Source organism: Massilia agri (assembly GCF_024753255.1).
GTDB lineage: Bacteria > Pseudomonadota > Gammaproteobacteria > Burkholderiales > Burkholderiaceae_D > Telluria > Telluria agri.
The window spans coordinates 1-56412 of sequence record NZ_JANUHA010000008.1 but is presented as its reverse complement, the minus strand read 5'-3'; the positions used below and the strand labels follow the sequence as shown (position 1 = coordinate 56412).

51 protein-coding genes and 1 tRNA gene (1 of these 52 only partly in view) are annotated in these 56412 nt (G+C 65.8%); 21 read left to right on the top strand and 31 right to left on the bottom strand.

Translation table 11 applies throughout. The annotated features are described in order from the left end of the window. The 9 genes from rng to NX780_RS12895 all read right to left on the bottom strand — a co-directional run. Window positions 1-779, bottom strand: the 5' portion of a protein-coding gene (gene rng / locus NX780_RS12935; RefSeq protein WP_258828280.1) for a ribonuclease G. It extends 685 nt beyond the left edge of the window; only the first 779 of its 1464 coding nucleotides appear in the window; its start codon is at window positions 777-779; its stop codon lies off the left edge, out of view. A 182-nt stretch (window positions 780-961) separates the two neighbouring features. Beyond that, complete coding sequence (locus NX780_RS12930) at window positions 962-1582, bottom strand: Maf family protein (protein WP_258828279.1); 621 nt, start codon at window positions 1580-1582, stop codon at window positions 962-964. A 17-nt stretch (window positions 1583-1599) separates the two neighbouring features. Then, window positions 1600-2070 carry a 23S rRNA (pseudouridine(1915)-N(3))-methyltransferase RlmH gene (gene rlmH / locus NX780_RS12925; RefSeq protein ID WP_258828278.1) on the bottom strand — a complete coding sequence of 157 codons (471 nt, stop codon included), beginning with the start codon at window positions 2068-2070 and terminating at the stop codon, window positions 1600-1602. A 19-nt stretch (window positions 2071-2089) separates the two neighbouring features. Then, window positions 2090-2761, bottom strand: a complete 672-nt coding sequence (gene rsfS, locus NX780_RS12920) for a ribosome silencing factor (protein ID WP_258828277.1) — start codon at window positions 2759-2761, stop codon at window positions 2090-2092. Beyond that, window positions 2761-3432, bottom strand: a complete 672-nt coding sequence (locus tag NX780_RS12915) for a nicotinate-nucleotide adenylyltransferase (protein WP_258828276.1) — start codon at window positions 3430-3432, stop codon at window positions 2761-2763. The genes rsfS and NX780_RS12915 overlap by 1 nt, the downstream gene beginning before the upstream one ends. Next, the gene (hemF, locus tag NX780_RS12910) at window positions 3429-4340 is read right to left on the bottom strand and encodes an oxygen-dependent coproporphyrinogen oxidase (protein WP_258828275.1); all 912 of its coding nucleotides are present in this window, start codon (window positions 4338-4340) and stop codon (window positions 3429-3431) included. Before hemF ends, NX780_RS12915 begins: the two co-directional genes overlap by 4 nt. An 8-nt stretch (window positions 4341-4348) precedes the next feature. Further along, window positions 4349-5614: a phosphoribosylamine--glycine ligase gene (gene purD, locus NX780_RS12905; RefSeq protein WP_258828274.1), complete on the bottom strand. Its 1266-nt coding sequence runs from the start codon at window positions 5612-5614 to the stop codon at window positions 4349-4351. A gap of 17 nt (window positions 5615-5631) precedes the next feature. Further along, window positions 5632-6357 carry a YebC/PmpR family DNA-binding transcriptional regulator gene (locus NX780_RS12900; RefSeq protein ID WP_258828273.1) on the bottom strand — a complete coding sequence of 242 codons (726 nt, stop codon included), beginning with the start codon at window positions 6355-6357 and terminating at the stop codon, window positions 5632-5634. Between the two features lie 89 nt (window positions 6358-6446). After that, the gene (locus tag NX780_RS12895) at window positions 6447-7229 is read right to left on the bottom strand and encodes a DUF2182 domain-containing protein (RefSeq protein WP_258828272.1); all 783 of its coding nucleotides are present in this window, start codon (window positions 7227-7229) and stop codon (window positions 6447-6449) included. A 118-nt stretch (window positions 7230-7347) separates the two neighbouring features. On the opposite strand from NX780_RS12895, the gene NX780_RS12890 reads away from it, so the two are divergent. The 7 genes from NX780_RS12890 to NX780_RS12860 are packed head-to-tail and all read left to right on the top strand — an operon-like array spanning window position 7348 to window position 11969. Beyond that, the gene (locus NX780_RS12890; protein WP_258828271.1) at window positions 7348-8268 is read left to right on the top strand and encodes a DMT family transporter; all 921 of its coding nucleotides are present in this window, start codon (window positions 7348-7350) and stop codon (window positions 8266-8268) included. Beyond that, on the top strand, window positions 8265-8660 hold the full coding sequence (locus NX780_RS12885; RefSeq protein ID WP_258828270.1) for a methylglyoxal synthase: 396 nt from the start codon (window positions 8265-8267) through the stop codon (window positions 8658-8660). The genes NX780_RS12890 and NX780_RS12885 overlap by 4 nt, the downstream gene beginning before the upstream one ends. Before the next feature lie 24 nt (window positions 8661-8684). Further along, window positions 8685-9659: a quinone oxidoreductase family protein gene (locus NX780_RS12880; RefSeq protein WP_258828269.1), complete on the top strand. Its 975-nt coding sequence runs from the start codon at window positions 8685-8687 to the stop codon at window positions 9657-9659. Continuing rightward, window positions 9656-9796, top strand: coding sequence for a hypothetical protein (locus NX780_RS12875; protein ID WP_258828268.1), 141 nt, complete (start codon window positions 9656-9658; stop codon window positions 9794-9796). Before NX780_RS12880 ends, NX780_RS12875 begins: the two co-directional genes overlap by 4 nt. A gap of 7 nt (window positions 9797-9803) precedes the next feature. Beyond that, window positions 9804-10082: a nucleotidyltransferase domain-containing protein gene (locus NX780_RS12870; protein ID WP_370663609.1), complete on the top strand. Its 279-nt coding sequence runs from the start codon at window positions 9804-9806 to the stop codon at window positions 10080-10082. 27 nt (window positions 10083-10109) lie between these two features. After that, window positions 10110-11495, top strand: coding sequence for an RNA-guided endonuclease InsQ/TnpB family protein (locus NX780_RS12865; protein WP_258828267.1), 1386 nt, complete (start codon window positions 10110-10112; stop codon window positions 11493-11495). A 45-nt stretch (window positions 11496-11540) separates the two neighbouring features. Beyond that, complete coding sequence (locus tag NX780_RS12860; protein WP_258828266.1) at window positions 11541-11969, top strand: aminoglycoside adenylyltransferase domain-containing protein; 429 nt, start codon at window positions 11541-11543, stop codon at window positions 11967-11969. Between the two features lie 23 nt (window positions 11970-11992). On the opposite strand, the gene NX780_RS12855 is transcribed toward NX780_RS12860, so the two are convergent. Then, window positions 11993-12640 carry a TetR/AcrR family transcriptional regulator gene (locus NX780_RS12855; RefSeq protein ID WP_258828265.1) on the bottom strand — a complete coding sequence of 216 codons (648 nt, stop codon included), beginning with the start codon at window positions 12638-12640 and terminating at the stop codon, window positions 11993-11995. Window positions 12641-12750: 110 nt separating this feature from the next. Here NX780_RS12855 and NX780_RS12850 point away from each other — a divergent pair, with 110 nt between their 5' ends. Further along, entirely contained in the window at window positions 12751-13164 is a 414-nt protein-coding gene (locus tag NX780_RS12850; RefSeq protein WP_258828264.1) for a VOC family protein, read from the top strand. 75 nt (window positions 13165-13239) lie between these two features. Here the strand turns inward: NX780_RS12850 and NX780_RS12845 are convergent, their stop codons facing one another. Beyond that, window positions 13240-13893: a DUF4136 domain-containing protein gene (locus NX780_RS12845; RefSeq protein ID WP_258828263.1), complete on the bottom strand. Its 654-nt coding sequence runs from the start codon at window positions 13891-13893 to the stop codon at window positions 13240-13242. 193 nt (window positions 13894-14086) lie between these two features. On the opposite strand from NX780_RS12845, the gene pepN reads away from it, so the two are divergent. The 3 genes from pepN (at window position 14087) to NX780_RS12830 (ending at window position 18029) form a co-directional block, all read left to right on the top strand. Next, window positions 14087-16732, top strand: coding sequence for an aminopeptidase N (pepN, locus tag NX780_RS12840; RefSeq protein ID WP_258828262.1), 2646 nt, complete (start codon window positions 14087-14089; stop codon window positions 16730-16732). A gap of 120 nt (window positions 16733-16852) precedes the next feature. Further along, window positions 16853-17854 carry a class 1 fructose-bisphosphatase gene (locus tag NX780_RS12835; protein ID WP_258828261.1) on the top strand — a complete coding sequence of 334 codons (1002 nt, stop codon included), beginning with the start codon at window positions 16853-16855 and terminating at the stop codon, window positions 17852-17854. A 99-nt stretch (window positions 17855-17953) separates the two neighbouring features. Then, a tRNA-Thr gene (locus NX780_RS12830) sits at window positions 17954-18029 on the top strand. 63 nt (window positions 18030-18092) lie between these two features. On the opposite strand, the gene NX780_RS12825 is transcribed toward NX780_RS12830, so the two are convergent. Beyond that, entirely contained in the window at window positions 18093-19262 is a 1170-nt protein-coding gene (locus NX780_RS12825; protein WP_258828260.1) for a DUF2325 domain-containing protein, read from the bottom strand. Window positions 19263-19720: 458 nt separating this feature from the next. Here NX780_RS12825 and NX780_RS12820 point away from each other — a divergent pair, with 458 nt between their 5' ends. Continuing rightward, window positions 19721-20587: a hypothetical protein gene (locus NX780_RS12820; RefSeq protein WP_258828259.1), complete on the top strand. Its 867-nt coding sequence runs from the start codon at window positions 19721-19723 to the stop codon at window positions 20585-20587. 185 nt (window positions 20588-20772) lie between these two features. Here the strand turns inward: NX780_RS12820 and NX780_RS12815 are convergent, their stop codons facing one another. The 15 genes from NX780_RS12815 to NX780_RS12745 all read right to left on the bottom strand — a co-directional run bounded on the left by NX780_RS12815 (window position 20773) and on the right by NX780_RS12745 (window position 38890). Further along, window positions 20773-23889 (bottom strand): efflux RND transporter permease subunit, encoded by a 3117-nt coding sequence (locus NX780_RS12815; RefSeq protein WP_258828258.1) that lies wholly within the window; start codon window positions 23887-23889, stop codon window positions 20773-20775. A 13-nt stretch (window positions 23890-23902) separates the two neighbouring features. Then, window positions 23903-25057: an efflux RND transporter periplasmic adaptor subunit gene (locus NX780_RS12810; protein ID WP_258828257.1), complete on the bottom strand. Its 1155-nt coding sequence runs from the start codon at window positions 25055-25057 to the stop codon at window positions 23903-23905. A gap of 481 nt (window positions 25058-25538) precedes the next feature. Next, window positions 25539-26276: a 2OG-Fe dioxygenase family protein gene (locus tag NX780_RS12805; RefSeq protein ID WP_258828256.1), complete on the bottom strand. Its 738-nt coding sequence runs from the start codon at window positions 26274-26276 to the stop codon at window positions 25539-25541. Between the two features lie 50 nt (window positions 26277-26326). After that, window positions 26327-28384 carry a TonB-dependent receptor gene (locus NX780_RS12800; RefSeq protein WP_258828255.1) on the bottom strand — a complete coding sequence of 686 codons (2058 nt, stop codon included), beginning with the start codon at window positions 28382-28384 and terminating at the stop codon, window positions 26327-26329. Continuing rightward, window positions 28381-28917 (bottom strand): DUF6702 family protein, encoded by a 537-nt coding sequence (locus NX780_RS12795; protein ID WP_258828254.1) that lies wholly within the window; start codon window positions 28915-28917, stop codon window positions 28381-28383. Before NX780_RS12795 ends, NX780_RS12800 begins: the two co-directional genes overlap by 4 nt. After that, window positions 28914-31292 (bottom strand): M1 family metallopeptidase, encoded by a 2379-nt coding sequence (locus NX780_RS12790; protein WP_258828253.1) that lies wholly within the window; start codon window positions 31290-31292, stop codon window positions 28914-28916. The genes NX780_RS12795 and NX780_RS12790 overlap by 4 nt, the downstream gene beginning before the upstream one ends. A gap of 71 nt (window positions 31293-31363) precedes the next feature. Then, window positions 31364-33739 carry a M1 family metallopeptidase gene (locus NX780_RS12785; RefSeq protein ID WP_258828252.1) on the bottom strand — a complete coding sequence of 792 codons (2376 nt, stop codon included), beginning with the start codon at window positions 33737-33739 and terminating at the stop codon, window positions 31364-31366. A gap of 140 nt (window positions 33740-33879) precedes the next feature. Further along, window positions 33880-34404, bottom strand: coding sequence for a helix-turn-helix transcriptional regulator (locus NX780_RS12780; protein WP_258828251.1), 525 nt, complete (start codon window positions 34402-34404; stop codon window positions 33880-33882). Between the two features lie 2 nt (window positions 34405-34406). Further along, a complete protein-coding gene (locus tag NX780_RS12775) occupies window positions 34407-35687 on the bottom strand; it encodes a type II toxin-antitoxin system HipA family toxin (RefSeq protein ID WP_258828250.1) in 1281 nt (426 codons plus the stop codon). 114 nt (window positions 35688-35801) lie between these two features. Next, window positions 35802-36035, bottom strand: coding sequence for a phytanoyl-CoA dioxygenase family protein (locus tag NX780_RS12770; protein ID WP_258828249.1), 234 nt, complete (start codon window positions 36033-36035; stop codon window positions 35802-35804). Window positions 36036-36231: 196 nt separating this feature from the next. Beyond that, window positions 36232-36414 (bottom strand): hypothetical protein, encoded by a 183-nt coding sequence (locus tag NX780_RS12765; protein ID WP_258828248.1) that lies wholly within the window; start codon window positions 36412-36414, stop codon window positions 36232-36234. Beyond that, on the bottom strand, window positions 36411-36836 hold the full coding sequence (locus NX780_RS12760) for a hypothetical protein (protein ID WP_258828247.1): 426 nt from the start codon (window positions 36834-36836) through the stop codon (window positions 36411-36413). The genes NX780_RS12765 and NX780_RS12760 overlap by 4 nt, the downstream gene beginning before the upstream one ends. An 11-nt stretch (window positions 36837-36847) precedes the next feature. Continuing rightward, complete coding sequence (locus tag NX780_RS12755) at window positions 36848-37339, bottom strand: Hcp family type VI secretion system effector (RefSeq protein ID WP_258828246.1); 492 nt, start codon at window positions 37337-37339, stop codon at window positions 36848-36850. 278 nt (window positions 37340-37617) lie between these two features. Then, window positions 37618-38457 carry a phytanoyl-CoA dioxygenase family protein gene (locus tag NX780_RS12750; protein ID WP_258828245.1) on the bottom strand — a complete coding sequence of 280 codons (840 nt, stop codon included), beginning with the start codon at window positions 38455-38457 and terminating at the stop codon, window positions 37618-37620. A gap of 37 nt (window positions 38458-38494) precedes the next feature. Continuing rightward, window positions 38495-38890: a hypothetical protein gene (locus NX780_RS12745; protein ID WP_258828244.1), complete on the bottom strand. Its 396-nt coding sequence runs from the start codon at window positions 38888-38890 to the stop codon at window positions 38495-38497. An 81-nt stretch (window positions 38891-38971) separates the two neighbouring features. Between NX780_RS12745 and NX780_RS12740 the strand changes: the two genes are divergently transcribed. Then, on the top strand, window positions 38972-39352 hold the full coding sequence (locus NX780_RS12740; protein WP_258828243.1) for a MerR family transcriptional regulator: 381 nt from the start codon (window positions 38972-38974) through the stop codon (window positions 39350-39352). Here NX780_RS12740 and NX780_RS12735 read toward each other — a convergent pair. The 3 genes from NX780_RS12735 to NX780_RS12725 form a co-directional block, all read right to left on the bottom strand. Then, entirely contained in the window at window positions 39336-40766 is a 1431-nt protein-coding gene (locus tag NX780_RS12735; RefSeq protein WP_258828242.1) for a serine hydrolase, read from the bottom strand. The genes NX780_RS12740 and NX780_RS12735 overlap by 17 nt on opposite strands. Window positions 40767-40838: 72 nt before the next feature. Then, entirely contained in the window at window positions 40839-42023 is a 1185-nt protein-coding gene (locus tag NX780_RS12730) for a GAF domain-containing sensor histidine kinase (protein WP_258828241.1), read from the bottom strand. A 71-nt stretch (window positions 42024-42094) separates the two neighbouring features. Next, on the bottom strand, window positions 42095-43159 hold the full coding sequence (locus NX780_RS12725) for a hypothetical protein (protein ID WP_258828240.1): 1065 nt from the start codon (window positions 43157-43159) through the stop codon (window positions 42095-42097). A 214-nt stretch (window positions 43160-43373) separates the two neighbouring features. On the opposite strand from NX780_RS12725, the gene NX780_RS12720 reads away from it, so the two are divergent. From NX780_RS12720 to NX780_RS12695, 6 genes are all read left to right on the top strand, one after another. Then, window positions 43374-44867: a hypothetical protein gene (locus tag NX780_RS12720; RefSeq protein WP_258828239.1), complete on the top strand. Its 1494-nt coding sequence runs from the start codon at window positions 43374-43376 to the stop codon at window positions 44865-44867. Then, entirely contained in the window at window positions 44867-46354 is a 1488-nt protein-coding gene (locus tag NX780_RS12715; protein WP_258828238.1) for a hypothetical protein, read from the top strand. Before NX780_RS12720 ends, NX780_RS12715 begins: the two co-directional genes overlap by 1 nt. A gap of 26 nt (window positions 46355-46380) precedes the next feature. Beyond that, entirely contained in the window at window positions 46381-46842 is a 462-nt protein-coding gene (locus NX780_RS12710) for a hypothetical protein (RefSeq protein ID WP_258828237.1), read from the top strand. 19 nt (window positions 46843-46861) lie between these two features. After that, window positions 46862-50527 carry a tubulin-like doman-containing protein gene (locus NX780_RS12705; protein ID WP_258828236.1) on the top strand — a complete coding sequence of 1222 codons (3666 nt, stop codon included), beginning with the start codon at window positions 46862-46864 and terminating at the stop codon, window positions 50525-50527. 8 nt (window positions 50528-50535) lie between these two features. Then, complete coding sequence (locus NX780_RS12700; RefSeq protein WP_258828235.1) at window positions 50536-51327, top strand: hypothetical protein; 792 nt, start codon at window positions 50536-50538, stop codon at window positions 51325-51327. Window positions 51328-51401: 74 nt separating this feature from the next. Continuing rightward, the gene (locus NX780_RS12695; RefSeq protein ID WP_258828234.1) at window positions 51402-51698 is read left to right on the top strand and encodes a hypothetical protein; all 297 of its coding nucleotides are present in this window, start codon (window positions 51402-51404) and stop codon (window positions 51696-51698) included. A gap of 17 nt (window positions 51699-51715) precedes the next feature. On the opposite strand, the gene NX780_RS12690 is transcribed toward NX780_RS12695, so the two are convergent. Beyond that, on the bottom strand, window positions 51716-53743 hold the full coding sequence (locus NX780_RS12690; protein ID WP_258828233.1) for a tetratricopeptide repeat-containing diguanylate cyclase: 2028 nt from the start codon (window positions 53741-53743) through the stop codon (window positions 51716-51718). 237 nt (window positions 53744-53980) lie between these two features. Between NX780_RS12690 and NX780_RS12685 the strand changes: the two genes are divergently transcribed. After that, entirely contained in the window at window positions 53981-54850 is an 870-nt protein-coding gene (locus NX780_RS12685; protein ID WP_258828232.1) for an ABC transporter ATP-binding protein, read from the top strand. Continuing rightward, window positions 54847-56412 (top strand): hypothetical protein (locus NX780_RS12680; RefSeq protein ID WP_258828231.1); only part of this gene is annotated, 1566 nt, incomplete at its 3' end. The genes NX780_RS12685 and NX780_RS12680, both read left to right, overlap by 4 nt.

The window sequence follows — 56412 nt, the reverse complement described above, 5'->3', positions numbered from 1 at the left end:
CCCGTGTAGTGGACCAGGCGCGAGAGCACGCTCGGGGTGTAGACCTGCGCGAACTCGACCAGCATATTGAAGTTCTCGCGCGAGTCGACCTGGATGGTGGCAGTCTCGTCGTGCACGAAGTCGCGCAGCACGCGCTGGGCCAGGTTCAGGTCCTGGTAGAGCAGGGAAGTGGGCGGGCGGGTGCGGGCGCCCTGGACGATGGCGCCCCAGGTCTTGCGCAGGTAGTCGACGTCCGCGGACAGGTCGGCGTCCGAGGCTTCCTCGGCCTGGGTGCGCACGATGTAGCCGCCCTTGCTGTCCTTCGGCAGCAGGTTCTGCAGGCGGGTGCGCAGCAGTTCGCGGTCGGCTTCCTTCTCGATCTTCTGCGAGATGCCGATGTGCTGGTCCTGCGGCAGGTAGACCAGCATGCGTCCGGCGATCGAGATCTGGGTCGACAGGCGCGCGCCCTTGGTGCCGATCGGATCCTTGATGACCTGCACCGTCAGCACCTGGCCGTCGAACAGCAGCTTTTCGATCGGGGTGGGCGGCGTGTTCGCGCCTTCGTGGCTGCGCGCTTCCCAGATGTCGGCAACGTGCAGGAAAGCCGCGCGCTCCAGGCCGATGTCGATGAAGGCCGACTGCATGCCGGGCAGGACGCGCACGACCTTGCCGAGGTAGACGTTGCCCGCCAACCCGCGCGTCAGGGTGCGCTCGATGTGCAGCTCCTGGACCGCGCCCTGCAGGACCAGCGCGACGCGCGTTTCCTGCGGGGTGATGTTGATGAGGATGTCTTCGTTCATGGCCGGCCGTGCAGTATTGTTCAGAGCGACATCATACACGGTCGGAATCGGTTTTTCGTAGGGTGGTCGGCTATGCCGACCGCGCGTTCAAATCCCCTATGAAAACCACTTCGCGTCCATGCCCGGGCTGCTTGAACGCGCGGTCGGGGAACCGTGATCTGGTCCACTGGACCAGATCACCCCTACACGGGATAACCGGCTTTGCGCAGGAGCTGGGCCGTCTCGAAGAGGGGCAGGCCCATGATGCCCGAATGGCTGCCCTCGATGTGCTCGACGAACAGCGCCGCCAGGCCCTGGATGCCGTAGCCGCCCGCCTTGTCGTAGGGCTCGGTCGTGGCGCAATAGGCCCTGATCTGCGCCGGTGACAAGGCGGCGAAGCGCACATTCGACACCTGGGTGATCTGCTCGGCCACGCGCTCGGCGTGGATCGCGACCGAGGTCAGCACCTGGTGGGTGCGGCCCGACAGGCGCTCGAGCATGGCGATCGCCTCCTGGTTGTCGGCCGGTTTGCCGAGGATTTCGCCGTCGATGGTGACGGTGGTGTCGGCGGTCAGGATCGGGCGCAGCGGCTGGCGGCGCTGCTGCAGGATGTTCCAGGCGAAGGCGCCTTTTTCCCTGGCTACCCGGGCGACGTAGACGTGCGGGTCTTCACCCGGCAGCACGTCTTCGCTGACGTCGACGGCGCCGCGCGCCGGGTCGCTGCGCAGCATCAGCAGTTCGAATTCCACGCCGACCTGGCGCAGCAGTTCGCGCCTGCGCGGGCTCTTGGAGGCGAGATAGATTTTCTTATCGGTATGTCTCATTGGTCGGGAGCGGCGATTCAGACGCGGTGGTACGGGTGGTTCTGGGTGATGGACCAGGCACGGTACAACTGTTCCGCAAGCATGACGCGCACGATACCGTGCGGCAGCGTCATGCTCGAGATGCGGATCATGCCCTCGGCCCTGGCTTTCAGCGCCGGGTCGAGGCCGTCGGCGCCGCCGATCAGGAAGGCGGTGTCGCGCCCGTCCTGCTGCCAGGATTCGAGCATCTGCGACAGGCCGACGCTGGTCAGGTCCTTGCCGCGCTCGTCCAGCGCGATGATGCGCACGCCTTTCGGCAGCACGGCTTCGATGCGCTCGCGCTCGAGCGCCATGGCGGTGGCGGCGGTCTTGCTGCCGGAGCGCTCGACTGGCTTGATTTCCTTGAGCACGATGCGCAGCTCGGGCGGCATGCGCTTGGTGTACTCGCCGAAGCCGGACTCGATCCAGGCCGGCATCTTGTGCCCGACTGCGGCAATGATCAGCTGCATAATGTGAGGAAGATGCGGATTACTCTGCTGCCTTCTTCACGCGGCGGATCACCTTCTTCACCGGCTCGGCGTCGGCTGGAACGGCTTTTGGCGCGCGTTTCGGCGGCTTGGCCTTGGTCGCCTCGACGGCGGCCACTTCGCTCTTGCTCGGCGCGACCTTCACGGTCTTGCCGGTCGGGACCTTTTTCGCGGCCGGCTTCTTGGCGGCGGCGGTTGCAGCCGCTTTCTTGGCAGCCGGCTTGCGCTCCTTGACCGGCTGGGCTTCCGGCTCGTCCTTGTTGGCGGCCAGGTGCTTCGACTTGACCTTCGACTCGGCCGCTTCCGCCGCTTCCGGCGTCGACTTGCGCTTTGCCGCGCCCAGCTTGACCGGCTTGTCGCCCCAGATCTCTTCCAGGCGGTAGTACTGGCGGATGGCCGGCTGCATGATGTGGACGATCATGTCGCCCAGGTCGACCAGCACCCATTCGCCCGTATCTTCGCCTTCCATGCCGACCACGTCGCCGCCTGCCGCCTTGACCTTGTCGCGCACCGATGCGGCCAGCGCCTTGGTCTGGCGGTTCGAGGTGCCCGAGACGACCGCGATGCGGTCGAACAGGCTGGTCAGGTGCGTCGTGTCGAACAGGACGATTTCCTGGCCCTTGACGTCTTCGAGGGCGTCAACGACGAGGGTCTGCAGTTTCTTGATATCCATTAGCTTTTATATAAGTTATGTTGTTGAATATAGTCTAGCACTCCGCGTGGAACGAGCGCGCCAGGGTCCGGGCCCTGGTCCGCGCCGGTAGCCGGTTCCTTGCCGAGGCTATTTCTAATTTGGGTGGCGGAAATGTCTACCGCCAGTGTATGTGCCAAGCATACCTTGCCCTGCGGGCTGGCGCGCACTTCCGCGGGCGCCGCCAGCCGCCGCGAGAGCTCCCTGGCAACGGCGAGCGGCAGCTTGTCCTGCTCCAGGGCATAGCCGGGCCGCGCCGCCACGCCGAGGTTGCACAAGGCGAACAGATCCTGCCAGTCGCGCCAGGTGTCGAGCTTTTGCAGCTGGTCGGCTCCCATCAGGAAGACGATCGAGACTGCTTCGCCCAGTTCTTCGCGCAAGCCGCGCAGGGTCTCGACCGTATAGGTCGGGGTGCCGCGGTCGATCTCCCTGGTGTCGATCCGGACCTCGAAAGGCTGGCCGGCGAAGGCCAGTTCCAGCATGCGGATGCGATCGTCATTGCTGGCCTGCAGGCCCGCCTTCTGCCAGGGCAGGGCCGGCAGGATGCGCAGCTCGTCCGGATGCAGGAGATCGGCGAACAGCGCGGCCAGCGCGACGTGGCCGTGGTGTACCGGGTCGAAGCTCCCACCCAGCAGGGCAACGCAGCGGGTCACGAGGCGAGCCAGTCCCGGTGCGGGAGGAAGTCGGTGTACAACGCCGCCTCAATGCTGCCCGGCTCAGGGTGCCAGTCGTAGCGCCATTTCACGATCGGCGGCATCGACATCAGGATCGCCTCGGTCCGTCCACCCGACTGCAGGCCGAACAGGGTGCCGCGGTCCCACACCAGGTTGAACTCGACGTAGCGGCCGCGCCGGTAGGCCTGGAAGTCGCGTTCGCGCTCGCCGTAGGGCTGGTCCTTGCGCGCCTTCACGATCGGCAGGTAGGCGTCGAGGAAGCCGTTGCCGACCTGCCGCACCATGGCGAAGGACGCATCGAAGCCGAGCTCGTTGAAGTCGTCGAAGAAGATGCCGCCCACGCCGCGTGCTTCCTTGCGGTGCTTCAGGTAGAAGTACTCGTCGCACCACTTCTTGAAGCGCGGGTGCAGGTCTTCGCCGTAGGGCGCCAGGGCGTCGTGGCAGGTCTGGTGGAAGTGACGGGCATCGTCCTTGTTGCCGTAATAGGGCGTCAGGTCCATGCCGCCGCCGAACCACCAGACCGGCTCTTTTCCATCAAGCGTGGCCTCGAAGAAGCGCACGTTCATGTGCACGGTCGGCGCGTAAGGGTTACGCGGGTGCAGCACCAGCGACACACCCATCGCTTCCCAGGCACGGCCCGCCAGTTCCGGGCGCGCAGCCATCGCCGACGGCGGCAGGCTGGAACCCGTCACGTGCGAGAAGTTCACGCCGCCGCGCTCGAACACATTGCCTTCCTCGATCAGCCGCGAGATCCCGCCACCACCTTCCGGACGTTCCCAGGTGTCACGCAGGAAGGGCTTGCCGTCGACTTCCTCGAGGGCCTGCACGATGCGCGACTGGAGGTCCAGCAGCCAGGCCTTGATGGCGATAGGGTCGGGAGTGGACATGCGAATGCTTACTTCAGGCCGCGCCAGCCGATGTCGCGGCGGTACTGCGCGCCGTTGAAATGGATCTTCTCGACGGTCTCGTAGGCCTGCTTCTGCGCCATCTTGACGCTGTCGCCCAGGCCGACCACGCACAGCACGCGTCCGCCGCTGGTCTGCAGCGAGCCGGCCACCTGCTGGGTGCCGGCGTGGAAGGTCACGCATTCCGGAGTCTCGGCGGGGATGCCGTCGATGACGTCGCCCTTGCGCGGGCTGTCCGGATAGCCATGGGCGGCCATCACGACGCCGACCGCGGTGCGGCGGTCCCATTCCAGTTCGACGGCATCCAGGGTGCCGTTGCAGGCGTGGTCCAGCACCATGAGGAAGTCGCTCTTCAGGCGCGCCATGATCGGCTGGGTTTCCGGGTCGCCCATGCGGCAGTTGAATTCCAGGGTGCGCGGGTTGCCTTCGCTGTCGATCATCAGGCCGGCGTACAGGAAGCCGGTGAACACGATGCCGTCCTTGGCCATGCCCTGGATGGTCGGGTTGATGATTTCGCGCATCACGCGGGCGTGCATCGACGGGGTCACGATCGGGGCGGGCGAGTAGGCGCCCATGCCGCCGGTGTTCGGGCCTTCGTCGTTGTCCTTCAGGCGCTTGTGGTCCTGGCTGGTCGCCAGCGGCAGCACGTTCTTGCCGTCGCACATGACGATGAAGCTGGCCTCTTCGCCGGCCAGGAATTCCTCGATCACGATGCGCGCGCCGGCATCGCCGAAGGCGTTATCGGACAGCATGTGGTCGACGGCGGCGTGTGCTTCCTCGAGCGACATGGCGACGACCACGCCCTTGCCGGCCGCCAGGCCGTCGGCCTTGATGACGATCGGTGCGCCATTGGCGTCCACGTAGGCGTGGGCCTGCGCGGCATCGGAGAAGCTCTGGTACTTGGCGGTCGGGATGCCATGGCGCTGCATGAAGGCCTTGGCGAAGTCCTTCGAGCTTTCCAGCTGCGCCGCTTCCCTGGTCGGCCCGAAGATCTTCAGGCCGCGCGAGCGGAACAGGTTGACGATGCCGGCGGCCAGCGGCGCTTCCGGACCCACCAGGGTCAGGGCGACGCCTTCGGCCACCACGAAGTCGGCCAGGGCCGCCGGCTCTAGGATCTCGATGTTCACCAACCGTGGGTCCAACGCGGTGCCGCCGTTGCCCGGAGCGACGAAAACGGCCTGGACCCGTTCCGATTGGGCGAGTTTCCAGGACAGGGCATGTTCACGGCCGCCGGAGCCGACTACGAGGATTTTCATACAGGGTTTTCCGAGAATTACTCTTCAATGATGGCGTTGGTGTAGACGTCCTGGACGTCGTCCAGGTTTTCCAGCGCATCGAGGATCTTCTGCATCTTGACGGCGTCTTCGCCGGTGAGCACGGTTTCATTGTCCGGCTTCATGATGACTTCCGAGACCTCGGCCTTGAAGCCGGCCTTTTCCAGCGCTTCCTTCACGCCGGCGTAGGCGAACGGGTCGCACAGCACTTCGAAGCCGCCTTCCTCGTCCTGCACCACGTCGTCGGCGCCGGCTTCCAGGGCCGCTTCCATCAGCTTGTCTTCTTCCACGCCCGGCGCGAACTGGAACTGGCCGACGTGCTTGAACATGAAGGCCACCGAACCCTCGGTGCCCATATTGCCGCCGTACTTGTTGAAGGCGTGGCGCACTTCGGCCACGGTACGCACGCGGTTGTCGGTCAGGCAGTCGACGATGATCGCCGCGCCGCCGATGCCGTAGCCTTCGTAGCGGATCTCTTCGTAGTTCACGCCTTCGAGTTCGCCGGCGCCGCGCTGGATCGCGCGGGTGACGTTATCCTTCGGCATGTTCGCGTCCGCCGCCTTTTCGACTGCGAGGCGCAGGCGCGGATTCGAGTTGACGTCGCTGCCGCCCATGCGAGCGGCCACGGTGATCTCCTTGATCAGGCGCGTCCAGATCTTGCCGCGCTTGGCGTCGGTGGCGGCTTTCTTATGCTTGATATTGGCCCATTTGCTGTGTCCAGCCATGTCGAGAATTCCCCAGTTGGTATGCAAGAGTGGCCGACATTCTAACATAGGCCCCCCTTGCAAAATCGCCGGGAGAACGGTGTGGCATGTCACGGAAACAACAGTCGAGTCCCCCACGCGACCATGCCCAGGCCCGCCAGGCAAGCAGCCAGTGTGCTGTCCCTCAAGCGCAGCTCGGCCAGCAGCAAAAAGCCTACCGCCGCCACCATGGCGGGGTTGCCGGGCCCGCCCGCCAGAGGCAGCAGCACGATCAGCCAGTAGCAGCCAAGGACGGTGCGCGCGTGTTCCGCGCCCTGCCACAGGGCGTCGAGCCGGCCTCGCCCCCAGCCGGCCAGCAGGGCGGGGAAGGGCGCGCGGCAGTATTGCAGGCAGGCGTGCTTGGACGAGGTCCACTGCCAGGCGCCAGCCGCTACCAGCACCAGGCCGGTGGCCGCCGGATGGCGCACGGCCAACGTGGCGTCCAGCATGCCGGCGTCGTGCAGGGTCCAGTGCAGCAGGGTGACGATGGCCGCGAAGCCGGTCCAGGCCAGCAGGCAGCCGAGCGCGAACAGCCAGGGCGTGAGGCCGGACCCCAGCAGGCTGCGGCGCCGCGCGATGCGGTCGACCGCGGCCACCGCGCCCACGGCGGCGGGCAGCAGCAGCGCCACGTACAGGGCGGTCCACATGGCGAACACCAGCAGCAGCTGTCCGGAGCGCAGCGGCGCGGGCGGCGGTCCATGCAGGCTAGGGCCGGACAGCCTTGCCGGCACAGGCTCAGGCTGGGCGCCCTGGAAGGCGAGCCAGGCCCAGCAGGCGCAGGTCAGCAGCGCGAGCCAGGCCAGCGCCATGGCAACGGGAGGGCCAGCGCGTTCCTCCAGCACGGATGCATTCATCTCATGTTCCCCTCGAATAGCTGACTTGCGCTGTTCGACAACGACTCTTCGGCGCCGTTCTCCCTTCCTCTTCAGCCCGCCCCCGGCAAGCGCGGCCATTTCCTCCTACAATCGTCGGATGACCGATGCTGCTTCCGCCAATTCCGCTGCGCCTTTACCACGCGCCACCGTCCTCGCCGGCCTGTCGATCGCCATCGCCGGCGCCGTCCTCTTTTCAACCAAGGCGATCGTGGCCAAACTGCTGTATCGCTACCACATCGACGCCGTTACTTTGATCGCGTTCAGAATGCTGTTCTCGCTTCCGGTGTTTATCGCTGTGGCGGTGTGGAAGATGCGCGTCGGACCGCCGCTCAGTTCGCAGGACCGCTGGCGCATCACCGGACTCGGCCTGGTCGGCTACTACCTGTCGAGCTACCTCGACTTCCTCGGCCTGCAGCACATCTCGGTCGGGCTGGAGCGCCTGATCCTGTTCCTGACCCCGACCTTCGTCCTGCTCATCAACGTGATGGTGTTCAAGCGCCGCGTGCGCCCTGCCGAATGGGCCGCGCTGGCGCTGGCCTATTGCGGCATCGTGCTGGTCTTCGTGCACGACCTGGCCGGCGGCGCGGGCAGCACCGTGCTCGGCTCCCTGTTCGTGCTGGGATCGGCGCTCAGCTACGCCTTCTACCTGCTCGGCACCGGCGAGATGGTGCGCCGCATCGGATCGCTGCGCCTGGTGGCCTACGCCATGTGCGTATCGAGCGTGGCCTGCCTGCTGCAGTTCTTCCTGCTGCGCCCGGCGAGCATGCTGGTGCAGCCGGCCGAGGTTTACTGGCTCTCGCTGGTGAATGCGGTATTCTGTACGGTCTTCCCCGTGTTCATGACCATGGCCGCGGTGCAGCGCATCGGCGCCGCCACCGCCTCGCAGGCCGGGATGATCGGGCCGGTGTCCACGCTCTTCCTCGGCGCGCTGATCCTCGGCGAGCCGATCACCGGCGTGCAATTGGCCGGCACGGGGCTCGTGCTGATTGGGATCTACTTGCTCTCGCTGAAAAAATGACGAAGACGAAAACTAGGATTGCGCTGATCGCGCACGACAAGAAGAAGGACGACATGATCTCGCTCGCGGGCGAGTACCTCGACTTCCTCAAGACCTGCACCCTGTCCGCCACCGGCACCACCGGCGGACGCCTGGCCAACGAGCTCGGACTCACGGTCGAGCGCAAGCATTCCGGCCCGGTCGGCGGCGACCTCCAGATCGGCGCCCAGCTGGTCGAGGGCGAGATCGATTGCGTGATTTTCCTGCGCGACCCGATGACGCCGCAGCCCCACGAACCCGACATCAACGCCCTGGTGCGCGCCTGCGACGTGCACAACATCGCCTGCGCCACCAATGTCTCGACCGCGCGCCTGGTGCTGTCGCAGCTGATCGCGGCGCGCTCATTTTCCTGACCTGCGCCTGAGGAGAAATCCACCATGGTGAAAGCCATCCGCATCGCCGCCACGGGCGGCCCCGAAGTGCTCGAGTACGTGGACGTCGAGGTCGGAGATCCCGGTCCCGGCGAGGCGCGCGTGCGCCACCACGCGATCGGGCTGAACTACATCGACACCTATTACCGCAGCGGCCTGTACAAGATGGCGCTGCCCGCCATCCTCGGCCAGGAAGGCGCGGGCGTGGTGGAGGCTGTGGGCGAGGGCGTCAGCCACCTGGCGCCGGGCGACCGCGTCGTGTATGCGGGCGGCGCGGGCGGCGCCTACAGCGAGGCGCGCGTCATGCCGGCGCATCTGCTGGTGCGCCTGCCGGAATCGATCTCTTTCGAGCAGGGCGCCGCCATGATGCTGCAGGGCCTGACGGTGCAGTACCTGTTCCGCCAGACCTATGAGCTGAAACCCGGCCAGACCATCCTGTTCCACGCCGCGGCCGGCGGCGTCGGCCTGATCGCCTGCCAGTGGGCGAAGGCGCTGGGCGTGAACCTGATCGGCACCGTCGGCTCCGAAGAGAAGGCGGAACTGGCTAGGGCCCATGGCGCGGCCCACGTCATCAACTACAACACCGAGGACGTGGTTGCGCGCGTGCTCGAGATCACCAAGGGGGCGAAGGTGCCGGTGGTGTACGACTCGGTCGGCAAGGACACCTTCATCCGCTCGCTGGACTGCCTGCAGCCGCGCGGCCTGATGGTCAGCTTCGGCAATGCCTCCGGCGCCGTGCCGCCCTTCGCGCTGAGTGAACTGGCTTCGCGCGGGTCCTTGTATATCACCCGTCCGACCCTGTTCGCTTACGCCTCGGATCGAGAAAAGCTGGAAGCGATGGCCGCCGACCTGTTCGGGATGGTCGAGAGCGGCAAGATCGCCGTGGAGGTCAAGCAGCGCTTCGCGCTGCGTGACGCGGCCGAGGCGCACCGCGCGCTGGAAGGACGCCGTACCACCGGCTCGACGGTGCTGCTGCCATGAGGGACGCGAACGAAGAAAACGGCGGAGCCTCCGGGAACGACGGCGCGCCGAAGTTCGGCCGCCTGCTGATCGTGCTGGCCTTCGCGCTGATCCTGATCGTGGCGATCACCTTCGGTTCGGAAGCCTACTTCAGCTAAGCTCAGCATGATGCCTCTCCCGGCAGAAGCCGCTTCGCAACTGTCCGCCGTTTGTGATGTGCTGCGGTCACGGCTGGCTGATCAGCTGCTCGCAGTGCATCTATATGGATCAGCCGTCGACGGCGGCCTGAAGCCATCCAGCGACCTCGACCTGATGGTGTCGGTTGCGCAGCCCTTGACGGAAGGTAGGCGCAATGAACTCATGCACGAGCTTCTCCATCATTCAGCCGCGCCAGGCAGCTCCAGGTTGCTGAGGGCATCGGAGCTAGACTCTAGTAGAACTTAACGTGCGCACAAGTGTCGAATAATGACAATGGAAAGCACTTTAGGAATTCGACACGCTGCCATGCTGCTGGCGCACCGGATCAAGATTCAGCCGACGCTTGAGCAGCGTGACTATTTCGCGCGCGCGGCCGGCGCCGCCCGCCGGGTATGGAACTGGGCCCTCGCCGAATGGCAGCGCCAGGCCGCCGCTGGCGGCAAGCCGAACGCGATGGCGCTAAAGAAGCAGTTCAACAGGATCAAGTACTCAAACCCAGCCTGGCTTGACGAGAACGGCCGGCCTTGGCTGCGCACCATCCATCGCGACGCGCACGCCCAGCCCTTTTCGAATCTCGCCAGGGCCTGGACCCGCTACTTCGAGCAGCGCCGCGCGGGAAGGCCTGCACATCCTCCAGCATTCAAGAAAAAGGGGCGCTGCCGCGACGCGTTCTACCTGGCCAACGACAAGTTCAGGATCGAGGGAACCACTGCCGTGCTGCCCAAGGTCGGCCGGGTGGCGCTGCACGAAGCGCTGCGCTGGCCTGGACGCATCCTGGGCGCGAGCATCTCGCGCGAAGCGGATCACTGGTTCTTGTGCGTCCAGGTCGAGGTGCCCGATGCAGCGGCGCGCCTGCCGCGTAGCAGCCACGGTGTCACTGGGGTCGACCTCGGCGTGAGCGCCGCCGCCACGCTCGCCAGCGGCGAGAAGATCGGGGCGCCCCGTCCCTTGAAGGCCGCGCTGCGCCGCCTGCGCATCCGCAGCCGGCGCCTGTCGCGCAAGCTCGATGCCGCAAAGGCGCTGGCCGGGATCGCGGGCCGGATCCCGAAAGGCACGCGGCTGCCCGTGTCGAACAAGCGCATCCAGGCAGCGCAGGCGCTGGCGCGCCTGCACGCCCGTATCGCCCGGGTGCGGCGGGACTTCACCCACAAGCTCACGACCCGCCTCTGCCGCGAAAACCAAGCGGTGGCGATCGAGGACCTGAACGTGAGCGGCATGCTGGCCAACGCCAGATTGTCCCGCGCGATCTCGGACGTGGGCTTTTACGAGATCCGTCGCCAACTGCTGTACAAGGCTGCGCGCTACGGCACCCTGATCGTGCTGGCCGACCGCTGGTACCCGTCCAGCAAGCTCTGCTCGGGCTGCGGGGCACGCAACGCCGCCCTGGCCCTGGGCGGGCGCGCCTGGACCTGCGCCGGCTGCGGCGCGTACCACGACCGCGACGTCAACGCGGCCATCAATTTGCAGCGGCTCGCCACCGGCGCCCTCGCGGCGGCAACGGCGCTACCCGTGGCGAGTCCGGCGGCGACGCCGGGCACTCCCGCCGGCCAGGGGCCGGCGGGAGGCGGGAAAGTCACGCCTGCCAGGCACGAGCACGGTCAGCAGGACGGCTCGGGACAGGAAGAGAACGTTGCACACTTTTGTGCACGTTTTTGCTAGCAGTGGCTCCGCGAGGACATTCTCGGTGGCCGGATCGAGCTTGAGATGCTCGATGTCGACTTGGCGATTCTGCTCACGAAGGTCCGCAAGCACAGCATGGCGCTGGTCGGGCCTTCGGCTGCAGAGTTATTCGACAGCGTCCCTGCTTCCGATCTGCAGCGAGCCATGTCGGATACCTGCAAGCAGTGGAATCGCGACGCAGACTGGGAGGGCGACGAAATCACCGTCCTCCTCGCGCTGGCGCGCATCTGGTTCACGGCATCTACCGGAAAGATCGTGTCCAAGGACCTTGCGGCCAGCTGGGCCATGGAGCGCCTGCCGGAAGCGCATCGCCATGTCATGAACCACGCCTTGCATTCCTATCTGCGTGGGACTGGCGATGCATCGGTCTTCGTGTCCGCTGAGCTTGCCGAAACAATCCACTTCTGCAAGCAAGAAATTACGCTTGAGCTGAAGAAGCGGGTGGAAACCTGACTCCCGCCGGGCGACTCCGAGCGCTAGGCCCTGAGGCCGTTGAGCGTTTCCTCCAATGCCGCAGTCGCCTCGGCAAGCGCGTCGCCGCTCCCGCCTGGCTGTGCGACCCACAGCGCCAGCTCGTTCATCGCGCCTGACAGCAGATGGGCAAGCGGCTCCGTCCGTCGTGTACGCAACTTGCCTTGCCCGGCAAGCAGGTCGAGGTGGTCTCGTAACAGGTGCAGCGAGTGCTCCTCGTCCATCTGGCGCCACTCGCTCCAGCCCAGGACCGCAGGACCGTCGATGAGCATGATTTGCTGGGTCGCGGGATCGTTTGCTGCGGAGAGAAACGCACGGCATCCGGCCAGCAGCGCTTCCCAATCATCGGGTTCGGCCTGCGCCGCGGCGCCGACGCGTTCTGCGACCTCGGCGTGTACCTGCTTGAGTACCGCACGAAACAGCCCCTCCTTGCTCCCGAAATGATGATAGAGGGCGCCGCGCGTCACCCCGGCGGCATGCACCATCTCCTCCGTAGCCGCCGCCGCATACCCATGCTCGGCAAAACCCGCGCGCGCTACGGCGAGCAGGCGAGAGATCGTTGCGTCACGCTGCGTGGCCCGCGCGATCCGTTCCGGGGCGCCGGCCCGGGCAGTCCGCTTCGGGGCCGCTGTTCCAGGCGATTTTTTTTCCATATCCATTCCGAGTCGATTCTATTGACATACAGCGTGTATGCGTGTTCACATACAGCCTGTATGCAATCACATACATTCTGTATGTATCTTAACAAACAAAGGAGATAACGATGAGTCCACTTCGGGGCAACTATCCAGTGCTGTGCTGCGAGCGCGTTGCGGAAAGCCGCGACTTCTATGTGCGGCATTTCGGCTTTGACGTGAGTTTCGATAGCGAGTGGTACGTGAGCCTGAAGCACGGGCAGCGTGCCGAGTACGAACTGGCACTGCTGGACGTCAATCACCCGACCATTCCGGATGTCGGAAGGAAAGTCGTGGGTGGCGTGCTGCTCAACTTCGAAGTGGAAGACGTGGACGCCGAGTACAAGCGACTGATTGAAGACGCTGGATTGCCGATCCTGCTCGATATCCGTAGCGAAGCGTTTGGTCAGCGGCATTTCATCACGGCCGATCCCAACGGAACAATGATCGACGTCATCACTCCGATTCCACCGAGCGCGGAATTCGCCGATCAATACACTTGAAAATGGCGACTGCAAAACCGGCCGCCCAACAAAAACGGGGCCGAAGCCCCGTTGCCAATTGCTGCGAGCAAGCGCTCAGCCCTCTTTCTGCTCCAGCACCACCCGGCGCGCCACGCCCGACGGGCCAGGGAAGCCCTGGAAGGCGCTCTGCACCAGCGCCGGCATCACGGCCGGGGTCGACATCTGGCGGCTGGTGTTGTGCACGGTGACGTCGAACAGGCGCTTGCCGTCGCGGGCCTGCTTGATGCCGACCTGCAGTTCGCGGCGATAGTAGTGCTCGATCGAGACCTGGTAGCCCTGGTTCCAGAAAGGATCGTAGAAGGGGCTGTAGAAGCCGCCGCCCACGTAGCGGCGATAAATGGCGCCGTTGCGGCCGCGGAAGTAGGCGAAGCGCGGCGCGAACATCGGCTGGTAGAACGGCGACATCACCGGTTCCACCACGCGCACCGGCATGTCGGTGGTCGTGAAGCGCATCGAGACGGTCAGCGCCGGCGTGGCGCCGTTGGCGTCGCGGAAGCCCAGGGCAGCCAGCTGGCCGCGCACCAGGTCCTGGTAGGCGCGCCATTCCAGGGTGTCGTCCTGGGGCGGCGGGGTTTCGAATACATAGCTCTTGTCCTCGATCTGCGCCGGCCACTGGTGGAAGGTGGTCACGTCGCTGCGGATCGTGGTGGCGCAGCCCGTCAGCAGCAGCGTAAAGACTGCTCCGGCGGCGATCATCAGGCGTTTCATTGCTATCTCCATTGTCTGTGCGGACTTTTCCGATCGTCTATAGTAAGTTCTGTTCGGCATTCTCGCAGAATAATTTACACGCCGTTACCAGGTGCACATTCCGATACAGTCCGAAACGGAGCAAGCGCCGGAAAATCTTGTTGGTAGAATAAGCACCTTCTACAGACCTTAACCTGCCAACGCGGATTTTCCTATGCGCACCGATACGCCCCAGACGATCTACCGCAGTGACTACACCCCGCCGAGCTACCTGGTGGACACCGTCGAACTCGGCTTCGACCTCGACCCCGCCCGCACGGTGGTTGCCAACCGCATGACGATTCGCCGCAACCCCGACAGCGCCCAGCGCGAGATCGAGCTCTACGGCGAAGACATCGAGCTGGTGGCGCTGCGCATGAACGGCCGCGAATTGCAGGAGCGCGACTATGCGATCAACGGCAGCATGCTGACGATCCCGAACGCGCCCGAGGAAGCTGTGCTCGAGATCGAGACCGTCTGCGTGCCCGAGCAGAACACCACGCTGAGCGGCCTGTACACCTCGAACGGCAATTTCTTCACCCAGTGCGAAGCGGAGGGCTTCCGTCGCATCACCTATTTCCCGGACCGCCCGGACGTGATGGCCGTCTACACGGTCATGCTGCGCGCCGACAAGGAACGCTATCCGGTGCTGCTGGGTAACGGCAACCTGGTCGAAGAGGGCGACCTGGGCGATGGCCGCCACTATGCCAAGTGGGAAGACCCCTTCAAGAAGCCGTCCTACCTGTTCGCCCTGGTCGCCGCGCGCCTGGTATGCCAGGAAGAGACCTTCCGCCTGGCCGATGGCCGCGACGCGCTGCTGCAGGTCTGGGTGGAGGAGGGCAACCTCGACAAGACCGACTACGCCATGCAGTCGCTCAAGCACAGCATCCGCTGGGACGAAGAGCGCTATGGGCTGGAACTCGACCTGGACCGCTTCATGATCGTCGCCACCAGCGACTTCAACATGGGCGCGATGGAAAACAAGGGCCTGAACATCTTCAACACCAAGTTCGTGCTGGCCAACCCGCGCGTGGCGACCGACATCGACTTCCAGGGCATCGAGGCGGTGGTGGCGCACGAGTACTTCCACAACTGGACCGGCAACCGTGTCACCTGCCGCGACTGGTTCCAGCTCTCGCTGAAGGAAGGCCTGACGGTGTTCCGCGACCAGGAGTTCACCGCCGACATGATCGGCACCGATACCGGCCGCGCCGTCACCCGCATCGACCAGGTGCGCACCCTGCGCCAGGCCCAGTTCCCCGAGGACGCCGGCCCCATGGCCCACCCGGTGCGTCCGGACTCTTTTGTCGAGATCAACAACTTCTACACCGTCACGGTGTACGAGAAGGGTGCCGAAGTCGTGCGCATGTACCAGACCCTGCTGGGCGTTGAGGGCTTCCGCAAGGGCATGGACCTGTATTTCCAGCGCCATGACGGCCAGGCCGTCACCTGCGACGACTTCCGCCTGGCCATGGCCGACGCCAACGGCCGCGACCTGACGCAGTTCGAGCGCTGGTACGACCAGGCCGGCACCCCGGTGCTGCGCTTCGAGGCGCGCTACGACGAAGGCGCCCAGACCTACGGCATCACCCTGTACCAGTCCTGCCCGCCGACCCCCGGCCAGCCGGAGAAGCGTCCCTTCCACATCCCGGTGGCGGTCGGCCTGCTCGACCGCGAGGGCCGCGACATGCCCCTGACCCTGGACGGCAAGGATGTCGGCACCACCGTCGTGCTGGAACTGACGCAAGCCGAGCAGACCTTCGTCTTCACCGGCGTGAAGGAGCAACCGGTGCCTTCGGTGCTGCGCGACTTCTCGGCGCCCGTGATCCTCCAGCACGGCTACAGCGACAGCGACCTGCTGCACCTGTTCAGCTTCGATTCCGACCCGGTCAACCGCTGGGAAGCCGGCCAGCGCCTGGCCATGGGCCGCCTGCTCAAGCTAACCGGCGAAGCGCCGGTATCCAGCCGCCTGAGCCTGGACGACACCTTCATCGATGCGATGCGCAAGATGCTGACGGACGAGTCGCTCGACCCGGCCTTCCGCGAACAGGCCCTGCTGCTGCCGACCGAAACCATGATCGCCGAGCAGCTCGAGGTGGTCGACCCGCTGGCCGTGCACATGGCGCGCCAGTTCATGCGCGCGAACATCGGCGCGCGCCTGCGCAGCGAGCTGCTGGCCCAGTATGAAGCCAACCAGACGCCGGGCGCCTATAGCCCGGATGCCATCTCAAGCGGAAAACGCGCCCTGAAGAACCTGGCGCTGTCCTACCTGAACGCGGCGCCCGACGAGGAAACCGTCGCCCTGGCGCTGCGCCAGTGCCAGCAGGCCGACAACATGACCGACCGTGCGGCGGCACTGAATGCCCTGATCCATGCGCGCGCGCCGCAGGCGGAAGCCGAGCTGGCCCGCTTCTACGAGGAGTTCCAGGACGAGGCGCTGGTGGTCGACAAGTGGTTCGCGATGCAGGCTTCGGCGCCGACCACCGACATTGCCAAGGTGCGCGAACTGATGCGCCACCCGGCCTTCAACCTGCGCAACCCGAACCGCGCACGCAGCCTGGTCGCGACCTACTGCATGAACAACCCCGTCGAGTTCCACGCGCCGAACGGCAGCGGCTACCTGTTCTGGGCCGAGCACGTGACCCTGCTCGACGCCCTCAACCCGCAGGTGGCCGCGCGCCTGGCCCGCGCCATGGACCGCTGGCGCCGCTACACCCCGGCCCTGCAGCAGCACATGAAGACCGCGCTGCAGCAGGTGGCGGGGCAGCAGCGCCTGTCCAACGACGTGCGCGAGATCGTGACCAAGGCACTCGCCAGTTAATCGTAGGGTGGGCGGTCCTCCACCCACGCGTTCAATCCGTGCGTGAACAACACGCGCCGCATCCATGCGTGGACGCGTTGAACGCCACAACAAGAATCCAAACCAAACCAAAGGAAGTCCATGAAACGCGTCAGTCTCACGCAATACCTGGTCGAGGAGCAGCGCCTCCACCAGAACATCAACGCCGAACTGCGCCTCCTGATCGAGGTCGTGGCGCGCGCCTGCAAGCGCATCAGCTATTCGGTCAGCAAGGGTGCGCTGGGCGAGGTGCTGGGCAGCGCCGAGACCGAGAACATCCAGGGCGAAGTGCAGAAGAAGCTCGACGTGATCTCCAACGAGATCCTGCTCGAGGCGAACGAGTGGGGCGGCCACCTGGCGGCCATGGCCTCGGAAGAGATGGAAACCATCCGCCAGATCCCGAGCCGTTACCCGAAAGGCGAATTCCTGCTGCTGTTCGACCCGCTGGACGGCTCCTCGAACATCGACGTCAACGTCTCGATCGGCACCATCTTCTCGGTGCTGAAGGCCCCGGAAGGCATGGCCGAACCGACCGAGCAGGACTTCCTGCAGCCGGGCACCCAGCAGGTCGCGGCCGGCTATGCGGTCTACGGCCCGCAGACCATGCTGGTGCTCACCACCGGCAACGGCGTACACTGCTTCACCCTGGACCGCGAGATGGGTTCCTGGGTGCTCACCCAGAGCAATATGCAAATCCCGGATACGACCAAGGAATTCGCGATCAATATGTCCAACAAGCGCCACTGGCACCCGCCGGTGCAGCGCTATGTCGACGAAATGCTGGCGGGTTCCACCGGCCCGCGCGGCAAGGATTTCAATATGCGCTGGATCGCCTCGATGGTGGCCGACGTGCACCGCATCCTGAACCGCGGCGGCATCTTCATGTACCCGGCCGACCTGCGCGACCCATCCTCGCCGGGCAAGCTGCGCCTGATGTACGAAGCCAACCCGATGGCCATGATCGTCGAGCAGGCCGGCGGCGCCGCCACCGACGGGCGCGGACGCATCATGGATATCCCGCCGACCAAGCTGCACCAGCGCGTGCCGGTCTTCCTCGGTTCAAAGGCCGAGGTCGACCTGGTGACCAGCTATCACGCGGAGTGATTATTTGGCAATCGACGCCTGAAATTGCCGAGTCGGACTAGCAAGTTTGCGAAGTTGTTTGCTAGAATACGGCTCTTCGTCCGGTTCGCCCGGCGTAGAGCCGCTGTAGCTCAGTCGGTAGAGCAGCGCATTCGTAATGCGAAGGTCACCAGTTCGATTCCGGTCAGCGGCACCAAAGAATTAGAAAGCCCGTGTCTCCCAAGGACACGGGCTTTTTCCATTTCCGCCCCACGCGCGTTCACACAGGCGTTGCCGCTTCCTGCAAGCCCCGCACCAGGCTCGACACGCTCGGGTTGTCGATGAAGATGCAGCGCTTGCCCGTGCGCTTGCAATGGTCCTTCACGCGCCAGTAGGCGTGGTGGCTGATGCAGCCGGTCTGGCAGATCACCAGGTCGGCCGCGGCCAGGCTGGCGTCCAGCTGGCCGGCGCTGTCTTCCAGCCCGCCGTCGTGGTGGGCGAACTGGGCGCCGACACGTTCGACCACGTTGCGGTAGACCGGCACGCTGCCGCTGCGTCCCCCCACGCACAGCACGCTGCGGTTGACCAGGCGGATCGGGATCTCCACCGCTTCCACCGGAGTCTCGCTCGCGGGCGGAGGCGCTTCAGGCGGCTCCACGGCAGGCCGGGATGCAGCCGCCTTCAGCGCGGCCAGCTGGGACCTCAAAGCCGCTTCGCGTTCTTCCATCTGCGCCAGGCGGTTGGCGAGGCGCTTGCGTTCTTCCAGCTCGGGGACCTCGGCTTTCAAGCTTTCGAGCGCATGACGCAATTGATAGATATCGGTGTCTTTCGCGATAGTGGCTGCGCGCGCCTGCATCAGTTGCTGCTCGTGGCGTTCGGCCATCTCGGCCTTTTCCTGCTGCAGTAGCTGGCAGCGTCCCTGCGCCCGGGCCAGCTCGCGCATCAGGCGGGCGTTATCAAGCAGCAGGGCATTGTATTTGTCCATGTCGGCGCGTACGCAGGCGCCGGCCTGGTGCTGCACCATGTGAATGTCGCGGCACATGCGCTGCTCGAGGTCGGCCGTGCAGCGCGGGTGGGTCAGGCCGGCCCAGAAGGCGCCGGGCACGTTGCCGGCCGCGACCGCCTTCGCCCACAGGGCGGCGACTTCTTCGGTGCTCTTGGCTGCGCGAAAGCGGGCGATGTCGCCGGCGTAGCGCCGTTCCAGCTCCTTCTGCAGCGCTTCCGACAGGGGATTGCGCAGCGCGCACTCGCTGACCGCGCCGACGTGGATGTCGTAGTCGTCGTGCAGCAGCCGGCCGCCCGTGACCCGTTCCACCAGCTTGCGCAGGGCGCCCAGGGGCAGGGCCACGCCCACCAGCGGGCAATGGCTGGTGGAACTCAGTTCCCACACGCGGCGGCGGCGCGAACCGGTGGCGCAGGATTCATGCAGGGAGGCGTGTTTGTCGCACATGCGCGTTTCCTTTCGATGCGGGAGGCGCCGGAGCATCCTCAATTGATAATGATTATCATTTGCATTGTAACGCGGATGAGAAAGGATGCAAGCAGATTCGCAGGCGTACGCCAACCCGGCAGGACGGCTCTGTTAGTCAACGCACTGTGTGGACTGGCCGGGCATTGTATTTTTTGTATCGCGACGCAGTGTCCGATACTGCGCGCGATTCGGACCGCCACAGGCGACCGCTTCAGCAGCGACGAGATGGCCGTCAGCGCTAATGGTGGAACTTTTGCGCTCGCTTTAGGTCACGACAACGAAGGCGTGACCTAAGGCAAGAACCCAAGTGCCACATTGATGTAGCGCATGCCCATTTCGTCCCTTCATTCTGTTTCAGGCGGAATCGAGGAAGAATGTGGTGATAGTCGAGTATCGGTCTACTTCGCGTTGGTCTACATTTTTACGAGGGATACATCATGGATAATCAGAAATCTACCGAGGGAAAAGGCAGCGACGCAAGCCGCGAGGGTCTGGGTTCGAGCATTGGTAAAAGCCAGAATTCCGGCCTGAGCCAGGGCAGCAGCGCCTCGAGCAACAGCCAGAGCGGCTCGTCGGGCAGCCTCGGCAGCGCCAACGCCTCGCCGAGCACCGCCAAGCCTGCCACCGGCAGCAGCAGCGGCGCCGTCGGCGGCAGCAGCAATGCCGGCAGCCAGCAAAGCAGCTCGCAAAGCTCGGGCAACCTGGGCAGCAGCAGCTCGCTGGGCAGCCAGCAGAGCGGTTCGTCCGCGTCGTCGGGTTCCAGCGCAGCAGGCAGCAGCGGCAGCCTGAGCAGCACCAGCGGCGGCAACAGCGCCCTGGGCTCGAGCGGCAGCACCGCGGGCAGCACCACCGGCTCGTCGTCGGGCACCACCATGAGCAGCAGCGGCAGCATGGGCGGCGCCAGCGCACAATCGGCCGATTCGTCGTCGGGCAGCGACCAGTCGCAGGGCGGCCAGGGTGGCATCAAGGCCGCGATGGCCAACGTGTCGCCGGACAAGCTGCACCAGAAGATCGACCAGGTCGCGCAAGGTGCGCAGCCGCTGGTCGACCGCCTGGTCAGCACCGCCCACGCCGGTGTCGACCGCATCAGCGGCATGCTGAGCGGCGCGTCGGAAAGCCTGGGCCAGCGCAAGGGCCAGCTGGGCGAGACCTACCAGAACTACTCGGCCAAGAGCACCGAATACGTCAAGACCAACCCGGGTACCGCCCTGCTGGTCGCTGGCGCCGTCGGCTTCCTGCTGGCCAAGCTGCTGAGCAGCTCGAGCAGCAGCGATCGCCGCTACTATCGCGACTACCGCGACTGATCCGTTCGGGTTCAGGCAAACGAAAACCCCGGCAAGCTCGCGCTTGCCGGGGTTTTGTTTATGCCGGTTCGGTCTACGTAGGGTGGACGGTTTCGCCGTCCGCGCGTTCAACAACACGATGCAAACTGGCGTATCGTCCAATTCCAGGCTGGTTGAACGCGCGGACGGCCGAGCCGTCCACCCTACTAAATCACCGAATCGGAAGGTGTCTTCACCGGCGCGTGTGACGCCGGCTTGCGCCGCAGCTTCGCCATCCCGCGCTTCATCAGGTGCTCGAAGTCGTCCACATAGGTGAACACGGCCGGCACCACCAGCAGGCTCAGCAGGGTCGAGGTGATCAGGCCGCCGATCACGGCGATCGCCATCGGGGCGCGGAAGCTCGGGTCGCCCGACAGGCCGAGCGCCAGCGGCAGCATGCCGGCGCCCATGGCGATGGTCGTCATCACGATCGGGCGCGAACGTTTGTGGCAGGCGTCGACCAGGGCGTCGAAGCGGTTCATGCCCGCCTCGCGCGCCAGGATCGCGTAGTCCACCAGCAGGATCGAGTTCTTGGTCACGATCCCCATCAGCATGATCAGGCCGATCATGGTCGGCATCGACAGCGCGTTCTGCGTCAGCAGCAGGGCAACAAAAGCGCCGCCGATCGACAGCGGCAGCGCAGCGAGAATCGTCACCGGCTGCATGAAGTCGTTGAACAGCAGCACCAGCACGCCATAGATGCACAGCACGCCGATCAGCATCGCCACGCCGAAGCTGGCGAACAGGGCCGCCATCTCCTGGGCGTCGCCGAGTTCCGCGATCTGCACGTTCGGCGGCAGGTTCTGGAACACCGGCAGGGCGCGCGCTTCCGCGTTCACATCGCCCAGCGAGCGGCCCTGCAGCTCGACGTCCAGGGTCACGTTGCGGGTGCGGTTCAGGCGGTCGATCTGGGCCGGGCCGCTTTCCATCGTGATGGTGGCGACGTTCGCCAGCAGCACCGGGCCGCGCGAGCCCGGGACCGTGAGGCGTCCCAGCGCGTCGAGGTCGGCGCGTACGCTGTCGGGCAGCTTGACGCGGATCGGCACCTGGCGCTCGGACAGGTTCATCTTCGCGAGCGACAGGTCGTAGTCGCCGGCCGTGGCCACGCGCACCGTCTCGCCGATCGCGGCGGCGGTCACCCCGAGGTCGGCGGCGCGCGCGAAGTCCGGACGCACGATGATCTCGGGTCGCACCAGCGAGGCGCTCGAGCTGACGTTGCCGATGCCCTGCAGGGTGCGCAGTTCGCGCTCGGCCTGGCGCGCGATCGTGCTCAGGGCCTGCGGGTCTTCGCTGCGCAGCACCAGCTGCATCTTGGTGCCGGTGTCGTTGGCGCCCACGTTGAAGCGCGCGCCGGGAATCTGCGCGACCTTTTCGCGCAGGGCCTTCTCGATGCTGGAAAGTCCCACGTCGCGCTCGTGGCGATCGATGGTGGTCACCGTCAGCACCGCGCGGCGCGCTTCCGCCGCGGCGCCCGGGGCGAAGGCGTCGCCGCTGGAGCCGCCGCCAATCGAGCTGAACACGCTCTTCACGCCGGCCACCCCCATTGCCGCCTTGCGGGTCTGCTCGGCCACGGCATAGGTCTCGGCCAGGGTGGAGCCTGGCGGCAGCTCGACCGTGATCAGGGTCTGGGAGCGGTCGGCCGGCGGCACGAAGCCGGTCGGCAGCAGCGGCACCAGGGCGATCGAGGCGAAGAAGAACAGGCCGGCCCCGACCGCGGTCACCAGGCGGTGGCGCAGGCACCACTGCATGGCGCGCATGTAGCGGGTCATGATGGCGCCGTCCTTCTCTTCGCCATGGTGCTTCGAAGGCTTGAGGATGTAGGCCGCCATCATCGGCGTCAGCAGGCGCGCCACCAGCAGCGAGGCGAGGATCGCCAGCACCGCGGTCCAGCCGAACTGCTTGAAGAATTTACCCGGGATGCCGCCCATGAAGGCGGTCGGCAGGAACACCGCCACCAGCGAGAAGGTGGTGGCGATCACCGCCATGCCGATTTCGTCGGCCGCTTCCAGCGCGGCCTGCATCGGGGTTTTCCCCATGCGCAGGTGGCGCGAGATGTTCTCGATCTCGACGATGGCGTCGTCGACCAGCACGCCGATCACGAGGGCCAGCGAGAGCAGGGTCACCATGTTCAGCGTATACCCGAACAGGTACTGGCCGAGGAAGGCCGGAATCGCCGACAGGGGCAGGGCGGCGGCGGCCACCAGGGTGGCGCGCCAGTCGCGCAGGAACCACCACACCACCAGCACCGCCAGCACCGCGCCTTCGTACAGCATCTCCATCGAGGCGTCGAAGTTTTCCTGTACCGGCGCCGAGTTGTCGATCACCTCGCGCAGCACGACGTTCGGATTCTCTTTCTGCAGCTGGGCCACGGCCGCGCGCGCGCCTTCGGCCACGTCGACTTCGCCCGCGCCGCGGGTACGGAACACCTCGAAGCCGACCACCTTGCGGCCGTCCTGCAGGGCGATGGCGCGCGGCTCGGCGACGGTGTCGGTGACAGTCGCCACCTGGTCGAGGCGCACGTGGCGCCCATCGGTGAGCGGGATGTCCATCTGCGCCAGTTCCTGCGCCGACTGCACGGTCGCGATGGTGCGCACCGACTGTTCGGCGCCGCTGACGTCGCCGCGTCCGCCCGGCGCCTCGCGCTGCACGTTGCGCAGCTGGCGCGAGATGTCCAGCGCCGAGACCTGCAGGGCGGCCATGCGTGCGTCGTCGAGCTCCACCCGCACTTCGCGGGTGACGCCGCCCACGCGCTTGACCGAGCCCAGGCCCGGCACGCTCAGGAGGCGCTTGGAGACGTCGTTATCGACGAACCAGCTCAGTTCCTGGTCGTCGATGCGCGCGCCCTTGGCCGCTTCGGCGGTGAAGGTCGCGACGACGCGGCCGGCGGTGGCGGCCTTGGTCACGCTCGGCTCGCGCATCTCGGGCGGCAGGTCGGCGCGCACCCGCGCCACCGCATCGCGCACGTCGTTGACGGCTTCGGCGAGGTCCTTCTCCAGGATGAATTCGACGGTGATGGTGGCCACGCCGTCGAGCACCTTGGTATAGATGTTCTTGACGCCCTGCAGGGTGGCGACCGAATCCTCGATCTTGCGTGCGACCTCGGTTTCCAGCTGGGCCGGCGCCGCGCCTTCCAGCGTGGCGGCGACGGTGACGATCGGCAGTTCGATGTCCGGGAAGTCCTGGATCTTGTTGGCCTTGAAGGCCAGCAGCCCCGCCAGCGTCAGCAGGGCGAACAGCATGATCGCCGGGATCGGGTTGCGGATCGATAGTGCGGAGAAGTTCATGGGAAGTCTCCGCTCAGCGCGCCGCCTGGCGTGCCGGCTGCGCGGCGCTTGGAGCGGCCACGTTGCGCACCAGATCGCCGTCGTTCAGGAAGCCCGCGCCGCTGATGACGATGGGCGCATCGGCCGCCAGGCCGCTGACGATCTCGACGCGGTCGCCCAGGCGGCGGCCGGTGGTGACCTTCAGCTGGCTCACGCGGCTGTCGCGGTTCAGGCGGAACACGTAGCTGAAACCGTCGCGCACGGCCACGGCCTGCTGCGGCACCGTGAGGGCATTGGTGGCGCCGAATTCGAAGCGGCCGCTGGCGAACATGCCGGCCTTGAGCGGCGCGTTGGCGGACAGCGAAGGCGGCAGGTCGACGTAGACCAGGGCCAGGCGGGTCTGCGGGTCCACGGTCGGGGCCACGGTGCGCACCTTCCCGGTGATCTCGACGCCGCTGGCGGCGCGCACCTGGGCGCGCATGCCGGGCTTGATGCGGCCCAGGTCATTCGAAGTCACCTCGGCGCGCCACTCGAGGCGGCCCTGGCGGATCATGCGGAACATTTCCGTGCCCGGGCCGATCACGGCGCCCACGGTGGCGCTGCGCGCCGAGATGATGCCGCTGTCGGGCGCCACCACGGTGGCGTAGCGCAGGCGCAGCTGCTGCTGGGCGAGCGTCGCCTGGGCCGAGGCCACGCGCGCCTGGGCGGTGCGTTCCGCGGTGAGATATTGGGTGACCTGCTGCTCGCTCAGCGCACCCGAACTCTTCAGGTTGCGGGCGCGGTCGGCATCAAGCTTGGCCGCGCTAGCGTTGGCCTGGGCTTCCTGCAGCACGGCGCGCGCCTGCTCGACGTCGGCGCGCACGGTATCGCTTGCGAACACGGCCAGGGTCTCGCCCTTCTTGACCACGTCGCCCACGTTGACCCGCACCTCGCTCAGGCGCAGGCCGTTCGACTCGCTGCCGATCACCGCTTCCTGCCAGGCGGCGACGCTGCCGTTGGCGGTCAGGCCGACCGGCAGCGAGGCGGTCGACGGCAGGCCGGTGGTGACGGTCAATGCCGGCGTCGGCGCGGCGGGCTTCTCGTCCTTGGCGCTGGCGCGCTCCGGGATGGCCAGGGCGAGGGCGAAGCACAGGGTCGCGCCGGCGGCGGCGACCACGGGAACTGGGGGAAGACGGCGGAGGGTTGGCATAATCGTTGGCAGGCTACAGGTCAAGCTGAGGAGTGTATCAAAGTTGCAATACGATACGCGCGCCGGGAGATATTTACCAGCCCAGTTCGTGAGGATGGAGGCGGGCCTCTACAAGGGGATATTGCTAAAGGGAGAGGCCGGTGAGCAGGAACGGGAAGCAGGAAAGGTGAAATTTGTGCGATGCAACAAATAACATTGATCCATCTCAAATGGAAACGCTTCCCAGACGAAACAAGCTACGTAGTTCTACTGTATTGCGGTGCACAAAAAACTGGGTTATATTGGAACTGTCTCCTCCAGTTTCCTCCGAAATTGGATTATCGCCCGCCAGCCGCAAGGTTCGCGGGCGCTTTTTTTTGTGGATTTTCGTAGGGTGTTCGGCTCCGCCGAACGCGCGTTCAAACCGTGCGTGAACGGCACGCGCCGCATCCATTCATCAGGGAGTTGAACGCGCGGTCGGCAAAGCCGACCACCCTACAGATCAGGCGTCGGCGCCCTGGAAGGAACCTGCCCGCCAGGTCAGCACCAGGGTATCGCGATGCCCATGTTCCTCCAGCGGCTGGATCGGCGTCGATTCGTGGATCACGGCCGCATCGTCCAGCAGCAGCAGGGTCCACGGCTCCAGCATGGTAAAACGCTTGCCTGCCGGGCCATCGGCTTCGAACACGCGGGTCTCGCCGCCCTTGATGCCGGTACGGCCGATCAGGATGACGGCGACGAAGTCGACGCCGTCGCGGTGGGCGCCTTCCGGGGTGGGACGGCCGATGCCGTCGGCGGTATCGATGCGGAACTGGTGGGCTTCCACATACCAGGGTTGCTGGCCGCGCACCTGCGAACAGACGGCGCCGAGCGCGCGCAGCAGGCGGCCCCAGGCCGGGTTGGCGACGGTGCCCGGCTCGACCGGTTCGAACAGGCGGTGCATGCCGCCGTGCAGGGCGTTGTACTCGACCGGCTGCCAGTGCGCGCGGTGCGGCGTCTGTGCGAGCTGTTCGCCGTCGTCGATGAAGCAGGAGTGACGGCGGCGCCGGTAGCGGCCGCCGTCCTTGAGGTAGTTGTCGAGTTCGAGCCGGTCCCAGCTCGGGGCCAGGGCCTGCAGCTCGTCGAGGGTGCAGCCCGCCAGGCGGGCCACGTCGAGTGGACGCAGGAGGGCATAGCCCTCGCCGCGCAGCGCATCCGCCAGCTGCGACGGATCGGTGTAGGGCAGTTCACGTGTAGTCATCCGGCTAGCGTAGCATTTTTCAACGCCGCCGGTCTGACCATCCCCAATTCCTACCAGTTCTTGACGAAAGTGAGACGGAAGGTGCGCGGCTCGATCGGGTGGAAGTGGATGTCCTCCCTGCCAGCCGCCTCGTTCGCCAGGCGCGACTCGTAATAGTAGTCGATCGCCGAGTCGCGGCGGTTCGTGAGGTTGAAGCCTTCCAGCTCCAGGCGCATGTCCTTGCCGATCCGGTAGCCGATGCGGCCGTTGAGGGTGGTGCTCGCGTGCGAGCGCACGCTGTCGTCCTCGATCAGCGGACGCGGACCGAAGTAGCGCAGGCGCAGGGCGCCCGACCAGGGGCCCACGCGGTCCACCGTCAGCCCGACCTGGGCCACGCCCTCCACCGCGCCCGGAATCCGGTCGCCATCCGGGTTGCCGCCACGCGAACGGGCGCGCGCATAGGCCGCGTCGAAGTTCAGCGACAGCCATTTGTTCGCACGGTAGACGTTCGACAGCTCGACGCCATGGCGGCGGCTCGGGTCCCCGGCCTCGGTATTGCCGGCGTCGCCGATATAGGTCAGCTCGGAAGCGAAGTCGAGGCGGTAGACCGACACCGTGGTTTCCATGTTCGGAATCGCCACCGTGCGCAGTCCCAGTTCCATGCCGCGCGAACGCACCAGGCCGGGCGTGCGGTCGACCGGATCCAGGGTCTTCGGATCGACGCTCGCCACGGTGCCGCGTGCGTCGTTGCTGTGGAAGCCGTGGCCGTAGTTCAGGTAGAGCTCGGTGTGCTTCCAGGGGGCGTAGGCAACGCTCAGGGTCGGGGTCACCAGCGTGTCGTAGGCGCGGCCCGAGTTCTCGAGGCGGTCGCCATCGACATTGAAGCGATAACGGTTGGCGCGCACGCCGACCACGGTGCGCAGCGCGTCGCTCCACATGGTCGCGTTTTCCAGGTAGACGGCGCCGCTGGTCTCGACGATGTGGTCTTCGCGCGTGGTCGCGATGCGCTGGCGCGCGCGAGTGTCGTAAAGGCCGTTGAAGATATTGTCGTTCTGGAGCTGGAAGCCGACCGTCATGTCGGAAGCGACCTTGCCGTCCGCGCTCTTGTAGGCGTGCCAGGTGTGGCTGCCGTCCAGGCCCGTGGTCACGCGGCGGTCCGGCTGGGCGAACTGGTCGCCGTTCACCGGATCGTTCAGGAAGTAGGTGAAGTTCGAATACAGGTCGAGCTGGTTGCGGATCACATAGGCGTTCAGGGAGGTGGCCGCGTCCTGGGTGGTGCGGCGCCAGTTGCCGGAAATGCTGCTGCGCTTGGCCTCGCCGCCGTCGCTCAGGTCGATCGCATCGAAGCGGCCCAGCTGGCCGTTCTGTACGGCGCGCAGCGGGATCTGGTCGGTGCTGTTCCAGTGGCCCTGGTAGTGCATCGCGGTGACGGTCCAGCCATTGTTCGAGTAGCCGCGGCTGTAGCGCAGCACGGCGTTGACCTTGCGGTAGCCGTCCGGACGGGTCCAGGGACCGTCGTTCTTCATCAGCTCCAGCGCGTAGAGCAGGTTGCCGCCGGCGACTTCCGGCGAGCCGGCCAGCACCGTGCGCGCGTATTCGTCCTGGCCAAGCGTGACGGTTGCGACCGGCGCCACCAGGCGGTTGGCGTAGGCCAGCGAAGCCTTGCCGGCCGAGGCGAAATCGCCATCAAGCGAGGAGTAGGGGCCCTTGCGGTAGTCGAGGCGGGTGACCAGTTCCGGAATCAGGAAGTTCAGGTCGGTCCAGCCCTGGCCATGGGCGTGGCTGCGCTGGTTGACCGGCATGCCGTCGACCCAGGTCGCGAGGTCGGTGCCGTGGTCGAGGTTGAAGCCGCGCAGGTAGAACTGGTTGGCCTTGCCTTCGCCGCTGTGCTGGCTGGCGATCAGGCCCGGCGTGGCTTCGAGCAGTTCGCCGGGGCGGTAGACGGTGCGGTTTTCCAGGTCCTTGGCATTGACGGTGCCGGAGCTGGCCGAGTCGGTCATGCCGATCTGGTTGATGCGCGAACCTTCGACCAGCACGCGCTGCAGGACGAAGTCGTCGGCGCTGGCGGTAGTATGGAAGAAGAGCGCTGCGAGCGCGGCGGCGATGGGAGTGATGCGAATCGTGGTCATTGGGCTTGCTGTTGTTGTTGTACGGCTTGCGCGGTCGGCTGTTCCGGCGCGTTCATGGTGAAGGTCAGCGAGCGGATCTTGCCCGCGTCGTTGAGATTGACCGTGTTGACCTGGTCCGGCAGGAAGTCGGCCAGCACGCCGTGGCGGATGCTGACCGTCTTCGACAGCGGCGCGTTCTCGAGTTCCTGGTAGATGGTGACGCTCTGCGAATCGGCCGTCATGCCGACCCAGCGCACCGGCAGGCGCTTGTTGTCCGTTCCCTTGAGCGCGAAGCGCTCCTCGACGTACTTGCGCAGCACCTCCTGGTCTTCCGGATCGGTGAGGTCGAACTGGCGCTGGTACATATTCATGAGGAGGGCCTCGATGTCGTGCGCCATATAGGTGTGGACGATCTCCGTGCTGCCCGTGCGCGGATTGAAGGCGACTTCGGTGATCCCCATGTGGAAGCGGTGCGCGCCCGCTGCCGCGCTCACGCACAGCAGCGCGGCAGCGAGCAGCGCTTTCAGATTGAAGCGAAAGCGCCGCAGGCTCATTGGGCGGCCTTCTGTTCAAGCGGCTTCGCGTCGGCGGGCTTCTTGAGCGGCGTATTAAAGTCGCGCATCAGGTTGCTGCCCGCGTCACGGTTGGTCTTGAACAGCTCCAGGCGCGTCGGCGTTACCTTCGCCGGCCAGGCGTTGTTGTTCACGTCGATGTCGGCGGTTTCCCAGTACGGGTCCTGGGTGATGCCGACGAGCTCCTCGTCGAGGATGAAGAGCTTGGTCACCTTCTTCGGCGAGTAGCGCCAGATCTCGGCCGGGATGCGCTCGATGATCTTCTTGCCGCTCTTGAGTTCGAGTTCGACGATCAGCGGGGTCACCAGGCCACCCTTGTTGCTGAAATCGACCAGGTAGAAGCGCTTGCCTTCCTTGAGCAGGGCCTTTTCCCAGTCCTCCAGGCCCGCCATCGTCTCGTTGTAGGCGTTGCGGTCCTTGTTGGTGACGGTGAAGTCGTCGTGCTCGTTGTAGAAGTCCTTCAGGTCCGGATCGGTGTCGACGCGGCGCTGCATGCCCTTGTTGCGCTGGTCGATCATCGGGGTAGGCTCGGCCTTGTGGCGCGCGCGCTGCCAGGCTTTCTCGATCTCGGGATCCTTGGTACTGATGGTGTACTCGCTGACGCCATCGATGCTCACGTCGACCGCATCGGTGGTGTAGAACCAGCCGCGCCAGAACCAGTCGAGGTCCGTGCCTGAGGCGTCTTCCATGGTGCGGAAGAAGTCGGCCGGGGTCGGGCGCTTGAACTTCCAGCGCTCGGCGTATTCCTTGAAGGCGAAGTCGAACAGTTCGCGGCCGAGGATGGTCTCGCGCAGCACGTTCAGGGCGGTGGCCGGCTTGGCGTAGGCGTTGTTGCCGCGCTGGATGGTCGACTCGGCGTTCGTCATGACCGGCACCTGGTTGGCGCTGCGCATGTAGTCGACGATGTTGCGCGCCTCGCCGCGGCGCGACGGGTAGTCGTTTTCCCAGGCTTCCTCGGCCAGGAACTGCAGGAAGGAGTTCAGGCCCTCGTCCATCCAGGTCCATTGGCGCTCGTCCGAGTTGACGATCATCGGGAAGTAGTTGTGGCCGACCTCGTGGATGATCACGCTGATCAGGCCATACTTGGTGCCCTTCGAATACGTGAGCTCACCGGTCTTCTTGTCCTTGACCGGGCGGCCGGCGTTGAACGAGATCATCGGGTATTCCATGCCGCCGATCGAGCCGTTCACCGAGATGGCGGTCGGGTAGGGGTAGTCGAAGGAATACTTGTTGTATTGCTCGATGGTGTGGATGACGGCGGCGGTGGAATATTTTTCCCACAGCGGGTTACCCTCTTTCGGGTAGTAGGACATGGCCAGCACGTCCTTGTCGCCGCTCTTGATGCCCTGGGCGTCCCAGATGAACTTGCGGCTCGATGCAAAAGCGAAATCGCGCACGTTTTTCGCCTTGAAGTGCCAGGTCTTGGTCGCCTTCGAGCGCGACTTCTCGGCGCTTTCCGCTTCTTCCTGGGTCACGATGACGACCGGCTTCTTCGCCTTCCTTGCCTGGCGCAGGCGCTCGCGCTGGGCGCTGGTGAGCACCGCATCGGCATTCGTCAGCTCGCCGGTGGAGGCGACGATGTGGTCGGCCGGGACGGTCAGCTGCACGTCGTAGTCGCCGAATTCCAGGGTGAATTCGCCGTCGCCCATGTACTGCTTGTGCTGCCAGCCCTTGACGTCGTAGTAGGCCGCCATGCGCGGGAACCACTGGGCGGACAGGTAGATGTCGTTGCCGTCGTCGAATTTTTCAAAGCCGGTGCGGCGGCCGACGACGTTCGCCTCAGGAATGTTGAAGGTCCACGCCAGGTTGAAGGAGACGCGTGCGCCGGGCTTGAGCGGCGCCGTCAGGTCGATCCGCATCATGGTCTTGTTGACCGTGTGGCGCAGCGGGCGGCCGCCTGCGTCCGTGACGCTGGTGACGTTGATGCCGCCGTCGAAGCGGTGCTGGTTGAGTACCGAACGCAGGGTGTCGAACTTCACGCCGTCGTTGCCGCGCGCCTGCCATGCGTCGCGCGAGGGCAGGCCTGCGATGCGGCGGTTGTCCGAATCGCTGCGGAACATGTTCTGGTCCAGCTGCACCCACAGGTAGGACAGGGTATCCGGCGAGTTGTTGGTGTAGGTGACAGTGCCCGAACCCGTGATCGAGCGCTTGTTCTCGTCGAGGGTGGCGCGCAGGCGGTAATCCGCGCGCTGCTGCCAGTAGCGGTGGCCCGGGGCGCCGGAGGCGGTGCGGGTGTCGGTCGCGGTGGGCAGCAGCTCGTCGAGCTGGCGGAACTTGTCGTCGAAGGTGGGCGCAGCGTGGCTCGCGCCGGCGAGGAGGGCAGCGGCCAGCGCCGCCTGCAGATGCTTGATTTTCATTCTTTCGATCTTCATAAACAAACGGCAGGGCACCTGGGTGCCCTGCCGCTTAGTGCAGCAATCCTGGCTGATTACTCGGCCTTCGGCGCTTCAGCAGCTTCCTTCTGGCCTGCCGGCTTGAGCTTCGTGTTGAAGTCGCGCATCAGGTTGGTGCCTGCTTCGCGATTGGTCTTGAACAGCTCCAGGCGCGACGGGGTAGCCTTTGCCGGCCACGAGTTGTTGCTCACGTCGATGTCGGCGGTCTCCCAGTACGGGTCCTGGGTAATGCCCACGATCGGCTCGTCGGAGATGAACAGCTTGGTCACCTTCTTCGGCGAGTAGCGCCAGATCTCGGCCGGGATGCGCTCGATGTACTTTTTGCCGCTCTGGGTCGTGATTTCGACGATCAGCGGCATGACGAGGCCACCCTTGTTCGAGAAGTCGACCAGGTAGAAGCGCTTGCCTTCCTTGAGCAGCGCCTTTTCCCAGTCTTCCAGGCCGGCGTAGGTCTCGTTGTAGGTGTTGCGATCCTTGTTGGTGACGGTGAAGTCGTCGTTCTGGTTGTAGAAGTCCTTCAGCTCGGGCTGCTGGTCGACCTTGCGCGGCATGCCCTTGTTGCGCTGGTCGGTGATCGAGATCGGCTCCGACTGCTTGCGTGCACGGGCCAGGGCCTTCTCGACTTCCGGATCCTTGCTGCTGATGGTGTACTCGCTGATGCCGTCGACGCTGATGTCCACCGGGTCGGTGGTGTAGAACCAGCCGCGCCAGAACCAGTCGAGGTCCGTGCCCGAGGCGTCTTCCATGGTGCGGAAGAAGTCGGCCGGGGTCGGGCGCTTGAACTTCCAGCGCTCGGCGTATTCCTTGAAGGCGAAGTCGAACAGTTCGCGGCCGAGGATGGTCTCGCGCAGCACGTTCAGCGCGGCGGCCGGCTTGGCGTAGGCGTTGTTACCGAACTGCAGGAGCGACTCGGAGTTGGTCATGATCGGGACCTGGTTCTGGCTGCGCATATAGCCCACGATGGTGCGCGGGTCGCCGCGCATCTCGTCCCAGCCTTCTTCCCAGGCTTCCTGGGCCAGCGACTGCACGAAGGAGTTGATGCCCTCGTCCATCCAGGTCCACTGGCGCTCGTCCGAGTTGACGATCATCGGGAAGTAGTTGTGGCCGACTTCGTGGATGATCACGCCGATCAGGCCGTACTTGGTGCGCTTCGAGTAGGTCAGCTCGCCGGTCTTCTTGTCCTTCACCGGACGCGGGCCGTTGAAGGTGATCATCGGGTATTCCATGCCGCCGACCGGGCCGTTCACCGAGATCGAGGTCGGGTACGGATAGTCGAAGGAGTACTTGTTGTACTGTTCGATGGTGTGGATGATCGAGGCGGTCGAATATTTTTCCCAGAGCGGGTTGCCCTCTTTCGGGTAGTAGGACATCGCCATCACGTCCACGTTGCCCGACTTGATGCCCTGGGCATCCCAGATGAACTTGCGGCTCGACGCCCACGCGAAGTCGCGCACGTTCTTGGCCTTGAAGTGCCAGGTCTTGGTGCCGGTGGCGCGCTTCTTCTCGGCGGCTTCCGCTTCGGCCTGGGTCACGATGATGACCGGCTTCTTGGCGGTGCGGGCCTGGCGCAGGCGGTCGCGCTGGGTGGCGGTCAGGACGTCGCCCGGGTTCTGCAGCTCACCGGTGGAGGCGACGATGTGGTCGGCCGGGACGGTGATCTGCACGTCGTAGTCGCCGAACTCCAGCGTGAACTCGCCGGCGCCCAGGAACTGCTTGTGCTGCCAGCCGTAGACGTCGTAGTAGGCCGCCATGCGCGGGAACCACTGGGCGATCTCGAACAGGTCGTTCTTGTCGTCGAACTTCTCGTAGCCCGAGCGGCCGCCCAGGACCTTCTGTTCGTTGATGTTGTAGGACCAGTCGAGGCTGAACGACACGCGTGCGCCCGGCTTGAGCGGGGTCGGCAGGTCGATGCGCATCATGGTGCCGTTGATGGTGTACTTCAGCTGGCGGCCGCCGTCGCGGACGTTGCTGATCTTGAAGCCGCCGTCGAAGGTATTCCCTTCGAGCAGGGTGCGGATGGCGTCGAACTTCACGCCCTGTTCCGGACCGCGCGCCTGGGCCCAGGCTTCGCGCGAAGGCAGGGCTGCCGTGGTACGGGCGCCCGAATCCTTCTGGTAGATGTTCTGGTCGAGCTGCAGCCAGAGGTATTTCAGGGTATCAGGGGAATTGTTGTAGTACGTGATGGTGCCGGAACCGGTCAGCGAACGGTTCGCTTCGTCCAGCTTGGCGCGCATGGTGTAGTCGGCGCGCTGCTGCCAGTAAGCGTGGCCGGGAGCGCCGGAAGCGGTGCGGACCGCGCCCGGGGTCGGCAGCAGCTCGTCGAGCTGGCGGAACTTGTCGTCGAAAGGCTGGGCGGCGAAAGCGGTGGCACTGAGGCACAGCGCTGCCAGTCCGATGGGCAGACGTATCATATTTCCCCTGAAATTTTAATTGGAATAGGAAAAACTATTCTAGCTTTACCTATTAGTCAATTGTTCGGAGGAATTGTAAAAAAGCTGATACATCATGCATATATCACGTGTTGAGGCAAAACCTCACTATTGCAGCGGCATCAAGAGCGGCGAGTTAAGCGCGGTTTTCTCTGGCTGCCACCCGATTTTTGTGCCGATTCGCTACCGTCTTTCTGTTCTACGACTGAGTTCTCAGCTGTAGCCACGAGTTCGCTTTTTGCGCGGCCAAATGTTTTCAAAATTGCATCGGAAAATCCAAGCGCAAACACTTCTTGGGCAATTTTACGGATCTGCTCGGGCGCCAGCCCCGAGGTGGCTTCTTCTGCGTCCTTGCGGCTTGGTGCGCCCTGGCGCTGGACAGGGACAAAGCCGACTTCCAGACCAAAAAACTTTCCGATGCGGTTCAGGGTAGTGACGGTGGGATTTCCATTTCCGAGTTCCAATGCCTTGATGACCCGTGCGCTGACCTCACGATGTTGTGCGAACTCCTCCTGCGTCATGCCGGAAATCGCACGCATTTCGCGCACCCCTTCGGTGATCGATAGGTCGGCCGCCGCGGCGCTTGCCAGTAACCGGTTACGTCGTTCACGCGCCTGTGTTTTGTCGATCGGTTTTCGTTTGCTCATGACTACCTCAGGGCCAGAAGTTGGGTTTGTTGCGCTGCTATGCTCGGCGTGACGAAGTTGACGATGTCTTCGTCGATGGCGGCTTCGCGCATGCAGTCGGCGAGCTTGCCGAGCTGTTCGCCGAACCGGACCAACGCCTCGACGACGCGCTGGCGCTCGTCCCGGGACAAGGCCAGATGGTCCAGGATGTCCTGCCAATCCCGCAACTCCTTGCCGGAATCCCGGTGATACCAGCGTGAAGCGCGCGTAATACCCTCCGGGTCCAGGTACATGGGAGCGAAATCGAACAGGGGCGTGATCCGGGTCACGCCATCGACCGTCTGCACGGCCGTGTTGCGTGCGTGGTTGTCTGGATTGCGCATCGCCAGGTTCAGCACGTCGCGCTTGATGAACTCGATGGTGTCTTCAAGCGGCTCGTCCACGACGCGGCGAATCGCGTCGAGCAGCTTGAACTGGTCAGCCTGGATGCCGAAGCCGCCCAAGCCGGCGATCGAAGCCGTACTCTCCTGGTGGAAGCGTTGTACACGCCCATCCCGCGCACGCCGATCGAAGCGCGGGATGAACAGCATGTCCTCGTGCAGGGACGGCAGTTCGAAGCTGCGGATCCCGACGCGCTGTGCCACTTCCATGTAGCGCACCTCGTTGCGCAAGACCTTGCGGTCGGCTTCCGAGGGACCGCGCGGACGCTTGACGATATAGTGACGCTGTGCCCGGTCGTCGGGAAGCGCCGCATCCGGATACCATTTGCCGTCGGTCGCCTGCGTCAGCAGGTACTTCGGCGCGACGCCCTGGACGCCGGTTCCGCCTGCCGCCAGCATGCCGTGCACCATCATGACTTCGTGGAAGTCGGGCGCGCGCGCGAGCAGCTCGTCGAAGGTGAAACCACTCGTAGCCAGCTCATGGCGTTGCTGGTGCTGTTCGAAGTAATCCACTGCCTCTCGAATCCGCAGGCGCCCGATCGGGTTGAAGGCGCCGGCGCACAGGAGCGGCAAATCAGAGGCAGGGACGTCGGCAAGCTGGAGCCGGTCGAGCAGGAACCTGCGCCCATTCCCTTGCGGGACCAGGTCGTACAGGAAGGCTGGCCACCCCTGCAGGACGTGGCGGTCCGCATCCACCGGTTGTGCCAGGGAGACCGGGAGGGCGGAAGCACCGAAGGCGTAATCGAGGTCGTACTCGAACACGCAATCATTCGCGCGAAAGCCGTTCTTGACGACATCCGAGAAGCTGGCGTGTGCGGCTTCCAGCCATCGACCCTCGTAAAAAATTTCGATGCGGCAATCCATGGTCTGCCTCAAGTGCGACTGTCGGTCGGCAGCCGAGCATAAAAGTGCATTATAAGATACCGGATGGTACACCAGCGCCGCTAAGAATGCACCCGGCAATGTGATTTGCCCGGTTCAATCGAATCCACGCACCGGCAGACTTGCATCACGCTGGATCCAGTTGCGCGGCGAATAGCGTGAACCAGCGTTAGTCGCGTGCAGCGTGAAGGCATGACGCGACACCGGCGAGCGATTCGGCGCGCTGTAGTGCGGTAGCAGTCCGTGGAAGCAGACCAGGGTGCCGGCCTTCGCTTCCAGCGGCACGGCGGTGCTGTCGTCAGGCCATGGCGTGCTGTCCAGCTTTTCCATGGTGATGCGGTTGCCATCGCACAGGAAGCGTTCGCGTAAGGGGCCTCCGTGTCCGCCGGGTTCGGCCACAGGCAACCGTTGTCCACCGTAGTTGCTGGCGCTTGCTGCATCCGAGGTTGCTAAATCTGCATTGGCGAACAGCCACCGTCTACTCTAGCGTATGACGGCTACGAAGGGCATCTTTGATGCGTTTTAGTTAGCTGCGACGGCCCCGAAGCGTCAACACCAGTGCAGTGAGAATCCCCGAACCGAAGAACGCGTAGAAGATGATGCCGAATGCCTTTTCAACGTTCATGCCGGGGTCAAGAAAGAATATTGAGATATAGACAATCGCCACTGCTAAGAATGCGACGCCAAGTGAAATCGATATGGTCTTCATGCGAACCGCTCCGCAACAGGACAATTGAAATACTGCCCGGCTTTACTACCGCCCGCGCGCACTACTTCTTCCGCAAAGGAAGTGCAGTTGTGCGCTACGATGCCCCACAACCACGGCTTTTCGGTGAGTTCATGCATTCTGTCATGCGCACCTTTAGGATTGGGCAACTTGATCTCCCAGCGGCGAATCTCACGCTTTCCGTTCTCCTTCAAGTACCGCATATAGTTACTCTCAGGCATCCACTTAGGTGCCTTGTAGAAACCAGAAATATGCACATACCAAGCCCAACTACCGCTGATGTGTAGCAGCGTATGGCCGCAAGCGTTGGGGCCATCGCCTGACACAATGACTGCGCAAACGTGCTGGAAATCGCGTTCCTCCAGCGGGCATATGATCATGGAAGCGCCTTCATACTTGGACATATCGCCTCCGGCTAGCACACTTTATGGGCTGAGCAGTCCCAGCTACCGCTAGTGTTGCCCTGCGCTCCACCCCGGATGCTTTGGCGGGTGTAGTGCCATTTAATTCGTGCGTACGCAAGCTGGACCCGTTCAACGATGATCCCTCCTTCGCCACTATCCGGCGTGATGCTGGCAATCATGACGTTTTCCAGTTCGATCTTAAAGTACGTAATCGGTTTTCCGTCACCGTCGGCCCGCATGAACTCGAAAGAGGCTTTGGGAATGGTCTTCCCGGTGGCGCAGGTCTGCAGCAAGACGGGAGATGCTATGTCAGCAAGCTTGGTGAAGCTGATCGGGTACAGGTCGGCTCGCCCGGTGGTATGCCCGCCTGCGGTCGAAACTACGTCGGCTCTCGGCTGGTGGACCGCGTAGAGGACGTTATTCACTTCTATCCAGTTGCGGTGTCGTTCATCTTCCGACTCTCCGTTCACGCCTTCGGTCTTCAGATACGCGTCGCTAGCCATTCCTGTCTCCGTTGTGGGTTGGGCAAGTGGTGATTCTTGCTTGGGCGTACCGGGTGGAAGTTGGCTTGCGACAGGAAGCGGGGCGAGGAAGATCAACGGGGCTGCTCTACCAGGAGCCTTGATATTGCAAGGAATGTAAGGCTATTTCTGGGGGGGGAATTTGAAAGAAAAAATTCAACTCAACCCCTGACCCCGTATTGGCTGCGAAATCTGGAAAGTATCTGTGGGGTAGTTCGGAAAGTGCTCACTGCACGCGCGTTCGGTAGCGCAACTACCCGTTAACTAAAGCCGCGCACCGGGAAGCTGGCATCACGCTGGATCCAGTTGCGCGGCGAATAGCGTGAACCAGCGTCAGTCGCGTGCAGCGTGAACGCATGACGCGACACCGGCGAGCGATTCGGCGCGCTGTAGTGCGGCAGCAGCCCATGGAAGCAGACCAGCGTGCCGGCCTTGGCCTCGAGCGGAACCGCGGTGCTGTCATCCGGCCACGGCGTGCTGTCCAGCTTTTCCATGGTGATGCGGTCGCCATGGCGGAGAAAACGTTCGCGCAGCGGCCCGCGGTGCCCGCCGGGTTCGGCCCACAGGCAACCGTTGTCGATCGTTGCATCTTCCAGCGCGAACCAGAAAGTGGTCACGGTGATCGGATCGCTGTCGAAGAAGGTGGCGTCCTGGTGCCAGCGCACCTCGCCGCCGATGCCGGGCTGCTTGAAGATGTACATCGACTGCCAGACCTGCGGACGTTCCAGGCCCAGGTCGCGCGCCACGGCTGCCAGCTTCGGGTCGCGGGTAAAGGCGTTGAAGACCGGATCGAGGTCGTGCATCGCGTGGCCGATCTTGTTGATCGACAGCGCCTTGGCCTGGCGCAGTTGGCCATCCTCGCCGAAGGCCTCCTCTTCGAAGAAGCAGCGCACCGTGTTGTCCGAACCCAGGAACCAGGCGTCGCTGGTGCTTTCCTGGTCCTTGGTCGTGAAGATGGCGCGCGACTCGTTCGGATCGAAGGCGTCGACGATCTCTTCGGCGCGGCGGCGCAAGGCGGCGATCTCTTCCAGGCTCTTGAAACCGGGGATGACGATGAAGCCGTCACGCTCGTATTGCGCGCGTTGTTCGGAAGTCAGCATGGTGCGTGGGCAGGCAAAAATCCCATTGTAGCGTGCATCAGTTCTCGACTTTCCACCACTGGGCCACGCCCCAGGCGAATTCCGGCACGATGAAGAGCCACAGCAGCGGTTCCCCGGTCACGTAGAGGCACCAGGCCATCCACAGCGAAAACAGGAAGCGCCCCGTCCCGTCGAAACGGCCCAGGCGGGTAGTGGGTTCGAGGATGCGCAGGACCGACCACACCAGCACGATGCTGCCCATCAGGCAGGCGAACAGCATGTGGAAGGGCGTGAACGCGGGCAGGGCGCCGCCGCCCAGTGCCACGTTCAAGCCGGAGAGATGGCCGTGGACGAGGGCGAAGGTCCATGGCGTGGCGAAGCCGGCGGTCAGGAAGAGGTCGTAGAGGGCGCTGGCGCGCACGAGGCGGCGGCTGGCCGAGCGGGAAAGCTGCATGGCGGTACTCCGAAGTGGTGGAGCCGCCATCCTCAACCATGGAGTACACTCCAGGGTCAAGCACTTTCTGGGAAGACCACCATGCAGATCGGAGAACTGGCGGCGGCCACTGGCCTGAGCCGCGATGCGCTGCGTTTCTACGAGGCGCGGGGCCTGCTGAGCGCGCGTCGCCTGGGTAATGGCTACCGCGATTATCCGGTCGAGGCGGTCGAGTGGCTGTGCTACCTGCGCACCGCCCAGTCGCTCGGTTTCACCCTGTCCGAGATCGAGGCGGGCATGCCGCTGCTATCCGATCCGGCGAATTCGGCGCACGAGCTGCGCGCCGCGCTTGAACGCAAACTCGCGGACATCGACGCCCGCATCGCCGGCCTGGCGGAACTGCGCGCCGGACTGGCGGCGCGCCTGGCCGATCCATTAGACGCCTGCCCGCTGCAGGTGGGCGCAACTAGGGCAGCCGCTTGAAGGCGACGTCGAAGGAACCGCTCAGCAGCCGGCCGCCCGCCCCATCCATGCGCAGCTCGAGTTCGCGCGACAGCACGAAGAGCAGGCGCGCCGATTCCGCATACAGCGGCTCCCATTGATTCTCGCGCAGCGCCACCATCAGCTTGCCGCCGCGTTCTGCGATCTCGAAAGTGCCGAGGCCCTTGATCTCGTAGCGTCCGGCCAGTTTGGCGCGGGTGGCGGCGGGTAGCGTAATGGCCTTGCGCAGCTTCGTCTGTTGTGTGGGCCAGCGGTACTCGGCCGCCACCGCGCGCACCAGGCTTTGCGCCAGTTCGGCGCCGGCGTCGCCATTGGTCATGACGACCACGCCGTCGCCCTTCTGCACGAAGGCATACAGCGTGTTCTGGTAACCCATATTGCTGCCGCCGTGGCCGAATGCGTGGCGCGGCGCCCTGCCGTCGATGTTCAGGCCAAGGGCGTAGTTGTTCATCACCGGGCGCAGCATGGTCTGCGTCGATGTCATCGACAGCACGGGACTGCCGCCGCCCTGGATGGCCAGCGCGAATTTCACCAGGTCGCTCGGCGTGGTCCACAGCCCGGCGGCAGCCAGTTCCGGATAGGTGTAGGGGCCGCCCGCATACCGCTTGCCCTGTCCGTCGTGGGGGAGGGCGGCGCGCGCCAGCAGGGCGCCCGGCAGGGGCTGGGCAAAAGTGCTGTCGTTCATGCCGAGCGGCCCCAGCACCGTTTCTTGCATCAGTGCGTCGAAAGGACGTCCAGAACGGTCGATCATGGTCTGCTGCACCACGGTGTAGCCGCCGCCGGAATAGCTCCAGGCGTCGCCCGGCGCGCCTTCGATGCGTACCGGCCCGGTATTGGCAGGCGCCTTGCCGTCCAGGACCTGCAACAGGGTGGGCACCTGGGCGCTGGCGGCATAGCCGGGGAAGCCGGAGATCGTGGTGCCGGCCGTGTGCGACAGCAGCTGGCGCAAGGTGGCCGGCCGCCTGGCGGGGCCGGGCGGCAGCTTCCACGAGGAGAGGACGGAATTGATGTCGGCATCGAGCTCGAGCTGGCCCGCTTCGACCATCCTGAGGGCGCCCATGGCCGCCACCGGTTTGCTGATCGAGGCCGCCTGGAACAGGGTCTGGGGCGTCACGGGGGCGCCATTGGCGCCGGTCGTGCCATAGCCCTTGGCCCAGGCCAGCTTGCCATTGCGGATCACGGCAATGCTCACGCCCGGCACGTTGAGGCGCCGCATCTCGGCTTCCAGGGTGCGGGTATCCGGCTTGGCGCCCTGGATCCCGACCGCCGGGCGCAGGCCGCGTTCGATGCGGGCGATCTCGTTTGCATCCTGCGCCCATGCGCTGCCCATGCAGGCCGAACTACCCAGTGCGCATGCCGCCAGCGCGCGGACCGCGCTTCGATACCGTGCTTTCATTCCGTCTCCTGTTATTGAACTGACTACTCGTCAGTATCCGGAGCCGGAGGCCTTGATGCAAGTACGAAATACTTAAGCCGCGGCAGCCGCCGGCATCGTGAAGGTGAAGGAGGTACTGCCCGCGCTCGAGCTGATGTCGATGGCGCCGCCATGGCTTCTAGCGATCTGGTCGACGATGTACAGGCCCAGTCCAAGTCCCTCGCTGCCGGGGCGCGAGGAGGCGCGCCAGTAGGGCTTGAGCAGCTGGGCGATGACGGCCGGGCTCAGGTCCGGGCCGCCGTTGGTGACGCGCAGGGTGAACAGGCCGTTGCGAACATTGGCGACGACGAAGACCGGGTGCAGCTCGCTGCCGTGCACCAGCGCGTTCTTCAGGAGGTTCGACAGCAGCTGCGAGAGCCGCTCCGGATCGCAGTACAGGGACAGGCCGGGCTGGATCGCGCTGTCGATCACCCGGTCCGGATGGAGGCTGGAGAGCTCGTCGACGACCTCGTACAGGCGGAGGTCGGCGCCGTGCAGCATCCTCATCTCGAGCGCCAGGCCGTCGCCCATCCGCCCGCGCGTGAAATCGACGACGTCTTCGACCAGTGCCGACATCCGGCGTGCGCTGCGCCGGATGCGCTCGGCCACCTGGCGGGTAGAGGGGTCCTGGTGCTTCAGCAGCAGGAACTCGGCGCCCGACATGACCGAGCCGAGCGGCGTGCGCAGGTCGTGTCCGAGCACGGCAATGAACTGTTCGCGCAGTTCGGCCGTCTCGCGCTCGTCGAGCAGGGCGGCGCGCGCCTCGCCGAGCGAATGCTCGCTCTCGAGCTGCTTGGCGATCAGTTCCGTGAACAGCTGCAGGGTAGAGACGGTCACTGCGTCGCTCAGGCGCACGGGTTCCGGATCGAGTCCGCACAGGGTGCCGAAATAGCGGCCATCCGGGCGGAACACGGGAATCGAAAAATAACTCTGGAAGCCGTAGATGCGCGGCGTATGGTGATCGTGGTAGCGCGCGCTCTCGCGCACGTGGTCGATGATGACGGCAGACCGGGTGTCGCGCACTTCTTCGCAGAGGGTGGTGGTGACGTCGAGCGGGTCGCCCGGCCTGAGGCCGAACTCCAGTTTGTCGAGGACAGCGCAGGCGGTCCAGGAATCCTGGGTGACGTGGGCGATGCACACAAAGCGCAGGCCGGTCATGGCGGCGACGGTTTCCAGGATCTTCGGCACGGCGCCGATGGCCTGGATTTCGTCGACGCACGAAGGTGCGGGTAATACCATCGAACGCCCCACGGAGTATTGATTGGATTGCTACAAGTAGTCCATGGTAGCACTTGTGGGGCGGGTCGTTCTCAGCTGTTACAAATCCATGCCCCGTCCTCGTAAACACGTTCCTCGCCCAGGTAGACCGCGTCCGTCACGGCGAACACGTCGATGTGGTAGCGCGCGTCCTTGCGCTTGAAGCCGGGCTTCGGGTAGACGCCGTGCTTGGCGCCGAGAGACAGGTGGATGCCGCACATGCGCTCATACGTCCCGATGTCGTCGACGCGGCGTTCGCGCGTGAAGGCGCGGTTCAGGCCGAAGCCCAGTTCGCGCACCCAGACTTCGCCTTCGTCCGCGGTGATCTTGTCCAGCACTTCCTGGAAGGCCGGGGTCGCGTTCTCGGTGCCGACCACGCGCCCGCGTTCGACGATCAGGGTCACCGGCACCTCGGGACGGTTGGAGCGGTAGTTGGTGTCGCCGAAGACGTGCACCTGCACGCGGCCGTGCACCGCTTCCAGGTCGAGCGCCTCGGTGAACACTTCGCCGATCGGGAACTGGCCGCCGACGTTGTTCATTTCGCTGTAGTCGCCGACGTTCAGCTTGGCCGGCTCGAAGGGCGAGGAAAAATACAGGGTCTCGCCACCGCCGACCACGCGCGCATGTGGCGCCACGTCGATGCGGCGCTTGAGCGCGCGCCCTACACCGCGGAAATAGGCGGGGTCGTAGGCCAGCGCCTCGATGTAGTGCTCGGACTGCGGGCCGGGCATGCGCGACAGGTGCACGTGCTCGACCACCTTCAGGCCCAGCTTGAACAGTTCCACGCGCACGCGGAAGCCGTCGAGACGGAAGTTGGTCGACTGCACCAGCACGACGAGATCCTTCGGCGCCATCGCCCTGAAGGCCGCCAGCACGGCGTCGGGCGTGGCCGCATCGAAGTCGATGAAGGTGGCGCCCGGCAGGTTGCGGCGGTAGCCCTCGGTCAGGGCGCGCGCCAGCGGCGTGCGGGTGTCGTAGACGACGAGGGCCGCCTGCTCCGGTCCATGTTCGAGCGCATGCGCCAGCACGTCGCGCAGGTGTGCGGTGGCCTCCTCGATGGCGCCCGTAGGCAGATCGTGGTCGGAGGCAGAATCGGGAAGCGGAACAGGCGTATGCATGGCAATCGAAGGCAGGAAATCCGGCCGTCATTATACGTATGCCGGCCAAAAGTTCCCCACACCAGTTCGTTTGTTGATCCCGGAAGTGTCAGCCCACGCTACCCGCCGAACGGCGCGCCGCGCGACAGTTCTGAGCGCTATGATTTGAGCAACAACAACAGCCTCTCGTGGCTGATTTTCGTTCAATCAAATGGCATCGCGAAACGGGTCATCAATGGCATACCGATGGGAAACGCCTGCCAGCGTCTGGCAGGAGGATGAGCGCAGCAGGCAGTTCGAACTGCTGGCAACCGAGGGTTTGGGCCGCATCGACTGGCAGGCCCAGGCCCACGGCCGCCTGCCCGACGTCGCCCGCCTGCTCGGCGCTTCGCTGCCTGGCGCCTGCGCGTGCGGAGCCGATGGTGCGCCTATCTATCCCGAGGGTTTCGCCTTCTGTCCCAATTGCGGCCGTCCCCTGCAGCGCCTGCCGGGCACGCCGTCGCGCCTGCCGGGCTGGTGGGGCCCGGGCCAGGATGCCATGCTGCCGCGCCATGTGCCGCACGGCTTGCCGGTCACATCGCTGCCGCTGGGCGATAGTTTGGAAGAACGTCCTGCCGCGCCGCACGTCGGCCGCGCCGAGGTTAGCATGCCGGCGCCGCCGAATTCGACCTGCGTGTTCGCCGCCTCCCATTACGGCTTCCCCGAGCAGCGCCTGCTGGCGCTGGCCCATACCCGTGGCGTGCTGCAATACTGGGACCCGATCGCCCAGCTGTGGCATGTGATGACGCCGGATGAAGGCGCGGCCAGCCTGGCCTTCACGGCGTCCGCGTATGCATGGCTGCCGGTACTCGAACCGCGCCGCGGCGAAGTGGCGCTGGTGCCGACCGCTGACGGCCTGATGCGCCTGTGGATCAATCCGGTCAGCGAGACCTATCGCACCGAGCCGGTGCTGGCGGCGCCCCTGGTTGCCGCGCCCGGCGCCATGCGCCGTCACATCGCCTGCCTGATCAAGCCGGAAGGCACGGTTCGCCTGTGGAGCGCGCGCGCCGACCTGGGCGAGGTCGAGGAATATGCATGCCCGGACGTGCCGGCCAGCGGCTGGTCGCGTCCGATCGGCTACGATGGCCGCCTGTTCTGGCTGCACGAGGCGGGCCAGCTGGCCTGGCGTCCGGGCGAGGCGCCGCAGTTCACGCCCTGGCCCATGGGCTGGCAGCCGCGCCTGGAATTCGGCGGACCCACCCAGAGCCGCGATGGACGCCTGTGGCACATCGGACACGATGGCCAGGGCTACTCACTCCTCGAACTGGGTAGCGACCGCCCGCAGCAGGCCCCGATCGATGGCGCCCGCCTGGGTTTCGCCAATTTCCTGTTCCGGCGCGGCCACCCGGTGGTGGACGAGCCCTGGTCCGGGGAGCATATCGAAGACCTGGGCCAGGATGAGACCCTGGTGCTGCCGCTGCTGCGCGCCTTCAACAACAACCGCAGCCAGCCCAGCGGCCTGGTGCTGCGCTTCCACAAGGTCACCGGCCGCGCCGAGGAGGCGCTGCACGAGCGCGTGATTCCGCGCACCACGGTGGAGTGGATCGGCCGGCGCAACGTGATCCTCGATGAGATCGTGCGCCTTTCCCGGCCCCTCGAATGCCTGCCCCTCGTGTATGCGGGCTGCCTGTGGCTGCACCACCCCGACTGGAACGTGCTGCGCGGCTGGCGCCTGGAAGAGCTGGCGTGATGCGGGCCGCCATCCGCTTCCTCTGCAGCTTGCTCCTGCTGGCTTTCGCAAGCGGGGCAGGGGCCACGCCGCATGTCATCCTGGTGCAGAACTCGGGCTGGATGGAGCCTTTCTACAGCGACCCGCAGTCCCGCTTCAAGCCGCTGGTGGGAGCGCTGGCGGGCGCCGTCGTGCAGCCGGGCGACGCGCTGGTGCTGGCCGCCTTCAACCAGTCGCTGCCCGGCGCGCCCTCTCCCAAAGCGCTGCTGTCGATGAAGGCCGACGAGAAGACGACCCGCAGCCGCGTCAATGCCGCACTGGCCAAGCTTGACACGGCGCGTAAACCAAACAGCAGCGCGCTGGCCGACACCGATCTCGGCGAAGCCGTGCAGGCCGCCATCACGACGGCCCTGGGAGGCAAGCCGGGCATCGTCTGGCTGGTGACGAACAACCGCAACAGTCCGAACAACGACCAGGCCACCGCGGCGCGCAACCGCGAGTTCTATGAGCTGATCCACCGCGGCGCGGCGATCGACAAGGTGGTGGCCTTCCCCCTGAAGATGCCGGTACAGGGCAGGCACTACAGCGCGAACGGCCTGATGGTGTATGCCTTCGCGGTCGGCAAGGAGGGCAGCCGCGCGCTCGACGGCCTGCTGGTTTCAAGACGCATTGCACGCGTCATCACCGAGCAGCCGGCGCGCCTGAAACCGCTCGACCGCGACACCGTGCGCCTGGTGCCCGCCCAGGTCGAGAATGCGCCGGGCGTGGCTTTCTCGCAGGCGCCGAACGGCGGCCTGCGCGCCGACGTCGACCCGGATGCGCGCACGCCGCGCGCCAGCATCCGCTGGCAGCTCGAGAACGCGATGTACCCGTACACGATCACCTCGGCCACCCTCAGCGCCCGATCGGCGCTGGCGGGGGAGGAGCGCAAGATCGAGCTGGCGAATACCAGGGTGAGCAACCTGGCGCCGGGCAAGCCGGTGCCGCTCGGCTCCACCATGCAGCTGCCGGTTGCGCAGCTGCCCGACAAATGGTCGATGGCGGCGATGAAATCCGCCGGCTCGGCCTATGTGCTGCCGGGACGGATCGAACTTCACCTGGCGAACCAGCGCCTGGAACTGTCCCAGGCCTTCCGCCAGCGCATGGCGGCGCTGTTCCCCGGTGACCCGCTGCCGGACATCTTCACCCCGCCCGCCACCGTGCAGGCCTCGAACGCGGTGCTGCCGATCGAGGTGCGGGTGCATTACGGCATGGGCCCGCTGGCGGCGCTGGGAGGCATCGCAGCGGCGCTGCTGGCTGCCGCCGCCGCTGCCGCCTATGCCTATGGCCGCCCGCGCGTGGCCCAGGTGACGGTGGAGGACGAGTTGCGCACCATGCGCGCCCGTCCCGGCACCACGCAACCGATTTACGACAAGGCCGGCGTCCAGGTGGCGCAGTTGAAGACCACCCTGTTCGGCCACCAACTGCTTGATTTGCGCGAAGGCGCGCAGGTCAGGCTCGGCCGCTGAGCCGCTCACAAGAAAGGAAGAACAAGATGCAAGGCACCCAGCCACCCGCCACCGCTCCGTCACCCGCCGACCCCGGTTTCAAGCTTCCGGAAGAATCGGCCTCGCCCCAGGATTCGCTGCCGCAGACCGCGCCGGATACGGCCGGCCGCCCGGTCGAAGTCATTCCCGGCACGACGACGGCGCCGGTGCCGGCCACGGACACCTCGACGCGCGATCTCGCCATCGGTGCGGTGGTGTTCATCGTCCTGCTGGTGGTCTACTTCTTCGTGCGCAACGCCTACGTGCACCACCTGGTCGTGCGCCGCGTTGCGCCGTCCTCCGCGGGCAGCGCCGGCTGGCTGCTCTTCGTGGGCCTGGGCTTCCTGTCGGCGGCGGCCGTGCTGGCCATCATCAACGCCAGCAAGTTCCTCACCTTCGCCGTGACCGGCCCGCTGGTGGCGGTCGGCCTGGTGGCGCTGGTGGCGGCCTTCTTCATCGGCCGCCGGTAACCATAGAGAGTTGAACGACATGGCAGATTTTCCCAATCCCGCAGCATTGAATGCCAAGACCGAACTAAAAGTCGACCTGCGCCCGACGCTCTTCATCGGCGCCGGCGGCACGGGCATGGAAGTGATGATGCGCATCCGCCGCCGCATCCTGTCGGCGGTCTGGAACCGGCACAACCCCACGCGTGTGGAGTCGATCGGCGACTTCCCGGTGGCGCGCTTCCTGCACTTCGACCTCGACAACAACGCCATCATCGACGAGGGCAAGTCGCAGCGCACCGACCCCTGGTACGAGCTGGTCAAGCTCACGGACGAGGAGCGCCTGGTCGAACCGCTCGACCTGCCGCAGTACCATGAATCCGACGACAGCCTGGCGCGCTTCCCGCTGATCGAAAGCTGGATGCCGCTGCGGCCGAAGAAACTGCGTTCGCTGGGCATCGACCCATCGAAAGGGGCGGGCCAGATCCGCTCGCTCGCGCGGCTCTACCTCTACGACAAGTACCCGAAGCTGCGCGGCCGCATCAAGGGCGCCCTGAACGGCCTGGCCAGCAATGCCGGCATCGAGCGCAAGGAGAACTACCAGCGCCTCGGCCTGCAGGTCGATACATCCAAATTCCGCATCGTCGTCATCGCCTCCTGCGCGGGCGGTACCGGCGCCGGCAGCGTGCTGGACCTCGGCTGGCTGTCGAAAGCCATCGCGCGCCAGGAGGTGTCGGACAGCCAGGTCGACCTGGTCTTGCTCATGCCGGCCGGTTTCGCCAAGGCCAACAAGGAGCGCACGGAGGCGAACGCCTACGCCACCCTGATGGAGCTGGAAACGGCCATGCGCGACATGAACGCGCGCGTCAACTGGATGGACCCGGACAGTATCCAGGGCAAGGGCGCTCCTTTCGACGACGTGTATTTCGTCGACACCGCGAACCTGGCCAACAAGGCGACGGCCGACATCAAGGACGTCTACCAGATGGTGGCCGATTCCTTGTTCGAGGATTTCGCTTCCGCCGATTTCGCCAACCGCAAGCGCTCGGTGGCCGTCAACCAGCAGCAGCACAAGCTGGGGCCCTACAACCCGCGCGTGCCCGAACAACGCTTCGGCGACATGCGCCTGTCCTATTCGAAGGTGTATTCCGCCTTCGGCCAGTCGGTGCTCGATACCCAGCAGTCCCTGCGCGAGGACATCCGCGCCTACGAGCTGGCCGGCCTGATGGTGAAGGCCTTCTTTGGCATGGTGAGCACGGACGGCAAGGGTGACGCAACTTCGGCCCGGCGCGCCGGCGACGCGGAACGCGACAGCTTCATGCGCGAGCAGATGGAGATGAGCGAGCGCCCCTTCGACACCTTCCCCGACTTTCGCAAGGGGACGGTGGACGTCACGCCCTTCACCGAATACGCGCTCACGAATACCCTCCTGCTCGACAAGGACGGCCGCTCGCTGCTCGAGCGCGTGGAAAGCAAGGTGCAGCTCGAAGTCGACCGCATCATGGCGGCCTACGACATCAAGCTGTGGCGCGAGAAGGTGGCCGAGCTGCTGCCGCAGCTGGAACGCGACGCCATCCGCGAGGCCGGCGCCACCGCGGAAACCAGCGAAGACCGCATCAAGCGCCACACGGGCGAACTCACCGGACGCCTGAAGACGCGCGTCCGTGATCGCCTGTATGCGCTGCTCGATGACCGCAAGCAGGGCGGCCTGGAATTCGTGCTCTCGCTGCTGGAGCAGGTCAAGGCGCGCCTCTCGCAGCGCGACCTCGCCAACGCCGAGCGCAACGGCCGCCGCTACCGTGACATCCGCGACGCCCTGCGCACCCGCCAGGTCGAGGAGTCGCTGAACAACCTGTCGCAGGCGGCCGGCCGCCTGTTCGGCAAGGAGCCGCAGGCGCGCGAGGTGATGAACCATTTGAAACGCGACATCGCCGACTACCTGCGCTTCCACCTGCTGGCGGTCAGCGCCGGCCAGTCGATCGAAGTCATGCGCAATATGTCGGCCTGGCTGGGCGAACCGCAATCAACCGACGAACACGGAAACGCCCAGTGGAGCGGCGTCGCCGGCGAATTCCAGGAAGGCCGGCGCATGGTGCAGGCCATGCTGGCGGCGGCCGACCAGCGCATCAGCCAGCTGCGTGCCGACGCCCGCCAGGAGCACGCCACCTACATCAAGCTGGCCGGCGACACCCTGCCGCCGCCCGTGCGCTTGACGGGGGATGTGAGCGCCTGGAGCGAAGAGGTGCTGCTGGAATTCGGCGGCTCGGCGCGCCTCTTCCCCCAGCTCGGGGACGAGCGCCTGCGCGCCGACCTGTTGCTGAAACTGTTCCGCCGCGCGCAGTTGCAACTGTCAAGTGAGGAGCTGGAGCAACCCGAACCCGTCGACCCGCTGCTGGAACGCTTATCCAGCATGACGCCTCAGGAGCGCCAGCGCGTCTTCGCCGAATGGATCCGCAGCGCCATGCCCTGGGTGAATGCGCGCTTCTCGGCCGAGTTCACGCCGAATGCCGACCAGTTCAAGTGCTTCATCGGCGTGGGCGACGTCGCCGCCTGGCGCCGCATGGAGGCGGAACTGCGCGCCGCCGTGCCGACCGGTTACTTCCACGGCGACGCCCTGTCGATCGTGAACACCGGCGTGCCGGGCAGGGCGGTGTGCTATGTCGAGCTGTCGGGCTACCCGATGACGGTGCTGCGCGGCCTGCCGACCTGGCGCGCGTCCTACCAGATCGAGAACCCGAAGATCCCGACCCACCTGCATTTCGACGCCACGCGCTTCCGCCATCCGCTGTCGCCCTCGATGGACGAGCTGAACCGCCTGGCCGACGACTACGAGTGGTTCCTGCAGGCGATCGCGCTCGGCGTCATCCGCCGCAAGGCCGACCTGGGCGACCGCGAAGCCAGCTTCCAGCCGCGCGGCCAGTACCTGTTCGAGGTCGAGCCGGGTTCGGGCGAATGGCTCCAGATCGGCAACGAATATGCGATCCGCTCCAACGGCCTGCCGCCCTATTACCGGGACGGGGTGATCGGCGCCGTGCGCCACCGCCTGGCCAATGTCGGCCCGCACCAGCTGGCTTTACTGGCGGCCCTGATGCGCTACTACCAGCTGCGTGTCTACGAGCCGCGCCTCGAGGTCGACGAAACCGGCGCCCAGCTGCCATCGCCCTCGCTGCCCAACATCACGGCGCGGCGCCTCTACGACGCCTGGATCCGGCGCGCCGCGGCGCTCGACCCGGCGCTCTCGCCAAGCCAGATCGAAACGGCGCTGGCGGGAATCCAGGCCTGGACCGAGACGGTGCCCGATTCGGCCAGTGACGCCTACAGCTGGGAAGTCGAGCGGCCGGTGGACAAGCGTGTGATCCTGCCCGAGATCCTCGCCAGCGACGCACGCGCCGCGGCGGTCCTGCAGGGTAGAAGCACGAGCGCCGTCGAGCTGGCCAAGCCGGCGCCGGCGGTCGATGCCGGGCCGCGCTTCAAGCTCTTCGTGCAGGGCGCCCAGCGCGGGCCCTTCACGGTGGCCGAGATCGCGCAGCAGGCGGCGCGCGGCGAGATCGATGCACAAACCCGCGCCTGGAACATGGCCTGGAACACGAAGCAGGACAAATGGAGCACCGTCGGCGCGCTGCCGGAACTGGCGGCGGTGCTGGGCGACGCGATTCCCGATCCTGACGACGCGGGCGGCCCGGGTGACGGCATTCCGGACCCTGAATGAAGGACGGCATGAACAGGATGGAAGACGCGATCTACCGCTGCGTCGGCGTCCAGTGCGGACGCCTGATGCCGAGGCGGGTGAATTACTGTCCCTGGTGCGGCACGGCGCAGGGCATGGTGCAGGCGCCTGCCGCGCCGGCGCCGGTCCTGGCCAAGCCGCCGGTGGCGCCGCTCGCCGCAGCCCAGCCGCTGCCTCCGGCCCAGCCGGCGTTCACGCCGCCGCCTCCACCGGTTCCACCGCCGCCCCCACCGCCGCCGCCGGCGAGCAATCCGGCCCAGGCGCAGCAGGGACGCGGCATCCCCCCGCCGCCCGGGGTCGGACGCGGGGCGCCCATCCCGGCAGCTCCGCCGCAGCGCGCGCCGATTCGCCTGCGCTGGTGGATCATCTCCCTGGCCGCCCTGTGGCTGATCTGGTTGCTCGTACGCCCCGAGGGCACCCGCATCGAGCGGCGCATGGACCGGGCGGTCAGCCTGGCGGTCGAGTGCAAGGCGCGCGAGGCACAGGACGAGCTGATCGCCCTGCGCGGCACCCGCGCCACGCCCGAGCAGCTGCGCCAGGTACAGCAGTCGCTGAACAAGGCGGCCGCCGACTGCACCCGCGCCGAACAGCGCGCCAAGGCCTGGGAGGATGCCAGCGGCGCCATCCAGAAGCTGCGCCGCGCGCGCAGCTACGACAAGGCGCTGGCCCGGCTGGCTGCCTTCACGAAGCGCTGGGGCGAGGATGACGAGACGCGCGCCCTCAAGGAGCGGCTGGACATCGAGCGCGACCGCCCGCTGGCTGACCCCACGCGCGGCGAGTGAGATGCACCAACGGTCAGCCGCGTTTTTTTTCTCGGGTGTATGCTGACAGGCAAGCAATCAAGCGGGAGACGGAGATGAAAACAACCATAGTCGGGTCGCTGCTGGTGCTGGCCGTGCTGGCAGGCTGCAGCCGCGAGGAGGAAGCCATCGGCCCGGCCCAGCGCGCCGGCAAGGCGCTGGACGACGCCGGCGCCAAGGTGTCGCGCCAGGTGGAGCAGGAGCTGGAAAAAGCCGACCGCGCCGCCGAAGAGGCGCGCGAGAAGATCAAGGATGCGACCCGGGACGCCAAGGGCGGCCTGAAGCGCGCGACCGAGGAAGTCGGCAAGAAGGTGGAAGACGCCGGCGAGAAGATCCAGGACGCCGCGGACTAGCCGCGGCGTGAAGGGGTTCACGCGCTGGCGCGCTGCTCCTGCCACTCTCCCTGCACCACCGACAGCTTGACCTGCCCCGCGCGCCAGGCGCGCTCGAGGTTCTGCTCCACGTCCGCGATGCAGACCTGGGACGGTTCGGCGAAGCCCTGCACCCCGTAGGCGCGGTTGCGGCCGTGGGCCTTGGCCAGGTACAGCGCCATGTCGACGATGTTCACCGCGCGTTCCCACGGCAGCATCTCGCCTCCGCAGCTGAGCGGGAAGGGCGCGAAGCCGATCGAGACGTTCACTCTCAGGGTCTCGCCGCCATGTTCGATGGCTACCTGCGAAATGCCGTTCAGGAGGCGCTGCGCCACTTCGTCCAGGCCGTTGTGCGGGATGGACGGCAGGAAGGCGAGGAATTCCTCGCCGCCCCAGCGCACGATCATGTCGGTCTCGCGCAGGATCTCGCGCAGGCTGGCCGACATCGCGGTCAGCACCGCATCGCCGGCGGCATGGCCGTGGCTGTCGTTGATGTGCTTGAAGTGGTCGACGTCGAGCAGGAACAGGGCGCCGCAAGGCTCGCGGTGTGCCTGGGGCACCTGGTTACGCATGAAATCGAGGAAGTGGCGGCGGTTGTACAGGCCGGTCAGCGGGTCGCGCACGCTCTGCTGCTTGAGTTCCTTGTTCTTCAGGTAGAGCTGGGCATTGGCCTGGCGCACCTTGCGGTACAACATGCCGACCACCACCGAAGCGAGCGCGAACACGGCGGCCAGCAGCCACCATACGCGCTGCTGCAGGCGGTTCACTTCGTTCTCGGTGCGCAGCAGTTCGATCTGGCGCTGCTTCTTCTCGGTCTCGTACTTGGCCTGCAGGTCGAGCACCGCACGCTGGCGGCGCTTCTCGAACAGCTCGTTCGAGATTTCCCGCTCGCGGTAGTAAGCCTTCAGCGCGCCGCCCAGGTCGCCGGCGCGCTCGAGCGCCTGGCCGTATTCGACCAGCACCGCCTGCAGTTCCGGCTTGTCGCCCAGGTTCTCGTAGGCGCGCATGCCTTCTTCGATGTAGCGCTTGCCTTCGGCCAGGCGGCCGGTCGCCAGGTAGGCCTGGCCGAGGTTCAGGCGCGCCGTCGCTCCCAGTCCGATGTCGTTGAGCTTTTCCGCGGACACGAGCGCTTCTTCGCCATAGCGAATGACGTTGGCATAGTCCTTCAGCTTCAGGTAGCAGTCCGACAGGTTGACCAGCGAGTAGACGGCCATCGACTCGGCCCCGAGGCTGCGCTCGATCGCCAGGCTCTCCAGCAGGGCCTTCAGGCCGCGCTGGTACTGGCCCGAATCGACCGCCAGCCCGTATTCCGAGTGCTTGAGGGTGGCCATGCGGCCCGGCGAATTGGTCTGGCGCGCCGCCGCCAGGGCTTCCTCGAGGGCTTCGAATCCCTTGTCGTGCTCGCGCATCTGCCCATACAGGCGGATCAGGGCGTTCAGGGCCATCACGATCTGGGTCGGGTCGCGGTGCTGGCGCGCCAGCGCCGCCGCCGCCTGCAGGCGCTCGAGCGCCTTCGGGAAGTTGCCTTCCTCCGCCCAGGTTTCGCCGGCCGTGATCGTCGCGCGAACCTGCAGCTCGATATTGTCGGTCGTGTAGGCCAGCTTCTCGGCTTCCCGGGCAAACCGGTGAGATTTCTCCAGCTCCTGGAGGCTGTACGCGATGTAGGCCTTGAACAGCAGGCCCTTGGCGATCGCCACATTGTTCTTGTTCGCGTGGCCGAGCGCCAGCAGCTCGTCGGCCACGCTGGTCGCTTCACTCATCCTGCCGATCCCGTAATAGCCGTAGGTGAGCTGGTTCAGGAATTCGATCCGGTCGGGCAGGGGCGCGGCGCGGCCTTCCTGTTCCATCGCGAGCAGCAGCGGCAGCGCGCGTTCGGGCACGTACTTGTTGATTTCCCGCGCCTCGGCCAGGCGTTCGGCCAGCGGACGCTGCTCGCCTGCGTGGACGCCGGCTGCGGCAATGCACAGTGCAGCGGCTAGCGCGATGCGTCGGGAACGCGCCAGGGCGCGGTGGGTAGCGGAAGGCATGGAAGGTATTGGGACGCCAGCTGAAGATGCATTTGTTTTGAAATATTATATGCGTGTTGCAAATGAGAAATTCACTTTCTATTCAATTGTCACCAAAATGACACATTGATCCATACAAATAAGACGCATTCTCGTTTCGCGTTCACACCGCGTTTTTGACCATCCGTCGCAAACCGCTGGTGGCCGCCATCCCGATTTCCTTATCCTCGACTCAACAACAACAGGAGGGGGAAGCTCATGCTGGAACTGCGCGCGGTGTCCAAGAAATTTGGCAAGGAAGTCAGGGCGGTCGACGAGGTCACGCTCTCGCTCGGGCAGGGCGTGGTCGGGCTGATCGGCCACAACGGGGCCGGCAAGTCGACCTTGATGGGGATGATCGCCACGCTGGCGCGCCCGAGCAGCGGCCAGATCCTGTTCGACGGCGTCGACATCGTGCGCAAGCCGGACGCGATCCGGCGCCGCCTGGGCTACCTGCCGCAGGACTTCGGCGTCTACCCGAACCTGAGCGCCCTCGAATTCATGCAGTACTTCGCCGCCCTCAAGGGCGTGCGCGATCCCGTACGCATCCGGCGCCTGCTGGAACTCGTCAACCTGCACGACCAGGCGCACCGTCCGGCCGCCTCCTTCTCGGGCGGCATGCGGCGGCGCCTCGGCATCGCCCAGGCCCTGCTGAACGACCCAGACATCCTGGTGGTGGACGAACCCACCGCCGGCCTCGACCCCGAGGAGCGGCTGCGCTTTCGCAACCTGCTGGGCGAGCTGGGATATGGCAAGCTGGTGATCCTCTCGACCCACATCGTGTCCGACGTCGAGAGCATCGCCACCGAGCTGGCCATCATGCGCTCCGGCCGCCTGGTGGCGCACGAGACGCCCGATGCCATCCTGCGCCTGGCCAGAGGCCAGGTGTGGAGCGCCAGCGTGGCGGAACATGACTACGCCGTCCTGCGCGAGCGCGTGCACGTGCTGCAGGCCCAGCGCCAGGATGGCCGCATGTTGCTGCGCATCGCGCATCCCGAGCTGCCCTGCCTGGGCGCGCGCGAGGCCGAGCCGACCCTGGAAGAAGCGCTGATGGCGCAGCGCTACGCCGTGCAGGAGGAGGCCGCATGAGGAATGATACATTCGCCCACCCGCTGTTCCTGCTCGCCGCCAACGAGGTACGCCTGCGGCTGCGCCGCGTGTCGACCCTGGTCACGATCCTGGCGGTGGTGGCCGTCACCTGGGCCATGATCTCGGACATCCGCACCGGCAAGGCCCTGATGATCGTCCACGATGCGCGCGTGCTGTACACCAGCTCCGCGCTGGCGCTCGGCAGCGCCACCATGGCCAGCCTGCTGTTCAGCCTTGCGGGCTTCTACCTCGCGCGCGGGCGCACCGGGGAAGACCTGAGAAGCGGCATCGGCGGCGTGATCGGCGCAACCCAGGCGGGCAACGCGCTGCTCGTGTTCAGCCGCTGGCTCGGCGCCGTGGGCTCGCTGGTGATCCTGCTGGGCGCCTTCATGCTCACCACCTTCGCCTGTCACCTGCTGCGCGGGGATGGTCCGCTGCAGCCCCTGGTCTACCTGGAGACCTACACCCTGATGCTGCTGCCGATGGCCATGTTCGCGGCCAGCTGCGCGGTCCTGTGCGACAGCTGGGGACCATTGATGGGCAAGGGCGGCGACCTGCTGTACTTCATCGTGTGGATGATGCTGCTCTCGCTCGGCGCGGCGGTGGAGGAGGGCACCAGGGTGTCGTCCCTGGCCTGGCTCGATTTCACCGGCCTGGCCAATGCACTGAACGGGCTGCGCAGCCAGGTGGCGACCGAATCGCTGGGTATCGGCATGATGCCTTTCGACGCCGCACTGGCGCCGGTCGAACTGCCGCAATCGATGTGGACCGCCGACATGGTGAGTGCGCGCCTGTTGTCTGCCGCGCTGGCGCCGCTGCCGCTGCTGCCGGCGATGCTGCTGTTCCACCGCTTCTCGCCGGACCGCGTCAAGGCGGGCAAGGCGCGCCGCCGCCGCACCCCGCTGGCCCTGCTCAACGGCTGGCTGCGACCCCTGGCTGGCTGCGTGCAGCCGCTGATGCGGCTCGCTGCGCGCACGCCTGGCCCGCTCGGGCAGGTGCTGGCCGACGCCGGCCTGGTGTTGATGACGGCGCCCAGCGCGATCCTGGTGCTGGTCCTGTGCTTTCTGGGTGGCCTGCTGCTGCCCGCGACCGTGCTGCCCGGCCTGGTCGCCGGCGCGGTGGCCTTCTGGGGCATCCTGTGCAGCGAGAGCACCACCCGCGACGCCACGGCCGGCTGTGAAGGATTGACAAGCGCGGCGCCGGGCGGCGTACCGCGCCGCTTCCTGCGCCAGTGGGGCGCGGCCTTGCTGCTCGGTTTGCTCTTCACGGGGCCCATCGCGCTGCGCTGGAGCGCCGCCGACCCGGTGCGCGCCTTCGCCCTGCTGGCCGGGGTCGCTGCCCTGGCTGGCTGCGCGGCCCTGTTCGGCCTGCTGAGCCGTACACCGCGCCTCTTCCTGGGCCTGTTCCTGTTCGGCCTCTACGTGGCGATCCAGGCCAAGGGCGTGCCGATGATGGACGTGGTCGGCTTCCACGGCGACGCCACCCTCGCGTCAGGCGCCACCTTCCTGGCGGCCGGGCTGGCGTTTGTCGCAGCCGGCATGGCCTGGACCCGGCGCGCGCAC

Coding starts and splice junctions, on each gene's coding strand:
- NX780_RS12820 (WP_258828259.1), top strand. CDS start 19,721: ATGGATAATCAGAAATCTACCGAGGGAAAAGGCAGCGACGCAAGCCGC.
- NX780_RS12775 (WP_258828250.1), bottom strand. CDS start 35,687: ATGGATTGCCGCATCGAAATTTTTTACGAGGGTCGATGGCTGGAAGCC.
- NX780_RS12700 (WP_258828235.1), top strand. CDS start 50,536: ATGAACAGGATGGAAGACGCGATCTACCGCTGCGTCGGCGTCCAGTGC.
- NX780_RS12710 (WP_258828237.1), top strand. CDS start 46,381: ATGCAAGGCACCCAGCCACCCGCCACCGCTCCGTCACCCGCCGACCCC.
- NX780_RS12685 (WP_258828232.1), top strand. CDS start 53,981: ATGCTGGAACTGCGCGCGGTGTCCAAGAAATTTGGCAAGGAAGTCAGG.
- NX780_RS12825 (WP_258828260.1), bottom strand. CDS start 19,262: ATGTGCGACAAACACGCCTCCCTGCATGAATCCTGCGCCACCGGTTCG.
- NX780_RS12745 (WP_258828244.1), bottom strand. CDS start 38,890: ATGCAGCTTTCCCGCTCGGCCAGCCGCCGCCTCGTGCGCGCCAGCGCC.
- NX780_RS12720 (WP_258828239.1), top strand. CDS start 43,374: ATGGCATACCGATGGGAAACGCCTGCCAGCGTCTGGCAGGAGGATGAG.
- NX780_RS12715 (WP_258828238.1), top strand. CDS start 44,867: ATGCGGGCCGCCATCCGCTTCCTCTGCAGCTTGCTCCTGCTGGCTTTC.
- NX780_RS12725 (WP_258828240.1), bottom strand. CDS start 43,159: ATGCATACGCCTGTTCCGCTTCCCGATTCTGCCTCCGACCACGATCTG.
- purD (WP_258828274.1), bottom strand. CDS start 5,614: ATGAAAATCCTCGTAGTCGGCTCCGGCGGCCGTGAACATGCCCTGTCC.
- NX780_RS12850 (WP_258828264.1), top strand. CDS start 12,751: ATGAGTCCACTTCGGGGCAACTATCCAGTGCTGTGCTGCGAGCGCGTT.
- hemF (WP_258828275.1), bottom strand. CDS start 4,340: ATGTCCACTCCCGACCCTATCGCCATCAAGGCCTGGCTGCTGGACCTC.
- NX780_RS12780 (WP_258828251.1), bottom strand. CDS start 34,404: ATGAGCAAACGAAAACCGATCGACAAAACACAGGCGCGTGAACGACGT.
- NX780_RS12755 (WP_258828246.1), bottom strand. CDS start 37,339: ATGGCTAGCGACGCGTATCTGAAGACCGAAGGCGTGAACGGAGAGTCG.
- NX780_RS12815 (WP_258828258.1), bottom strand. CDS start 23,889: ATGAACTTCTCCGCACTATCGATCCGCAACCCGATCCCGGCGATCATG.
- NX780_RS12845 (WP_258828263.1), bottom strand. CDS start 13,893: ATGAAACGCCTGATGATCGCCGCCGGAGCAGTCTTTACGCTGCTGCTG.
- NX780_RS12750 (WP_258828245.1), bottom strand. CDS start 38,457: ATGCTGACTTCCGAACAACGCGCGCAATACGAGCGTGACGGCTTCATC.
- NX780_RS12735 (WP_258828242.1), bottom strand. CDS start 40,766: ATGAAAGCACGGTATCGAAGCGCGGTCCGCGCGCTGGCGGCATGCGCA.
- NX780_RS12810 (WP_258828257.1), bottom strand. CDS start 25,057: ATGCCAACCCTCCGCCGTCTTCCCCCAGTTCCCGTGGTCGCCGCCGCC.
- NX780_RS12895 (WP_258828272.1), bottom strand. CDS start 7,229: ATGAATGCATCCGTGCTGGAGGAACGCGCTGGCCCTCCCGTTGCCATG.
- NX780_RS12800 (WP_258828255.1), bottom strand. CDS start 28,384: ATGACCACGATTCGCATCACTCCCATCGCCGCCGCGCTCGCAGCGCTC.
- NX780_RS12765 (WP_258828248.1), bottom strand. CDS start 36,414: ATGAAGACCATATCGATTTCACTTGGCGTCGCATTCTTAGCAGTGGCG.
- NX780_RS12770 (WP_258828249.1), bottom strand. CDS start 36,035: ATGGAAAAGCTGGACAGCACGCCATGGCCTGACGACAGCACCGCCGTG.
- NX780_RS12790 (WP_258828253.1), bottom strand. CDS start 31,292: ATGAAAATCAAGCATCTGCAGGCGGCGCTGGCCGCTGCCCTCCTCGCC.
- NX780_RS12890 (WP_258828271.1), top strand. CDS start 7,348: ATGACCGATGCTGCTTCCGCCAATTCCGCTGCGCCTTTACCACGCGCC.
- NX780_RS12930 (WP_258828279.1), bottom strand. CDS start 1,582: ATGAGACATACCGATAAGAAAATCTATCTCGCCTCCAAGAGCCCGCGC.
- NX780_RS12900 (WP_258828273.1), bottom strand. CDS start 6,357: ATGGCTGGACACAGCAAATGGGCCAATATCAAGCATAAGAAAGCCGCC.
- NX780_RS12730 (WP_258828241.1), bottom strand. CDS start 42,023: ATGGTATTACCCGCACCTTCGTGCGTCGACGAAATCCAGGCCATCGGC.
- NX780_RS12855 (WP_258828265.1), bottom strand. CDS start 12,640: ATGGAAAAAAAATCGCCTGGAACAGCGGCCCCGAAGCGGACTGCCCGG.
- NX780_RS12880 (WP_258828269.1), top strand. CDS start 8,685: ATGGTGAAAGCCATCCGCATCGCCGCCACGGGCGGCCCCGAAGTGCTC.
- NX780_RS12795 (WP_258828254.1), bottom strand. CDS start 28,917: ATGAGCCTGCGGCGCTTTCGCTTCAATCTGAAAGCGCTGCTCGCTGCC.
- NX780_RS12805 (WP_258828256.1), bottom strand. CDS start 26,276: ATGACTACACGTGAACTGCCCTACACCGATCCGTCGCAGCTGGCGGAT.
- NX780_RS12870 (WP_370663609.1), top strand. CDS start 9,804: ATGATGCCTCTCCCGGCAGAAGCCGCTTCGCAACTGTCCGCCGTTTGT.
- NX780_RS12740 (WP_258828243.1), top strand. CDS start 38,972: ATGCAGATCGGAGAACTGGCGGCGGCCACTGGCCTGAGCCGCGATGCG.
- rsfS (WP_258828277.1), bottom strand. CDS start 2,761: ATGGATATCAAGAAACTGCAGACCCTCGTCGTTGACGCCCTCGAAGAC.
- NX780_RS12760 (WP_258828247.1), bottom strand. CDS start 36,836: ATGTCCAAGTATGAAGGCGCTTCCATGATCATATGCCCGCTGGAGGAA.
- NX780_RS12865 (WP_258828267.1), top strand. CDS start 10,110: ATGGAAAGCACTTTAGGAATTCGACACGCTGCCATGCTGCTGGCGCAC.
- pepN (WP_258828262.1), top strand. CDS start 14,087: ATGCGCACCGATACGCCCCAGACGATCTACCGCAGTGACTACACCCCG.
- NX780_RS12885 (WP_258828270.1), top strand. CDS start 8,265: ATGACGAAGACGAAAACTAGGATTGCGCTGATCGCGCACGACAAGAAG.
- NX780_RS12860 (WP_258828266.1), top strand. CDS start 11,541: ATGCTCGATGTCGACTTGGCGATTCTGCTCACGAAGGTCCGCAAGCAC.
- NX780_RS12705 (WP_258828236.1), top strand. CDS start 46,862: ATGGCAGATTTTCCCAATCCCGCAGCATTGAATGCCAAGACCGAACTA.
- NX780_RS12690 (WP_258828233.1), bottom strand. CDS start 53,743: ATGCCTTCCGCTACCCACCGCGCCCTGGCGCGTTCCCGACGCATCGCG.
- NX780_RS12785 (WP_258828252.1), bottom strand. CDS start 33,739: ATGATACGTCTGCCCATCGGACTGGCAGCGCTGTGCCTCAGTGCCACC.
- NX780_RS12875 (WP_258828268.1), top strand. CDS start 9,656: ATGAGGGACGCGAACGAAGAAAACGGCGGAGCCTCCGGGAACGACGGC.
- NX780_RS12835 (WP_258828261.1), top strand. CDS start 16,853: ATGAAACGCGTCAGTCTCACGCAATACCTGGTCGAGGAGCAGCGCCTC.
- NX780_RS12695 (WP_258828234.1), top strand. CDS start 51,402: ATGAAAACAACCATAGTCGGGTCGCTGCTGGTGCTGGCCGTGCTGGCA.
- rlmH (WP_258828278.1), bottom strand. CDS start 2,070: ATGCAGCTGATCATTGCCGCAGTCGGGCACAAGATGCCGGCCTGGATC.